Raw genomic sequence first — 55,484 nt, 5'->3', positions numbered from 1 at the left:
GCAGTCGATCCTGACGCAGGAGCTGCCGCATGCGCGCAGCAATCTGCCTGCGCAGCGGACCGACCTGATCGGGCGTTCGGACGCGGTGAGTTCGATTGGCGCCGCACTGTCGTCGTCGAGGTTGGTGACGCTGACCGGACCGGGTGGTGTCGGCAAGACTCGGCTGGCGTTGGCCACGGCGGCGTCGGTGGCAGAGCGGTTCGCGGACGGCGTTGTGCTCGTCGAACTGGCCGCCGTGACACCGGCGACGCTTTCGGTGCGCGATGCGCTCACAGACGCCGTACAGGCTGCTTTGGACCTGCGGGACAGCAGCGGTCCGGCTGAGACTGTGGTGGCGCGGCTGGCGGCCGTCATGGGTACGCGGCTCTTGCTGCTCGACAACTGCGAGCAGGTGATTGCTGAGGTCGCGGACCTGGTGGATGAGCTGCTGGCGGCCGCACCGCACCTGCGGGTGCTGGCGACCAGCCGGGAGCCGCTCAACCTTGCGGGCGAGGCGGTGTGGGCCGTGCCGCCGCTGGAGGTGCCGTTAGCTGGAGCAGATGCGGTGGCGGAGTGCAGTGCGGTCCAGTTGTTTGTCGCTCGGGCCGCTGCGGCGTCGCAGGGCTTCACGCTGACTGCAGACAACGTTGCGGATGTCGCCGTGCTCTGTCGGCGGCTCGATGGCATTCCGCTCGCGCTGGAGCTTGCCGCCACCCGGGTGCGTGCCCTCGGTATCCGTGGCCTGGTCGCTCGGCTGGACGACCGGTTCCGGTTGCTGGCGACCGGGCATCGGGGTGCTGCACCACGACAGCAGACTCTGCAAGCGATGATCGACTGGAGCTGGGAGCTCCTCGCGCCCGACGAACAAGCTGTACTGCGACGTCTCGCCGTACAGGCTGATGGCGGTACGGCGGAGGCGGCGGCTGCGGTGTGCGCTGAGCCGGACGTGCTGGAGGTGCTGATTCGACTCGTCGACCGGTCGCTCGTCGTACCGGTGCATGGTGTCGACGGGCCGCGGTACCGGTTGCTGGAGTCAGTGGCGGCGTACTGCGTTGAGAAGCTGCGTGCGGCCGACGAGCTGGAGTCAGTGCAGCAGCGGCACCTTGAGTACTACGTGGAGCTGGCTGAGTCGGCTGAGCTGCACGGTGCTGAGCAGAACAGCTGGCTGCGGCTCCTGGACGCGGATGCGGCCAATCTGCGCACGGCACTTGACCGAGCTGTGGCGACTGGGCAGTCTGATCTGGCTGAGCGATTGGTCGACGCTATGGCCTGGTACTGGTTCCTCCGCGGCCGTACGGCGGAAGCGGTTCGCTCGCTGGACGCCGTACCGGGGTCGGCTCGCGCAGGTGTCTGGCGGACCGGATTCCTTTACGTGCAAGCGGATCGACGGGCTGGCGCGGAGCGGGAACGCTGGCTGGAGACAGCCGATGCTCGTGGGCAGTGGTGGGTCGCGTTCGCCAGTAGCGACGTCGGTGAGCTGGTGACGGGACAGGTGCTGCTGGAGCGGTCGCTGAAGACCTTCGAGACAGACGGGGATCAGTGGGGCGCCGCTGCGGTGTTGCTGGCGCGCGCCAAGCACGCACACGTCCAGTCCGACCTCGACGCGCTCCGCGCTGACGCATCAGAGAGCGAGCGGATCTTCAGGGGACTCGGTGACGCATGGGGGACCTTGCAGGCGACTAGTTGGCTCGGTGCGGCGGCTGAGCTGGCAGGTGACTTCGCTGAGGCGGCCCGGCTCCACCAGGAGTGCGCGCAGATCGCCGAAGGGCTGGAACTGTGGCCTGAGGTCGCAGGCGCGTTGGGGATGCTCGGCTGGACCCAGGTCAGGCAGGGCGAATACACGGCTGCGCGGGCGCAGGCGGAGCGCGCGTTGCGGCTGGCAGCGGACCAGGGCCAACGGCCGGTCCAGGCACTCGCAGAGATCGTGCTGGCCTTCTCCGCTCGGCGGATGGGTGAACTGGGCGAGGCGGAGCTGCGGCTGCGCGCGTTGATCGCAGCGGCGCGGGCGCAGGACGAGCCCGCGCTCTACCTGTCGATGGTGCTTGAGGAGCTCGGGTTCGTGCTTGAGCTGCAGGGCGATGCTGCTGCGGCTCTGGAGCTTCACCGAGAGTCGTTCGAGGTCTCTGAGGCCTATGGCTCGGTCCGCGGCCTGTGCGGTGCTCTTGAGGGCCTGGCCGGCGCAGCCGCTGACAAGAGTGTCGCTGCGCAACTGCTGGGAGCAGCAGCGGCCGCTCGGGCTGCTGGCGAGCACCTGATCGCCTCTACCGAACTCGACGACCTGACTCGGGCGGTGGCCGCCGCTCGGGAGGCTCTGGGGGAGCGGGCGTACGACGAGGCGTACGCGCGCGGCGGTGCGCTGACGCCCCGCCAAGCCTTCGATCTACTCTACGAGTAGATGTTCTGTGTTTGAGATTATTTGTCGATCCGAGTAGTTTGAGGTCATGGACTACGGCCACGACCTGCAATTCGGGACCTTCCTCACCCCGGCGATCGAAGACCCGGCGCACGTGATCGCGCTGGCCCAGCTGACCGAGCAGGTGGGGCTGGATCTGGTGACTTTCCAGGACCACCCCTACCAGCCACGCCTGATGGATGCCTGGACGCTGCTGTCGGTCGTCGCGGCGCAGACCCAGCGCATCAAGGTCGCGACGAACGTCGCCAACCTGCCGCTGCGGCACCCGGTCGTGCTGGCGCGCAGCGTGGCCACTCTCGACCAGATTACCGGCGGCCGGGTGGAGCTGGGCCTCGGAGCGGGTGGCTTCCTGGAGGCGGTTGCAGCCAACGGCGGGCCGCGGCTCACTACGGGCCAGAGCATTAGCGCGCTCGAGGAGGCCATCGCGATCATCCGGGAGGTCTGGGCGCCGACAGGTGGCGGTATCAAGCTTCCCGGTCAGCACTACGCCGTTGCCGGCGCCAAGCGCGGCCCGCAGCCCGCCCACGACGTACAGATCTGGCTGGGTGCCTACAAGCCACGCATGCTGGGCGTCACCGGCCGCCTCGCCGACGGATGGCTCCCCAGCAGCGGGTACGCCGGTCCTGACCTGCTGACTGCGATGAACAAGTTGATCGACGAGGCCGCTGTTGACGCTGGCCGCGACCCGGCATCGGTACGGCGGTTGTACAACCTCTCCGGGCACTTCTCGGGCAGCGGTGGGTTCCTGCAGGGGCCGGAGGAGGTCTGGATCGACCAGCTCACCGAGCTGACACTGGGCGAGGGGATGAGCACCTACATCCTCGCTTCTGATGACCCGACTGACATTCGCCGGTTCGCTGAGGTGGCGGTGGGTGTGCGTGAGGCAGTGGAGGCTGCGCGGAACGGCGTTGTCCCCGCAGTAGCGGCACCGCAGACGGCATCCGGGTTCGCCGTGGTGCCGACACCGCCGCCGGTTGCGCGACGGAGCGCCGTACGGGTGCTTGATGAGTCGGAGCGGCCGACTGGGCCTGCGCTGGATCCCTCGCGTGCGTATACGCCGCATCAACTGTCGTCGGGGCAGCATCTGATCGACGTGCACGACCATCTGCGAGCAGAGCTCGAGCAGATCCACGATCTGGTCGAGCAGGTGGCGGCTGGCTCGATGGGCATCGGTCAGGCGCGCTCACACATCAACACGATGACCATGCGGCAGAACAACTGGACACTCGGCACGTACTGCGAGTCCTACTGCCGGCTGGTCACCACGCATCACTCGATCGAGGATGCGTCACTGTTCCCGCGCCTGCGCCGGGCCGACCCAGCGCTCGTACCGGTCGTGGACCGGCTGCAGGCGGAGCACCTGATCATCCACGACGTGCTGGAAGGCGTGGACAAGGCACTGGTCGCGCTGGTCGACGGATCGGGCAGCATCGACGGGCTGCGCGCAGCGGTCGACCTGTTGGACGACACGCTGCTCTCGCACCTGTCCTACGAAGAGCGGGAGCTGGTCGAGCCGCTGGCGCGGCTCGGCGTGATGTAGCGGGCTACTTCGCCTCACCGAGCAGTGAGGCGAGGATGTCGAGTAGCCGCAGCGTCGGAGCCTCGCCGAGCAGGCGAGCCGCCGACGTGGCCGGCTCAGCGTTCAGACGCACCTGCAGTAGCTTGAAGTCGCGCACGTTGGCCGGGTTGACCAGGTCGCTGTGCACAGCACCCAGCAGCTCCGCGCCGGCAGAGGCGTTCGTGTAGGTCATCCGAATGAAGCTGTCGCTGACAGGGAAGAGAAACGGCCGCTTCAGGTGCAGCAGCTTCGACTTCTTCGCCTGCCCGAACCCGCGGTGCCCGGAGAAGACCTCGTCGAGCGCCATCGCAGCGTCGAACAGCGCACTCCCCGGCGCCGCATCCTCCAGCCGCGCATCCACCGGCACCGCGGCGAACTCCTTCTCCGCGTCCACCTCCAGCAGCCACGGAATGTCCAGCGCCCGCAGGTCGGACCCGATCACCATGGTGCGAGCCAGATCCTCCAGCGACACCCGGTTCGGGTCAGTACCCCCGACATTCGTCATCCCCGGCAGGCCGTCGTAGTACCGCAACACAGCGCCGTTGCCCTCGGCATAGATCCGAAGCTGGGCGATCGCCTCGTCGACGACGATCTTCCGAGTACCGATATTCATGGCCACACCCTCACACTCTTTGTGGCAGACCCGCCAGCAGACGAGCCATCATCCTCACAGCGTTTCCGCAGATCGTAGGCGACTGCACGCTCACTTACACGCCAGGGTCGTTCCCGTTATCCACAACCTGTAACCATCCGCCCCGAAACACCGGAAGCCACATGTACTGTCCGTGACGATCTCGCCACCGAACGGAGGCGCGGACAACGGGCGATCCTTTGAATAGCCGGTACGGCGAGTTGCCGGACTCGGGGTGGTGGAAATCCAGTTGAGGTCGGGCGGCGGGTGGTTGAGGCTGCTGGGCATGTTGACTGGCGCCGAGGTTGCTTCGTTCATGCGGGACGGCTTTGTGGTGGTTCGTGGGGCTGTGCCGCGGTCGGTCGCCGACGCGTGTGTTGACGTGGTCTGGGCGGAGTTGGAGGGGCGTGGCATCAGGAGAGGTGATGTTGGGTCCTGGGCGACGCCTGTTGAGCGGGTTGTCTGTCCGGAAGACGGCGATCAGTGGGAGCCGTTTGCGGAGGCGGGGACGGCCGGTGCTGTGTGGGAGGCGTATGACCAGCTGATCGGGCCGGACAAGTGGTGGAAGCGCGAGGGGATGGGCGGCACGATTCCCGTCCGGTTTCCGCACGCGGCGGATCCGGGGGATGCGGGTTGGCACATCGAGACCAGCTACTGGGACGACGGTGAGTGGCGGGCGAACGTGCGGAGTCGTGATCGCGGGCTGCTGTCGCTGTTCCTGCTGACCGATGTGGGGCCGGACGATGCTCCGACGCGAATTCGGGTGGGGTCGCATGCTGACGCTGCGCGGGTGTTGGCGTCTGCGGGGGATGGTGGAATGACGTCGGCCGAGTCAGGGCCGGCGATTGGCGCGGCGAGTGCCGGGCGGCGGGTGGTTGAGGCTACGGGGTCGGCGGGAGATGTGTATTTGTGCCATCCGTTCCTGGTGCACGCCGCGTCGTGGCCGCATCGCGGGGTGAGCCCGCGGATCATCACCCAGCCGGGGGTTGGGCTGCTGGAGCCCTTTGCGTTGGCGGAGCCGAGTGCGGCTTACCCCGTGGAAGCAGCCATCCTGGCCGCGATCGGCTAGTCGGTTGCGCCGATGTGGGTGGCTAGGGCGGGCGTCAACGGGTACGGCCGTTCTGTCGAGAGGGCGGCTTGGGCCTCGGCGGCCGGCAGGGAGTGGATGTGGTGCATCGAAGGGGTTACATCCTCGATGCGGGTGATCCAGTCGTTGACGTAGTGGGTCACGGCCGGGCCGGAGAGGCCTAGTTGCAGGGAACGGACATTGGGCTGGGGTTTGAGGGTGAGGGTTTGTTCTGGGTCCCATTGGATGCGGACGGGGGAGGCGGCGAGGGTGGATTTCCACGCGGCCTCGGACTCGTGGTGGGCGGGGTCGTAGTGGGACAGGGTGCTGTTCGCTAGGGCCCATTCGAAGCCTGTGCGCTTGAGATGGATGCGCAGGACTCGGGTCTGGCCGGGCTTGGTGGCCCAGCCGGAGCGGTAGGCCATCCAGAGGAACGAGGGCTTGATCCAGGTCATCCGGGTCATGCCGAAGGGCGCGACGAAGGTTTGGGCGGCCAGGGCCGGTACGGCGATCTCGGGGGCATAGGCCTGGTAGACGGCGATGGTTTCTTCGTCGTACAGGGCTCGGATCTGGCGTTGCATGGGGGTCCTCAGAGGGTTAATGAGTTGAGCTGGGCGGCGTCGGTTCGCATGATGAGGGTATGACTACGACCTCTGGAGTGTTGCTGACGAGACCGGTTGCCGACGTGGCGGCTGGGGCTCAGCAGCAGGCCGGTCGATGCTGGAGGTCTAGCCGCCTCCAGTCATGATGGAGGTGGTGGTCGCCGGGATGCTGGCTGGGTACGGAATCGCCGTACCCGTTGGCCCCGTGGCGACCTACCTGGTGGGGCTGAGCGCCCGAAGCTCAGCGCGCGTCGGCGCTTTTGCGGCCTTGGGGATCGCCTCGGCTGACGGGATCTACGCGTTGATCGCAGCCATCGCGGGAGCCGCCCTGGCGCCGGTGCTGGTCCCGATCGTGATGCCGTTGCGATGGATCTCCATGCTGGTGCTGGTCGCGCTGGCCCTGACAGGTGCCATCACCGCCGTACGGCGATATCGCGCGCGCAGGCTCGGCGGAGTGACCCGCGAGGCACCGCTCCGCGCCCGTACGGCGTACTTCGGGATGCTCGGGATGACGCTGCTCAGCCCCATGACGGTGATCTATTTCGCAGCGCTCGTACTCGGGAGCACCGGAACGGGGTCGGCGCCCCTGTTCGTGGTCGCGGCATTCCTGGCGTCGTCGAGTTGGCAGCTGTTGCTGGCCGGTGGTGGCGTCCTGCTGGGACGCGTCCTGACCGGGCACGTCGGGGGACTCGTGACAGCGTTGGCCTCCAGTGTGCTGATCGTGGTGCTGGCGGTCCGTCTGGTTGCCTAGGGCAACTGGCGGGCGACCGCGCCGGCAGGGTTGAGGAACAGCAGGACCGGTGGGCCGGTGTTGGGCAGGATCTCCGTGTACGCCTGCAGTTGTGGGGCGTAGTAGGCGACCCGGCTGTCCAGCGCCGCCGCCGGTATCGCGTCAGTCTTGTAGTCGACAACGGTGAGACGACCGTCGTCCTCGCGGTAGATCAGGTCGACGAAGCCCTCGAGGACTGTGCCATCAGGCTGGACAGTCCCGACGTACGACTCGCGCCAGTGGTCCCGCGCCGCCGCTCGCTGCACGACATCTGCGGCGAGAGCGGAGCGAACCAAAGCGGTCACGACGTCGGTGTACTCCAGCACACCTTCGGCCAAACACTGCGTCGCGACCGCGGCGTCGAGGCCGGCGCCGGTGGACAGATCCACAACCTGCAGTACGCCGTGAACTGCGCGCCCGATCGCGGTTCCGTACCGGCCCTTCGACCACGGGGGCAGTTCGAGATCGCGCGGGGCCTTGGCGCTACCGGGGTCGGCCGTCGCATCGGCCAACGCAGTCTCCGGCCCGGTGCCTTCGAGGCCGGACGCGCTGTGCGCGGACGGCTTGCGACTGGCCTTGCGGGCGGCGGTGATCTGCTCGTCCCAGTCCCGGCGGCTCATCGGCGGCGTGACATCGGACGTGGAGCGCGGATCGCGATCGACCGGCGGCGGTCCGTCGAACAACGCGATCCCCGGCACCTCCGCCGCACCAGCCGATGCGAACAGCTCGGCGTTGCTGGAGTGGCGACGCGTACCCGACCGATGCAGCGACACGACAAGGTGGTCGCGGGCGCGGGTGGCAGCGACGTACAGGAGGCGACGGCGTTCGTAGTCGTCCATCTGCTCGTCAACAGGCTGGACGAGATCGAAGTCCTCGGTCTGGACCGATGCCTTGAGCTTGACTGAATAGCCGAGGCCGTCCGGCGGCCAGAGCACCTGAACACCGCGCTGACGGTTCGGCGCCGCTGTCATGCCGGACAGGATGACGATCGGGAACTCGAGCCCCTTCGCCGCGTGGATCGTCATCACCCGCACGGCGTCCGCGTCGGTCTCGGGCAGGACGGCCTCGGCGACGCGTGAGGCCTCCTCGCCCTGGTGCGCGGCCCAGGCGAGGTACGAGCGGAGACCGCCGTGCTCGACCTCGGACCACGCCCGAGCCTGATCGACGACAAACCTGATCCGGCGCCAGGCATCGCGAGCGCTCGGGCCGATCGCGGCGACCTCGAGCATCCGGCGATCGGCGACGATCTTGGCGAGCACCTCGCTGGGGGTGAGCCAGCGGGAGGCGTAGTACGTGCGGCGCAGCCACTCCATCGCCTCGCCGATCGGATGCGTCAGCAGGTCGTCGGAGACGGGCGCGGTCAGCGTGAACGAGCCGCCCAACCGCTTCCACGTGAACAGATCGTCGTCCCCACACCCGAACAGCGGCGAACGCAGCGCGGTCACGAGCGCGAGCTGATCGCTTGGGTCGCCGAGCGCGCGGGCGCAGGCGAGCAGGTCGCGAACCTCCGCGGTCTGGTAGACGAGCGAGCTGGCCTCGGCCCGATACGGGATGTCGGCTCGATCGAAAGCGTCCTCAAGGAACGGCAGCGACGTACGCGCCGGAACCAGTACGGCGATGTCACCGGCCACCGCCGGTCGCCACCTAGACGCCCGTTCGTCGTACACGAGCCAGCCGTCGCGCAGCGCCTGCTCCACAGTCGCCGCGACATCGGTCGCTTCGCGCTCCCGCAGGATCGAGGCCTGCGCGCGCGGCAGGTCGTCATGCGGGACCGCCCCAAGCACCGTGACAGCGGGACCGGAGACAGAGTCGTCGTACGGCGGGGCGTCGGCGGGCGCAGGCTCGGACAGGCCGGCGTCGGTTGAGGTGGTGTCGGTCGAGCGCCGGAAAGGCAGGACGGTGGCCAGCCCCGGGGCAGGAGTCGGCTCGGGCCCTGCAGGTGAGTCGTCGAGGAAGTCGAACAGCGTGAGCTCGTCGTCCGTGTCCCGGCGAACCTTGTCAGGCAGCGGGCCAGGCAGTGGCGGCGGCGCCGTGGTCGGCGTAGTCGTGCGGTGCGGCGTCAGCGCGTGGTACGTCGGCTGGGCCGCGTCCTGGGCCTGGATGAGCGTCGCGAAGACGTGGTTGATCCAGTCGAGAATCGGCGGCACCGTGCGGAAGTTGGTGGTCAGCGTGACGGTCTCACCAAGCAGGTCCTGCGCGGTCAGGTATGTCGCGATGTTGGCCCGGCGGAATCGGTAGATCGACTGTTTGGGGTCGCCGACCACGAACAGCCGACCGTCCGGAACCTCGACATCCCGCCAATCCGGCGCATCGCCGTCCGCTCCGGCCGCGATCCGGACCGCGAGCTCGATCTGAATCGGGTCCGTGTCCTGGAACTCGTCCAGCAGCAACCGCTCATACCGCTCGTGCAGCGCCGCACGAACCGACTCGTCCCGCCGCAACAGGTTGCGCGCCAGCACCAGCAGGTCGTGGAACTCCAGCCGCCCCTCAGACCGCCGCACCTCGGCCGACTCCAGAACCCGCTCCGCGATCCAGTGCGATAGATGCCGAAGGCAAGCATCAAGCAACAGCTCGACCAGCGACCCGGCCACCTCGACGACTTCGGTGCAGTCCGACCGCATCTTGGTGATGTCGGGCCAGTTCTCCTTGCGGCCGATCTTGCCGATCTTCAGCCCACGCAACGCCTGCAGATAGGCAAGCTGCGATTCCTGGTCGGTCGCGGCCGCCAGCATGACGCCCAGCTCGCGAATGGTGTGCAACTTCGGCAGTAGCCGGTCCTCGGCATCCCGGCAGGCATCGACAGCCGCGCCGAGCTGGGCCGCGGCAGCGATCAGCCCCGTGAGATCCGGCATCGCCACGAGCTCCGGTGGATCGACCAGCACGCGATCGCCGATCAGGTCCCAGTCGTTGCCGAACAACCGCGCGAGCGACCGCAGGTGTTTCAGCTCGACCCCGACCGCCATCGCGAGCAACAGCGGCTCGGCGATCGAGTCGTCATCCAGCAACTGCTGCTGCAGCTCGGCCCAGCGCTCCTCGAACGCGACCGACGACCCAACCTCATCCAGTACGTCGATCAGCGGCGGCAGCCCGGCCTCGATCGGGTGCGCCAGCAGCAGTTGCTGGGCAAACCCATGCAGCGTCCCGATCGACGAAGAATCCAGGTCGTCGAGCGCTTCGTCCGCGAGCGGCCCGGCCGGCCCCTTCCGCGCCTTCTCGAACTCGACTCGCAGCCGATCCCGCAGCTCCGCCCCGGCCTTCTCCGTGAAGGTCACCGCCGCGATCGTCCGCAGCGGCACGCCGTCGCGCAGCACCAGAGTCGTCACTCGGTCGACCAGCGCATGGGTCTTCCCGGAACCGGCCCCGGCCTCAACGAACAGCGTCGTCTCGGTGTCGGTCCGGATCCGCTCCCGGGCCGGTCCATCGAGCAGTTGCTCACTCATCGCCGGCCTCCTGATAGACCACCGGATCGATCAGTCGAACCAGCCGCTCCAACGTCGGATCGTGCCGTTTGCGGTCCCAGCGCGCCCGAACCTCGCTGTGCCCGAGCCCGTCCGGGTTGCAGTACGGGCATTGCACCCACAAGAAGTCCGGGATCTCGGGCGCCTTCGGCGGGAACAGCCCCGCGGCGATCGACGACACGATCACGTCCAGCGTCTCGACGTACCGGGCCTCGACCTCGGGGGTCAGCGGCACCGGGATCCGCTTGCCGCCGCGCCGGACGAACCAGTACGACGCCTCCACCGGTGTCGCCGCTTCGCCCAGCCGGGCGCGAGCCGCATACGCATAGACCGGCAGCTGGAGTTTCGTCCCGCCCGCGACCGGATCGTTCTCGATGCCCTCGTAGCGCGAGAATCCGCCGGTCTTCACATCGGTGACGTAGATCGTCCCGTCTTGCCCGAGGTCGACCTTGTCGGCTGAACCACGCAGCAGCACCCGCCCGGACGGCACCGGGATCTCGACCGGCGGCTCGCCGTCGAACCCGAATCGCAGCTCGCTGGCAACCACCGACGCATCCCGCGACGCCCGCCAGCCGTCATCGTCGGCAAGCAGCACCATCAGGTCGCCGAGGATTCGCTGCCGCTCCCGCTGCCACAATCGAGGGTGACCGGTCAGCCCCTCCGCCTCGAACCGATCGGCGAGATCGGCCCCGATCGCGAGCAGGAGCTGGCGTTGCTCCGCCGACCAGGCTTCACCCCACGAAGGCAGCGACCCGGCCAAGCGCGACACGAACGCATCCAGACTGTCGTGGATCAGGTTGCCGACCTGGATCGGAGAGATGACGAGCAGATCCTCCGGCGCCTCCAACGGCTCCACCTGAAGCAACCGTTGGACGAAGTACGCATGCGGGCACGTCGCATACGCCTCCAACGACGTCGGCGATGCCACCCGATCCTCCACCGCATACTCCGGCAGCCCCGGCACCCCGGAGAGGTCGCCATCGAATCGGGTGAACGCCAGAGACCCGCGCCCGCGCAGCATCTCCCGCGCCCGCACGAGCACTCGATCGCTCAGCCACAGGCCGGCCGCGGCGGACCGCACCTGCCACTCCTGCTCGCTCGCCGGCATAGTTGCCGTCGTCAACGATCCCGCGAACGACGCCGAGGTCCGAAGCCGATCGCCGTACGCGCCCTGATCCCAAGCGGTCGCAGCCAAGGCGCGGTCGCCGCTCAGCTCCCGCATCGAGCCAAGCAGCCAGCGCGTCGGCAACCGCCGTGACGAACGCCGCAGGTCTCCCCGCGGGAACGAAGCCACCACCTTCTTCGCACCGGCCGAGAACGCGATCAACAGATGCCGCTGCTTCTCGTCCAGCCGATCCCGGAACGACGCCAACTCAGGCGCGGCCGCCTCCCGCACTCGATGCGGCAACAACGCATCTTCGTGAACGCGCCCCGGATAAAGGTCCTCCGACAGCCCAACGACGTACACGATGTCAGCCGCCAGCCCGATACTCGCCGACAGCGGCGCGACCAGTACGCCGGTCCCGAAGGTGCCGACTCTGGGCAGCGACTGCTGCAACTCAAGATCCAGTACGTCGCGCAACACCGCCAAGCTCGCTGGCGTCCCCAGCTCGTCCAACGTGGACAGCCCTCGTAACGAACCCTCGACCGCGGCCGCGGCGTACTGCTCCTCGATCGGAAGCGCCGAGTAGTCACCCAGCAGGTCTTGGAAGAGCTCGAGAACCCCTGCGGCCAACGAGGACCAGCTCTCCAGCCCGGCGAGCGTCCGCAGACGACGGCGGAGCTCAGAGGCGAAGGCATGTAGCCGCTCGGCCCGCTCAGCGTTGTCCCGCGCCCGGCGGATCGCGGCCGGTCGTGGATCCTCGGCCGCCTCCTCCTGAATCGCCGTACGACGCTCCGACTCCGCATACCGCGCGAGCCGGGTATCCCAGTCGTCGCCGCGCACCACACCGGCTGCGCGCGACATCCGCTCCCACTGCGGCACCGGAATCCGCTCGCCGGTGAAGTCCCGTGTCGGCGCATTCGCCAGCGCGCGGAACACGTCAGCGCGCGGAAGATCCTGATCGACGAGGGCGAGCACCTCGAGCAGCGTCCGCGCGATCGCCCGCTCCTGCACCGGCCGCGTCCCGGGACCGTTGACGGCGATCTCCGCTGCCGCCAGGTGCTCGTGCAGCAACCGCGCGTACGGCGTGATGGCCGAATACAGCACGGCGATCCGGTGCGCCGGAGTCTTCTTCAGCGACGCGACCACGTCCCGCACGACATTGCGGACCTCGTCATCGGCATCGGACGCGTTCAGGATTTCGGTCGCGACCGGATAGTTCCGCGAGATCGAGGTCGGCAGGTCGAGACCGATCCGCTCCAGCGAACGCCGCACGGCCCGATCAGCACGCCGTACGTCGGTGAATCCCACGATCACCGTCAAGTCGGCCGCGGCGGCTCCGAGCGCCTCGACGAACGCGGCCTCGGCCTGGGTGAGCTCCTGAGGCAGATAGAGCACCAGCGCACCGAGCTCGCGCACGATCGCCGGCTCGGCGTCGATGCGTGCTGTGGCGGCGCGCAGGAGGTCGGTCTCGTCGTACCAGCCGTCGCCGAGGTCGGCCCCGATCTGGCGGTGCAGCCGGACCAGGTCCGGACCGAGAACAGACGCCGCGGCGACATTTTCCAGTGCAGGCTCGGACAAATCGCGCAGCTCACGATGGACGGATGCAAGCGCTTGGATGGTGGACGGATGCCCCGCGACCTCGGCGAAAATGCCCGGTGCCTTGGACAAAGCCGTCCGCCAGGTCGCCGCCACGATCGGACGCGTGGCCGGCCGCCGCGGCGACAGCACACTCGCCGCAAGCTGCTCGGCCAAACGCTCAAGCGTTGCGAGGAACAGGCCCGCGATCCCCGTCGTCGCGAGCTGCCGGCGAGCGACGACACCGGCCAGGTTGTTGGGCAGCAGCAAGGTGACAGGCGCCATCGGGTCATCGGCCTTGAGCCGGGTCACAACGGCCTGCAGGCGGTCCAGCGCAGCAGCGCCGTACGCCGTGCTTTCGATTCGGGTGGTGCTCACGAATCCCCCGTCCTTCGACTGTCACCGCAGACGGTAGACCCTGCCACGGACAAGTTCTGAAATCGGCTGTGAAGGGCGCGAAACGCCAAGGTTTTCTGCAGGGTTCGCGCCCGGCTCGGACAATGAAGAGATGACCAGGCAGACGGCGATCGCGCGGGTGCTGATGGTGGCTGTCTTCGCGCCATCGGGCGGCTTGTCGGGTCAGGGTGTCGCCGAGGCCTCGCAGGGTCGTGCCTGGTGGCCGTGGCTGGTCGCGGCGCTGGTCTGGCTGATCGTCTCGGGGACGATCGCGATGGCCGTGTCGAACCGTCTCGACGAGCACAGATAATGCTCCGATGGCTGCTGCTGTGCATCACGTCGAGATCTGGGTCCCCGACCTAACGCGGGCCCGTCAGAGCTGGGGCTGGGTCCTGAACCGGCTGGGCTGGAAGGACGGCGACGGCTGGCCCGGCGGGATGACCTGGATCGCCGCCGACGGCAGCTACGTCGTGGTCGAGCAGAGCCCGGCGATGTCGTCCGACGTCCACGACCGGCTCCGCCCCGGGATGAACCATCTCGCGCTGAACGTCGGCTCCCGCGCCGAGCTGGACGCGTTGGTCGCCGAGACCGCTGCCAACGGGTGGACCCTGATGTTCTCCGACCGGCACCCGTACGCGGGAGGACCGCAGCATTACGCCGCGTTCCTGCACAACGAGGACGGGTACGAGCTGGAGCTCGTCGCCCCCGACTAAGGCCTCGTGACTGATGCTTGAGACTACTGATGCCTGGAGTGACCACTGGGACTACTGGTGTGACACAGTTGTCCAGGTAGTAGGTGTCGCGGGGCAGAGGTGGAAGGACGGTGCTCGTGACGGAGAAGCCTGACGGGGACAACGCTCCCCTTGTGGCTTCGCGCGGAGCGCGAGAATCTGATGCAGTGCGGGTGGCGCAAAGTACGGAAGCTGTACCTGAGCTTCTGGAAGCGCGGATCCGCGGTCTCCAGCACGCATTGGCGCAGTTGCTGGAGCATGCGCGGCGGCTGACCCAGGGCGAACATCAGCGGGCTGTGCAGCTGCACCGTCAGCTCCAGGAGCAGACTGCGATCGCCCGGCGCGAGTCGCGGGCGCAGGTCGATGCCGTCACGAACGAGGCGCTGGCGGTGGCACAGCCAAGGGCGCGCGTACTCGCGCACCAGTTGGCGCCCGGGCTGGCCTCGATCCCGCCGAACGACGCCCGGTGGACCTCCGAGCAGTTCGTCGGTAGAGGTGTCGAGCCGTACGTCCGGATCGGCGAGGTCGGCGACCACGTGCCGGTCGCCGTACCGCTGCTGCGGACGAACGGCTGGAAGGTGACCGCGGACCGCAACGAGGCCGCGCGCAGACTGCTGCAGAGCACCGCGCTGAGGCTGGTCGCGGCCGCTGAGCCGTTCCGGTTGCGGATCGACGCGTTCGACCCGAAGCTGACCGGGACCATGGGTCTGCTCGGTCACCTGACCACGAAGTACCCGCAATTGGTGCCTAGGGCAACACACACCGCGGAGCAGTTGCACGCGGTGCTGTCGGGGCTGGTCGACGTGTCGTCGATGCGGGCGAGCCGGCAGGCACAGCTCGGGCACAAGCGGTTCGAGGACCTGATCCGGGAGACCGGCCGCGTCACCGACCCGTACCGGGTGGTCGTGCTGTTCGACTACCCCTCGGGGATCGACCAGCTCGCGCAGCGCGACCTGCTGCGGCTGGCCGCGACGGCCGGCGAGCGGGGCATCTGCTTCCTTGTCCACCACGACCCGAGCGCTCAGGCGGAGAGCGACGTCGACACCAAGCAACTGCTCGAGTTGCTGGACGCTGTGGTCATCACCGGTGAAAAGGTCGAGGCGGCGACCCTGCCGGGCGTGCATGCCAAGCTCGACGAGGCCTTCGACGCGAACCTGGCTGCCCGCGTCGGCGACGTCGTGGCGGAGAAGGCCGAGATCGCAGTCCTGCCCACCATCGACTTCAAGCGCACGCTGCCGGAGCGTGACACCTGGTGGGAGCCCGTCACGGACGAGATCGGCACAGTGATCGGGTACGACGATCGCACGCCGGCGCTGGTGCGGTTGCGCAGCGGGAACCCCGCCCTGCCGCACGTACTGGTCGGCGGCGCGGTCGGTCAAGGTAAGTCGAACCTGCTGCTCGTGCTGATCCACGGACTGGCCGCGCGGTACGACCCGGCCGATCTGGAGATGTACCTGCTCGACTTCAAGCACGGTGTGGAGTTCTCCGCGCTCGGTCCGGCGGGGGAGCGTGAGCACTGGCTGCCGCATGTGCGGGTGCTGGGGATCCACAGCGACCGAGCGTTCGGTCTCGCTGTACTGCGACACCTGTCTGACGAGCTCGCGCGCCGGAGCGAGATCTTCAAGTCGCATGGCAACGTTGCGGACATCGCAGAGCTGGCTCCCGGCCCGGACCGGCCCCCGCGGATCCTGGTGGTGCTTGACGAGTTCCAGGTGCTGCTGGAGGACGACGACGAACTGGCGGACGAGGCAGCCAAACTGCTGGAGCGCCTGGTGCGGCTGGGCCGCGCGTACGGCGTACATGTTGTGCTGGCGACGCAGACGATCGAGGGGGTCAAGCGGCTGTCGACACGGCGGGACTCGATCTTCGGCCAGGTGCCGTACCGGATCGCGCTGAAGACCACTCCGGCCGACTCGCAGGCGATTCTGCGCAGTGGGAACACTGCAGCGGCCGCACTGCAGTTCCGCGGCGAGGCCGTACTGAACGCAAACTTCGGTTCACCCGACGACAACCAGCATGTGCTGGTCAGCTTCGCCGACAAGCCCCAACTGGACGACTTGCGGCGTGAGCTGTGGACTCGAGCCGGTACGGCGGCGCGTCCGCCGCGAGTGTTCCATTTGGCGGAGCCTGCTCGGTTGGCGGACACGGCTGCGGCGGTGAAGCCCGAGCTGGGGCGGCCGTGGACCGGTCTGCCGATCGCAGTCACCGAAGAGCCTGTGCAGCTGGACGTGCGGCCCGAAGCAGGGGCCGGACTGGCGATCCTTGGCGACGGGCCGGCGGATGCCCTCGGAGTGCTGACCGGGTTGGCGCTGTCGGTGGCAGGAGCCGCTGTGGAGCCGCCGCGGTTCGTCTTCCTGGACGGCACCGACTCGCTGCCGTCCGTAGCGGAGGGCAAGGACGCACTGGTGCAGGCCCTGCGGCTGCTCGGCTGTGACGTGGAGACTGTCGACAAGCATGACGACATCGGTCCGCGGATCTTCGCGCTACGCGATGCACTGCGGAACGGTCAGCTCGGTGGCTCGACGTACCTGCTCGGCTTCGGCCTCCACTCCGTGCCGCGGATGCAGCTGCACGTCGAAGGCGCCTTCGAGAGCCCAGCGCATGCGCTGCAGGACATCGTGCGGGACGGCCCGGCGCAGGGACTCGTCACCTTCGGCTGGTGGAACCGGCTGCGGGTCTGCACCGAGCAGCTCGGATTCCACAACGGCAACCTCGAGACATTCCTGTTCCTGCGGCATCCGATCGACGGCGTCCGCACAGTGTGTGGGTCGTTCGTGCGGTGGGCCTCCGAGCCGCACCGGGCGCTCCTGTGGGACGGGCTGCATCCTGAGGCGCAGGTCGTCGTACCGTTCGCCGCACTGCGGTCGGACGAGGTAGAGCGGGTCGTGGAGCTGATGCGGCGATGAAGAAGGAAGCGGATCAGTGGGCGGAGTACGCAAGCGCCCTGCGGACCGTCGCAGGCGCCCGTACGGATGCGCAGCAGGCACAGGACCGGTTGACCGCCACCAAGTCCCGTGCGGAGGCCACAGCGCAGGCTGCGGCCCTTGCGATGGCAGAGCGCGGCCAGCAGGTCGAGAAGCGGCTGAACGACCTCGCTGAGAAGGCGGCGGTCAGTCTGCAGCGCGCTGGGCTCCCGGCCGACGGGCGCCGGGTGAACATCCCGTCCCCGGAGATCCGCGGTCTGAGTGACCTGGAGTCCGCTGCGGCTCGGCTGACCAAGCAGTTGGGTGAGGCGGTCGACCAGCTCGAAGCTGTCCGATCGGAGGGGCGTGCGCTCCAGGAGCGGCGCAAGCGTCGTACGATCAGCGCCGTCCTGACGCTGGTCGGGTTCGTGCTGGTGTGGATCACCGCGTCGTTCCTGGCCGGTGTCGAGGCGGCGGCGATCGGTACGGTCACCATGCTGGCCGCATCACGGATGCTCGGCTTGCCCAGGCTGCCGGGCGCCCGGTGGTGGGGCTGGGGCGGGGCAGGCGTGGTCATCGTCGCGATGGCGGCCGGACTGCCCTGGTGGCTTGCGATCCTGGTACCGGTGGTCGTGGCCGGTACGGCGATCGTGCTGCCGAAAAAGCGCAACTGACATAGGAGTGGGTTCAGGTGTCCGACGTACAGCGGCTCAAGGAACAGCTGTTTCAGGTCTCGATGGAGGCCAAGCAGGCAGCGGGCGGGCTGGCCGGCTTCAAGCTGCGGTTCACCCAGCACAGCCAGCAGGTCGAGAGTCTGATCGCCGGTACGGCGACCGGCGTCGACCGGGACATCGCGGAGATCCTGGACGCGGCGGGTAAGGCGGTGGCGCAGGCAGCCGAGGCCCTGGAGATCGCCTCGGCCGGATGCAAGAGCTACGCCGACCAGATCTGACCTCCCATGCCGTCGGAGCTGCAGCGGGTGGCGCGTGGGCTGGTCGAGTGCCTCGACGAAGTACCGCAGGTCCTGCATCACCTGCAGCGCACGGCCGTCCGCTGCCGGGAGAACGCGGCCACGGCGGCGCAGGGCGGTGCGACGGTCGCCGCACACCAGTTGGACGCCGCCGCGCGCGCATGTGATGCGGCTGCGCACTACCTGTCGATGGCACCGCCGAAGGCGCGCGCGTGGGCCGACCGGCTGGTCGGCGGTGGTTCCGGCACCAAGCGCCCGTCGTCGGACTCAGCTGACCGCAATCGCACTACGGGCGGCACCGGCGACGTACCCGAACGCGACGCCCGCGGCCGCACCAAGCGCCTCACCGCCACCTTCGAGGACGTGGAAGTTGCCGAAGACAACGAACCCCCGCTGATCACGGTCGCCCGCAAAGCCTTCGAGAAGTTCCGCAAGGACCACGAGAAGGACGACGAGCAGAACCCCAACCCCGAAGAACCTCTCGAGGTCGAGATCATCGTCACCGAGACCGGCGAGTTCGAGATCGAGGAAAAGACCGAGAAGGAAGAAAAGGAAGAGGAGAAACGCAACGAACGCCTCCTCGCCGACCACGAATTCCTGATCGACCTCGAAGAACCGATCAAGAATCTCCTCGAAGCGATGGCCGAGTCCGCCGAGGAAACCTGGGACCACGCCACCTTCGTCATCACCGCCAGCACCATCGAAGCCACCTTCGACTACCCCGAAGACGAGAAACCTCAGCCGATAGTCGTCGACATCAACCTCCCGCCGCTGCAGGCCGTCGTACCGGAGTTTGACCCGGCGTTCGACCTGCGGCCCCTAGAGTTCGACTTCGCACCGGGTGTGCACGATCCGCAGGGGAAGTTCGAGCCGAAGGAGCGATACCTCGCCGAACGGCTTGTCGAGGAAGGGTGGCGCGTAGATGCCCGTCCCCAGGATTACGCGGTGAAGGGGAGGGCAAATCCTGATGCCACTCTTCGTCGCCATCGCGCCGACGATGGCCACGTTGTCGAGTTCAAGACCCTGCGGGAGGAGTCGACGACGGCGGTGAAACGCAGCATCCACACCGCGCTCAAGCAACTGAAGGAGATCGACTCCGGCGGCGAGGTATTCATCGACGGCCGGGCGGTCGAGCTGCGGGAGGCGATCGCCGAGCAGGGCTTCCGGCGGGCCTGCGGTCAGCCCGGCACCTCCGTCTGGGGACCGATCCATGTCATTCTCGGTGACGGTCGCATCGTCACCTGGACAAAGGAGCAGTGATGTCATCGGACGACAACGTCTTTCTCGACGCCACAGTCGAGGACGTCGCGGCCTGGCTGCTGTCGGCCCTCGGGGCGACACCGGCCGAGGACTCGTCGCTGGATGTGGGGGAGCGGCTCTTCGTCGTGAATGCGGTTACGGTCGATCGCCAATTGGCGCTCCTGCTGGCGCCGAACGACTACGGGGATGTCGACCCGGAGCCTGAGGACATCTCGGCGATCGACAACTACGCCGCTGACCTGCATGTGCGGCTGATCGGGCCGAAGGAGGAGGACGACCAGCGTCGCGAGTGCCGGGCGATCTTCGACCGCCTTGTGGCAGCTCACCCGGAGGTTCCCATGCTCCTCGTGGAGAACCTTTCGAGGCTCAGCGCTGCTCATCTCCCCGAAGCCGGCACCCACGTGTTCGAGGAATCCATCAGCCCGGACTACCCACACTTGGAGATCTGGCGTCCCTGGGTCCGCGGCTTTGCGTGATGTCGGACGTTGACAGTGTGTGCCTGGCGGTTCCCGAATCGCCGGCAGAGGTCGCCGCGTGGGTGGTGGATGACATCGGCGCCGAGATGCTGGCTGCCGAGGGAAATATCGTGCGACTGCGGGTTCGTGGGGTGACCGTCGACGACTGGCTCGGTCTGGTGGTGCAGCCGAACGGGTTCGTCGAGGTGGATCCGGAACCGGGTGAGGCTCAGGCGGTGGATGCGTACGGTATCGAGGTCCAGGTGCGCGGCGGTGGGGTTGCCCTTCGAGCCGAGGCCGATCTGATCTTTCAGAAGCTGGTCGACCGGCGGCCGACCGTACCGATGCTTCTGCTGACCAACCTGGACACGCTGGTTGCTGCTCATTTGCCTGCGGCCGGTACGCACTTCTTCGAGGGCTCCATCAGCCAGGACGAACCAGACCTGGACAAGTGGCGTCCCTGGGTGGTCGCTCGGTCCGATGGCCGATAGCGACGAGATCTTCCTGGCGCTCGACGGGGAGCTTGAGGCGTCTGCCGAGCGGATTGCCGAGGTGCTCGGGCTGGAGCCGAACGGTGGGTTTCTGGACTGGTCGAGGGAGTGGTCGTACACGCTCGGGGCACGGTCGTTCGACGGCAAGATCGGGGTCTATATCGGGCTCAACGATTTCCTGCCGGAGCCGGGTGAGGCGCAGGCGATGGACGGGTACGCGGTGGCGGTCGACGTACAGGTGCGTCATCGCAAGGATGCCCAGGAGGCGGAGACGCGCGGGGTGTTCGAGGCGCTGATTGCTGGATTTCCGGAGGCGCCGACGTTGCTGTCGCACAACGTTACGCACCTGGTTGCGGCCTACCTTCCGGGGGCCGGCACCTTCACCTTTGCTCCCCGCACGACGCTGGATGACCCCGATATCGACGTCTGGAAGCCCTGGGTTATCGGTGGCTGATCTGTTCGAAGAAACATTCGAACGGGGTGGCTGAGAAAGATTTGCGGAATCGCGTCATGAAGCTGTGTGGGGTCCGTCACTACGAGTGAACCCATCCCCACAGGGAAGTGGAAGTGATCGACGTGAACCGTAGGTCTGTTGAGCCGCTGATGGGAACAACCATGACGCGCCGGGTGCATTGAGGTGGCCGGCGTGGATGGTTCTGAACGTTGCCGCGTACGGGTGTGGTTCGGGGACCATGTCGTCGCGGATTACAGTGCCGAGGCCGAGTTGGCCGCGAGGTATGCGGAGGCGATGTCCCGGCGGTTCGCCGGGTTGAAGGTGACGAGTGAGCCGATTCCGGTGACCGATCCGAGTCAGTACCGGTCGTTGCCGGGGGAGCGGTTGTGGGAGGTTGCGCCGAAATGAGCTCTCGCCGTTTTCGGCTGATTCGCCATCACGACGTGTCGGGGGTGAGCGGGGTCGGGCCGGTTGCCGAGGGGGTGCAGTTCACCGACGGGTCGGTGGCACTGCGCTGGTACGGCGACTATCCGACCACGACCGTGTGGGACGGGATCGAGTCCGTCGTCGCGATCCACGGGCATGGCGGAGCCACTGAGGTCGAGTGGATCGACGCCGACACGGGTCCTGATCCCGGACCGACGCTGCCGCCGCGCGAGACGCTGGCTGCGCGGCCGTGGCCGGACCTGCACTCCGCGCCGGAGCCGGCGGACCCTGACCCGCTGCACCACGAGCGCGACCACGGTGCCGCGCCGCCAGGCGGTTGGACGTCGCACCGAGTCTTCCGTTGAGTTAACACAGCCGTTGAGTTAACACCCACATGCCGGTCCGGATCCGGCGCCGCGGACCCGGACCGATGCGACCGCTGATGCCGAATCCTTTCCGGCATGAGCGCCGCCTCCCCTGTCTCGGGCCCAGCCGAATGCGAGTCCGGCTGGGCCCGAGTACTCAACGGCCGTACTTCTACCGGAAGTCGGTCGCCTGTACGAGGTCCAGGTCGTGGAACGTCGCCGGCCCGTCGCACAGCTCCATCAGTGCGGCGGCGAACTCACCTGTGTCGGGACGCGCGGAGTTCGCCATCGCCTCCTCGTACGACGCGAACTCGACGACCGCGACGTAGCGGCCGTCGTCGTTGCGGTCCGAACACCAGACGGAGCGGACCGGCCTCGGACCGTCACCATCCGCCTCACGCTTGCCGCGGTACTCCTCCGCGAGCGCTGTCACCTCGTCCGGTCTCGACGTCCGGTACTCGATGATCTGAACAAATCCAGCCATTTCGGCCCCCTTGCCCGAGGCATCCGTTGCGGATGCCACCCACTTCGACAGTGCTCCTGGTGCGGCACTTGGGCAAGCGTTCGCGGCATCGGGAACGAGCGACGCCGCACACCCGGTGAGGACGTCTGCTGCTGGCTAAGGGGGTTGGGGTCGGGAGCGAGGCCTGGTTTGCTTACCTGCATGGAGATTCTGGTGCTTGGTGGGACTGCTTGGTTGGGTCGGGAGATCGCGGCGCAGGCCGTGGCGCGGGGGCATGCGGTGACGTGTGTGGCGCGGGGTGAGAGTGGTGCGGTGGCCGAGGGTGCCGAGCTGGTCGCCGTCGACCGCAGCCAACCGGACGGGTACGGCGCTGTGCCGGAGCGGGACTGGGATGCCGTGTTCGAGGTGTCATGGCAGCCAGGGTTTGTACGGGGAGCACTGGCGGCGTTCGGGGCGCGGGCCAAGCACTGGACGTACGTGTCGTCGGGGAGTGCATATGCGAAGTTCGATAGGCCGGGAGCGGACGAGAGCGCGGCGTTGCGGGCACCGTCTGAGGGGGACTCTGCCGACCGGGAGCAGTACGGCGAGGCCAAGGTCGCCTGCGAGTTGGCGTCGGTAGAGGCGGTGGGAGATCGCCTGGTGATCGCACGGGCCGGTCTGATCGGAGGTCCGGGCGACGGAAGCGATCGCGCGGGCGCATGGGTCGCGCGGGCCGCTCAGGCGCCGTCGGAGCCGATGCTGGTGCCCGATTCACCAGACGCGGCCACGGCGGTGATCGACGTACGGGATCTGGCCGGCTGGTTGCTCGACTGCGCCACCGAGGGCCGGACCGGGACGTTCGACGCGGTCGGCCCGGTGGTCCCATTCGGCGAGTGGATCGAGCTCGCCCGTGAGGTGGGCGGTCACACCGGGCCCGTGAGCAAGGCGAAGGCGGAGTGGCTTGAGGAGCAAGAGGTCGAGCAGTACATGGGTCCGGAGTCCCTGACGATGTGGATGTCCGACCCGGAGTACGCCGGTTGGTCCAACCGAAGTGGGGCTGCGGCTGCAGCGGCCGGGCTGGTGCACCGGCCGCGCAGGCAGTTCCTGGTCGACACCCTCGCCTGGGAGCGTGAGCTGGGGCTGGATCGCGAGCGCCGCGCCGGACTGAGCCTCAGCAGAGAGCGGGAGTTGATTGCAGCGCTGGAGCAGTAGAGGGTTGCGGGATGCGGCTAGTGCTGATTTCGGACACCCATCTGCCGGTGCGAGCGAAGCGGCTCCCCGATGCGGTGTGGGAGGCGGTTGACAGCGCCGACGTGGTGATCCACGCCGGAGACTGGGTGAATGTCGCACTACTCGACGAGCTGGAGGCGCGGGCCGCCAGACTGGTCGGGTGCTGGGGTAACAACGACGGCGACGAGCTACGAGCCCGGTTGCCGGAGGTGGCGCGGGTGACGCTCGACGGGCTCGCGGTGGCGGTCGTGCACGAGACCGGTACGGCGAAGGGCCGCGAGGAGCGCTGTGAGACGGCGTACCCGGGTGTCGATCTACTGGTCTTCGGCCACAGCCACATCCCGTGGGACACGACCACCGCGGGCGGGCTGCGGCTGCTGAATCCCGGCTCACCAACGGATCGGCGCCGGCAGCCGTACTGCACGTTCCAGACCGCCACGATCACGGCCGGCCAGCTAAAAGATGTTGCCTTGCACAACCTTTAGTCCCGGCCCGGCGTACGATCGGGACATGGCTTCGGCCGGGCGCGGAGGGGTGTCGCCGTACCACCGAGTTACGGCGTCCTCGCGCCCGGCCGAGCGTCCTACTGTGCGACCTACTGGGGCCGGGGCCCGTTGATCAGGCGCGGGCGGCTTGTTTCACACGGTCCTTGAGCCGGTCCCGCACCTCGTCCGGCGTGTAGGCGCGACGCTTCCGCTCGCCCCGTGCAATCACTACGCCCGTTGCGGCCACGCCGACGAGCCCCGCAAGTCCTACGACCTTCCATACCTTCATGGCGACTAATCTAACGACGTGGAGAGCCGGATCTCACTGGATGACGCTACGGAACTGACACGAACAGGTGACATTTGGCTGTTTCGTGGGGACAGTGCCGCCGATCGTGCAATCCAGACACTGACCAACAGCCCCGTCAACCATGTCGGGATGGCGGTCGTTCTCGATGACATGCCACCGCTGATGTGGCATGCGGAGCTCGGGCGGTCGCTGGAGGACATGTGGACCGGCAAGCATCAGCGTGGTGTGCAGCTGCACGACCTGCGGGATGCGGTGACGGTGTGGGCGCGCAGGTACGGTCAGCGCGGCTGGCTGCGCCAGCTGGATCACCCGGTCACGGCCGACATGGAAGACGCCGTACTGCGGACTGTCGCGCGCCTGGACGGTACGCCGTTCCCCTCGACCGCCCGACTGGCATCGCGCTGGGTGCGCGGCCGGGTTCCGGCGCTGAAGCGCGGTCGGCGCGAGCTCGAGTTGGAGTTCGCGTACTGCGCCGAGGTCGTCGCGGTCACGTATGAGGAGATGGGTCTGCTGACGCCGGGCCGGAGCCCGAACTGGTACGACCCGGGCCGCTTCTGGAGTGGTGACGAACTCGAGCTGATGCACGGTGCGAAACTCGGCGCCGAGATCGCCGTCGACGTGCCGCTGGAGTAGGCGATCAGAAATTGTCGGTGGGCTGTGATTGGCTTGCTGTGGGTCGGAAACCGAGTTCGAGGAGGCCCGCCATGTATGCCGTGATCGACACCGAGACGACCGGTTTGCTGCCGAGCCGGCGGCACCGGGTGATTGAGATTGCTGTCGTCCTGCTGGACGCCCGCGGACAGGTCGAGGACGAGTGGGTGACGCTGCTGAATCCGCAGCGCGACCTGGGACCTCAACACATCCATGGGATCCGGACGGCGGATGTGCTGGGTGCGCCGGAGTTCGTTGCCGTGGCGCGGCAGTTGAGTGAGCTGCTGGCCGGGCGGATGGTGGTCGGGCACAACGTCGAGTTCGACCTCGGCTTCCTGCGGGCGGAGTTCGCGCGGCTGGGATTCATGGTGCCGTTGATCACCGAGCGATCGATGTGCACGATGGCGCTGGCCGGGCATCTGCATCCGGGCGCGAAACGGACGCTCGGTGCGTGCTGTGAGGCGGCCGGGATCTCGATCGAAGGCTGGCACTCGGCGCTGGCCGACACCCGAGCGACAGCTGAGCTGTTTGGCCAATACCTGCAGGAGTTTCCGTCCCCGCCGCCGTGGCAGTGGGCGTATGAAGAGGTGCGCGGCTGGCGCTGGCCGGAGTTTCCGGTGCGTGAGTTCACGCCGACGGTTCGGCCCGTGCATGCCGATGGCCGGCACGGGTGGATGAGTCGACTCGTCGACCAGTTGCCGCGGGTGCCGGAGCCGCCGCAGGCCGACTCGTATCTGGCGCTGCTCGACGGCATCCTCGCGAAGCGGGAGATCACCACAACCGACGCCGATCAGCTGGTGCAGGTTGCGACAGAGCTCGGGCTGACGCGGTTGGAGGTCAAGGATCTCCACTGTGACTACGTTTCCGGGCTTGCCGAGGGCTTGTGGGCAGCCGGTGCGGTGACGCCGGAGCGGCGCAGCGACCTCGACCAGGTCGCGGTGATGCTGGGCTACCTGGAGTCCGATGTCGACGAGGCTTTGCTAAGAGCAAGCTCCGGCCGGTACGTCGTTCCGTCCCGGCCCGGCTCGGGTGGGTTTCCGCCGGGGAGCACGCTGGTGTTCACCGGCGACATGATCGAACCGCGCGAGGTGTGGTGGGACCGTGCCGTCGCGGCCGGGTTCGCCCCGCAGGAATTTGTGCGGCCGGACACGACGTTCGTGGTGGCGGCCGACCCGGACAGCCTGTCGGTGAAGGCACGCGTGGCCCGGGAGTACCGGATACCGATTGTCTCGGTGGATGCGTTCCGGCGGCTACTGCCGCCGGACGAGCTCCAGCAGCACGCGAGTTAGGGTGCGAGCGTGGACATTGCTGAGCTGGGGACGCGGGTTTATCAGACTGCCCATTTGACCGGCGAGTTCCTGCTCCGGTCAGGACAGACAACAGGGGAGTACTTCGACAAGTACCGGTTCGAGGCCGACCCGGTGCTACTCGACGAGCTCGCCGCCGCGATGGTCGCACTAGTGCCTGCCGATACCGAAGTGCTCGCCGGGCTGGAGATGGGCGGCATCCCAGTGGTGACTGCGCTCAGTCGTCATACAGGGTTGCCGTGCGCGTTCGTCCGCAAGAAGGCGAAGGAGTACGGCACCCGCCGCCTGGCCGAAGGCGCGGACGTCGCGGGTCGGCGAGTGACGATCGTCGAGGACGTGGTGACGACGGGCGGTCAGATCGTCCTGTCCACCCAGGATCTCCGCGCAGCAGGCGCCGAGATCAACCACGCCGTCTGTGTCATCAACCGCAACCCCACCACCCCCGACCCGCTGACCGAAGCCGGGCTCACCCTGCACGCACTCCTTACGCCCGCCGACCTCAAGGCCTGATCCCGGAAAGTCTGAAGACTTTCTGAAGGCTGTCAGAAGGTCCCTCCGCAGGATGGCTCCCAGTGATCCATATGACTGGGGGAGATTGCCATGCACGAGATGGTGCGAAACCGATTCGCCGCGTTCAGCGACCCGCTGGAGGGCAGCGTTGCCTGGATGTACCAGGATTCGCTCGGGCTGGTGACGGTCGGGCTCGGAAATCTGATCGATTCACCAGCCGCGGCCTGGGACACCCGTTCGTTCGGTGCGCCGTTCGTCTCCAAGCACGACCTGGTGACGGAGGCCGGCCAGGGCGAGGTCGAGGCGGAGTGGAATGCCGTCAAGAACAACCCGGGGCTGAAGGGCAACTGGCAGGCGGCGGAGAACCTGACCAGCCTGCGCCTCACCGAGGCCGGGATCGCCAACCTGGCAGCCGGAAAGCTGGACACCTTCGAGGCACATCTGCGGCAGACCGCAGAGTTCGCGGCCCTCGATCAATGGCCCGCCGATGCCCAGCTGGCCCTGTTCAGCATGAGCTGGGCGCAAGGTCCGAACTTCGGCGGCTGGCCGCGCTTCCGCGCAGCCTGCGCGGCGCAGGACTGGGCGGCTGCCGTTCAGGACTGCGGTCTGTCGAACGCCTGGCTCAGCAAACGGAACGCCGTCAACCGCGGCCTGTTCCGCAACGCCCTCTGGGCGAAGGACAACGGCGCGGACCCGGCTGAGCTCCAGCTGCAGATCCCTGGAAACCGTCCGCGCCTAGCCCTGGGCGCAACCGACGCAGACAACGCCGGTCAGGGCTTCGACACCGACGACTCGGTCAGCAGCCTGCAGCGGTTCCTGACCTATCTCGGCTACGCCTGCAGCGAGTCGGGGGAGTTCGACGGCGAGACCGACACCGCGGTCCGCAGTTTTCAGAGCAACGAGAACCAGCTCGCCGCGGCACAAGGCGGCTTCGCGGCCGACGGCATCGTCGGCGCGCTGACCTGGGCCGCACTCGGCTACGTCGTACCGCGGGCCTGACCACCACCACCTACTGGGGGAACCATGACAGAAACCATCAACGTCCGCGGCTACGACAACAACCTCGGGCAGCAGATCACCGGCCAGGCGTGGGACGCGGCGCTCGGCGAAGTCGTCTTCGTCGTCCCTGAGGTCGCCTGGCAGGGGATGAACGAGCTGCATCGGCGCAGTCTCGGTGACAGCGGGCCGTTCCAGCTGCCCGCGGTCGAAGGAATGACACCGGTCGAGGCTTTGCAGACCTATGAGAAGGCCTCCGGCTCAATCCTGGCGCAGCTGTGGGTCGACGGCCCTTCGCGCGGCAACCAGGTCGTCACCTCGATCGAGGAGTACACCAGGAACGGTGGTGAGCTGGCCGGCCTCGAAGGCGTTCTGACGTCCGCCGCGCTGACCGCCGACCGCGACGGGGGCGGCGCGGATGCGTTGCAGCTGGCCGGTGGGATGCTCAAGCAGTTCGGAGTCAGCGAGCATCTAGGCGGTGGCCGGGAGCTGGCACCGATTCTCGAAGCCGGTGGCGAGCGACTCGCGGGGCTCGGCAAGGAAGCACTCGAGAAGGCGGCCGAATCGGTCGGTGGCCGCGAAGTCGGCAATCAGTTGCGCGCCGAGCTCGACAACGTCCTGGGGCGGTCCGGCGAGGGAAACCACGGTTCGGGCGGTGGCTTCAACCTCGGCCAGGTCATCGTCGGCGCGTTCGAAGTCGCGCTCGGTGGCGTGGTCGCCGCGGCTTTCCCCACGGCAGGTGGAGCGATCATCCACGACGGCGGAACCCAGATCGTGGAGGGTCTTGGCCAAGGCCGGCACGGCAGCGACACCCCGGCAGGGACCGAGCATGCACCCGGTGTTCGGGCCGTTGAAACTCACTACGAGAAAGAGACGGTCACCATCGAGAAGCCGGATGGGACCAAGGAAACCAAGATCAAGGAGAGCTACCACACGAGCAGCATCAGCACCGAGACCCGGCCCAAGGGTGGTGGCGGCGAGACCAAGTGCTGGGACGAGGCAGGCGGCGGATTCGACCCGGTCACCGGCGAGCCGATCCCGGTCAACCCGTGCGCGATCATCATGTGCCAGCCGCTCGACGGCGAGTTCGATCCGACCGAGATCTCCGGACCGCACCGCCGCGGTGACCGCGGCCTCGAAGGCTTCGGCCCGTATGTCGCGCTCGAGGAACTCATCTCGGCCGACCCCGGACCGGCCGGTGTGGTCGATGTGGACCAGCTCTTCGCCGACTGGACGCTGACGGCCGACGGGGCGTTCGAGCCACCGATCATGATCGCCAACGCGCCCTTCGATCCGGGCGCCGAGGTCGAGAACCAAATTATCCTGACCACGCCTGGCGCACTGCGCGGTGACCGCGCCGCAGCGCACGACATCGATCGCGCCATCTACACCGTCCGCGGCCGACGTGGGCGCGTTGCGATCGCCAAACCTGCCGGCATCACGGGCACCGAGCTCTTGCGGGCGGCGACGCTCGAGATCAACCATCCGACGATGACGCTGATCATCGGCGGCCGCGGAACGATCCGGATCCCGCTGGGGCCCTGAAGCGTCAGTCGGCTGCTTCGATTTCGAAGCGGAGCTGTTTGCCCGACCGGATGCGCTCGACTGCGGCCAGGCAGGCGGGCTCGCTCATGTGGACGCCGATCTCGGCGAGCTTGTGGAGCAGGACGCGGGCGGCGTCCTCGGCGGAGCGGGCGCTGGACTCGTTGATCGCCTCGATGGTGGTGGCGGTGAGTCGCTCGCGGATGTCCGGGTGTGCCTCGTGAATATCGTGGGTGATCCTGAACTCCGTCATGCGACCAGATTAGATCAGGTGAGGACCCGGTTGACGAACGAGTCGAGGCGGGTGCTGAGGCGCTCGATGCGGAGTTCGGGGGCAATGGTCTCGCCTTGGGGGACCTCGGGGTCGCGGAGGCTGCGGAGGTAGAGGGAACAGGCCAGGTCGGCGCAGATGTAGGTGCCGACGGTGTTGCCGTCGCGACCGGCAGTGCCGGCTCGGCGGGCGGCGAAGAGGGCGACGTTGGTGATCTGGTGGGCGGTGTTGCAGAGGTCGCAGAGACCGGTGCCGCGGCGCGGCTTGCCGGCTGCCGCTTGGGTGGTGAGGGCGATGCTGGTGACGCCGCCGGCCCGCCGTACGACGAGGTAGCCGCGGTTCGGGGCTTTCGGGTCCCGCCAGCCGAGGAAGTCGAGCGACTCCCAAGGGAGTTCGGTGAACCCTCGGGGCGGGGTCATTGCCTTCACCAGGCTCCTCGTCGAGTTGACGAACGAGCCTCTGATTTCGTCGATCGTGAGCGGTTCCACCGGGCCATCAGACCCGGCGAGGCGGCCGCGGCGCAACCGAAATACCGGGATGGTTGCCTAAGGCATCAGTGGTCCAGGTAGCCGGTCCGGCGGTTCTCGTCGTGGTTGCGCAGGTCGACGCCGAAGTCGACCCACGCCTTGAGCCGCATCAGGATCGCGACGTCGTCACTGAGGTGCGGGCCGGTCACGCCGCTCACCGTGAGATCGGTCCCACCGGTCTCGCTGGGGGCGAGGTCGAAGGTGAGGAGGCGGCCGGATTCCCAGCTGATCCGGTACCGGCGGTCCAGGGTCGCTTCCTCGATCCGGACGTCGGCGGTGTCGCCGCCGGGCGCGGTGAAATGGATCGTCGCGTCGGTCTCGGGGGCATCGGCCCAGTACCGCGAGCGGCCACCCGGCGTACTGAGAGCGCGGTAGACGTCACTCGGGCCGGACTTGAAGTGGAGTTTCCAGGTGGGCAAACCGGAACACCTTTCGCTTGTCGACGAGACCAGATTAGTGCCGTTGTGTGGCGGTGCGGTCACGATTGGCGTGGCCACGTTCGGCGCGCGATTCACTTGGGAACACTTGACTCCAAGTGCGAGCTAGGTGAGGGGTCCGCCGATGATCGACACGAGACTGAGGCGACTGCTGTCGCCACTGCTGGGTCGCCCGCGGGATCGACCGGAGAGCTTCCGGCCGCGCGGGACGAGCTCGCGGGTGAGCAGACTAGCCGAGCGGTACGACGTGGAGGTGGACGCCGCGTTGCAGCGGCTCTGGCCGAAGTCGCGGATCTACCACGATCGTGAGTTCACCCGGGATCGGGCCGACTTTTTGCTCGTGGTGCGCGGGCGCGGGGTGATGGTCGAGACCAAGGTGAAGAGCGATCCCGGGCTCTTCCGCGGTTCGACGCTGCCGCCGCTGCTCGATCGGCTCCAGCGGGACGGCCGGCGACTGATCGTCGTACTGAATCAGGGCGATCCGACGCCTGCTCGCGCGCTCGTCGCGGAGAAGCTCGGCGACAAGGGATGTGTCGTCGTCTGGTCGGGTCCGCACCACGACGCCGACCTGCACGGCGCCGTCGAAGCCCTCCTCCAGCAAATGGTCCGCCACCAGTAGCTGGGGAGGGTCGTCTCTGGCGATTCCCCGCCTACTGCGCAGCACTCGGCACGGCACCTCGCCGCACTGGAGGAAAGGCCACGATGGAAAAGCATCGAGGCCTCCCCTCCAGCGCACCGATGCACCGCACCGAGCACTTGCTCGCTACGGCGCGGAATCACCAGAGACGACCTAGTGAAGCGGCGCGGAGAGGGGCGTCTCCGCGCCGCTGGCTTCGGATCGCAAGGTGTGCCGAATGGCGGCGAACCGAAGGTCTAGCAGGAGGTCGCGGCGGTACTTCCGCCGTCGACGATCCACTGGGAGTTCTGCTGCTGGACCCGCATGTGATCGAGCCAGCGGGTGGGGGTGGTGGCCGGCAGGACCGACTTTCCGGACGCATCCACCGTCCGGGCGGCGGTGGTGTCGTAGCAGGCGGTCACGATGACGCCGTTGGAGGCGAGCGTGCGCTTGGCCCACACGACGGTGGTGATGCCGGTGTTGCGCAGCTTCTTGGTGCGGTAGTACTTCGCCTGGACGCTGATCGACTGGAAGAGCTTGGTCGTCATCAGCGGCTGCAGTTGCTCGGTCTTGGCGCCGCCGCTGCGCATCATCGTGTCGAGGGCGACGCGGTAGTCGTAGTACGCGTTGACGACGGGATCGGCGGAGCCGACCGCGGGCCCGCTGACCTGCTCGGTGAGACTTTGTTTGGACGCCTTCTGGGCGCCCGGGGACGAAGCGGCGACGTCGGACGACGCCTCTTTACCGCACCCGGCGACGATCATCACCGGGACAAGAACGACGGAAACTGCCAGACTCCGATTGCGCATGCCGAACCTCCACTCTGGCCGCGCGCCGCCGACGCAGAACGTCGTTCGGCACTGATCGTGTAACGCGACGGCACGGATCGTAGTCACTGTGACCTAGATCACACCCAACCCCTACCGGGGTACTGGTTCGGAGTTGGCCCTCTGGTCGGACGTGTTTCAGGCCGCCGATTTCTAGGCTCGATGCCATGACCCAGACGCTGGTGAACCGCATCCGGCCGCTGCCGGCTCGAACCAAAAGCTTCGGCCAAGGCTGGCTCCGGTACGGCGTCCTGCTCGTCCCGCGCGGCATTCTGACGATGGCCGACGCCATTGCCGGCGAGACCGGGGATGCGGCCAAGCGGTGGGGCCAACCGCCCGGCCGGAAGGCGCGGGGCCCGGCCGTGTTCGGGGCCGGCCTGGCGAGCTCGGTGCTCGGCCTGATGAGCTGGTTCCTCTTGATACTTCTGCTGGTGGCCGTCGTTCGCGGACCGTTCTACGGCTTCGTCGAGCCCGGTCCGTACGGCCCTGGCACCTGGGGCGGCCCGAGTCGAGCCGGCGCCTGGGCGGTGCACGCGGCTGTCGCGATCCCCATCGTCGTATTGATCCCATTCGTCCTGCGTGGCATCAGCCTCCTGCACTCCGCCCTCATCTGTCGCCTGTACGGCGTCAGTACGGCGAAGTGGGTGCTTCCGGCAACTATCGCGGTCTGCGCCAGCGGTCTGTTGTTCTTCTGGTCGTGGATCCAGCAGCTGTGAAAGAGTCCGTTTGTGAGCGCTGAGCAGCAGACCCGCGGCGCCTGGCCGGGCGGCCAGTGGCGCTGGGTCGCTCTCGGCGGCGTCGTGCTCCTGTTCGGGCTGTCGTCACTCGATCTCTTTCAGCACTACACAGTGGGCAGCGGCGGGTTGACGTCGATGCTCGGCTTCAACCTGGATCCCGGGCCGTGGGTGCTGGGGCTCGGGTTTGCCCGGGGGGTCAGCCTGGCGCTGGCCTGGTCGAAGCCCCGGGCCGGATTTCAGCTCGCTCTAGTGGTCACCGCGGTCACGGCAGCGTTAAGCGATGCGGTCAGCACGAGCGAACCCTGGCCGTGGGCAGCCACGGCTGTCTTCGGGTACGCCGCCCTCCTCGCCATCGCAGGCGCTCGCGGTATGGCGAGACGTGAGCTCGTCCGATGGTGGATAGCCGCTCAGGTGCTGAGCGTGGTCGTGTACGTGCCCGTTTGGGCGCTGGGGACTGCCAACTTCGCCTCCGGGATCGTCATGGCCGTGGTGTCGGCCGCCGGGGCTGTCCTGGGCGGTCTGCTGTGGTCGCGGTCCGAGGCGCGCAGCAGGCTGGCTGAGCAGGAGGTCATCAGCGAGACCGAACGCAGTGAGCGGGCCCGCCTCCAAGAGCGCGCCCGGATTGCCCGCGAACTGCATGACGTCGTCGCTCACCACCTGTCCGTGGTCGTCGTACGGGCTGACAGTGCGCCGCACCGGCTGCCCGCAGTGTCGGATGAGGTCCAGCAGGAGTTCGCTGAGATCGGTGAGGCTGCTAGAGCGTCGCTGACCGAGATGCGCCGGGTACTGCGTCTGCTCCGGGAAGATGCACCACAAGAGCTTGAGCCCCAGCCCGGTTTCGACCAGCTGCCTGAGCTGATCAGCAGCGCGCGTCAGGCCGGGGCAGTGGTCGAGCTGGATGTCGAGGCGCTGGAGGGGATAGACCCGGCAGTGCAGCTGACTGTCTACCGCGTTGTCCAAGAGGCGCTGAGTAACGCGGTCCGCCATGCGCCGCGATCTGCTGTGAAGGTCCTGGTACGACGGGCCTACGGTTGCCTGCGGGTGGACGTCGTGAACGGGCCAGGTGCGGCTGCGGCGCCCGCAACCGGAAGTGGTCACGGTCTCCGGGGTATGCGGGAGCGGGTGGAGCTGGTCGACGGCACGATCATGACCGGACCGACCGAGGACGGTGGCTATCAGGTGTATGTCGAGATCCCGGTGGGAGAGGAGGTGACCGGTGATGATTCGCGTGCTGGTCGTTGACGACCAGGAGATGGTGCGGGCGGGCTTCGAGGCGCTGCTGAACGCCCAGCCCGATATCGAGGTAGTCGGTCAAGCCGGCGACGGCGCCCAGGCCGTCACCGCGGCTGCCGCGCTCCAACCGGACGTGATCCTCATGGACGTGCGCATGCCGGTCATGGACGGTCTCGCCGCAGCCCGCGAGATCCTCTCCGGCCCGGACGCACCCCGCGTCATCATGCTGACCACCTTCGACCTCGACGACTACGTGTACGCCGCTCTGCGTGCCGGCGCGAGTGGGTTCCTGCTGAAGCACTCGACACCTGATGAGCTGGCCAGCGCGGTCCGGGTTGTCGCGGCGGGTGACGCGTTGCTGGCGCCGTCGGTGACCCGGCGGCTGGTCGAAGACTTCACCCGCGCCCAGCCTGTCACCACGACCACTCCGGAACGACTCACTCCGCGCGAGACCGACGTACTGCGGCTGGTGGCCCGCGGCCTGTCCAACCGCCAGATCGCCGCCGAGCTGGTGCTAGCCGAGCAGACGGTGAAGACGCACGTGAGCAACATGCTCACCAAGCTGGACCTCCGCGACCGAGCCCAGGCAGTCGTCTACGCGTATGAGTCAGGTGTGGTCGTCCCCGGTCCGCGACACTGAGCTCATGGACGCACTGGAGCAGGTGAGAGCGCTGTGCCTCGCGCTGCCGGAGACGACCGAGCGGCTGAGCCATGGTGAGCCGACGTGGTTCGTGCGGGACAAGAAGGTGTTCGTGATGTTCGCCAACCAGCACCATGACGACCGGGTCGGGCTGTGGTGTGCGGCGCCGCCTGGGGTGCAGGAAGCACTAGCTGCGGAGGACCCCGAGCACTTCTACCGCCCGCCGTACGTCGGTCATCGCGGCTGGCTGGGGGTCTACCTCGACGTGGACGACGTGGACTGGGAGCACCTGGCCGACCTGGTCGAGAACGCCTTCCGGCAGATCGCACCGAAGACTCTGGCCGCACAGCTGGATATCTAGGGCGAACCAGCTGTTTGCAGGAGATCTGCAGATAGGGTGGCGCGGGTGCTGAAGGGTGGAGTGGGTCCGCGGCTCGCGATCAGTTTGGCGTTCGGCAGTTCGGCCGCTGTCATGGTGCTGGAGTTGGTGTCGCTACGCCTGGTCGCGCCGTACATCGGTCTGACGCTGGAGACCAACACTGCGGTGATCGGCGTGGCACTAGCGGCGATCGCGACCGGTGCGGCGCTGGGCGGCATCATGGCCGATCGGGTGGCACCGACGGTGACGCTGGGGCCGCTGCTGCTTCTGAGCGGCGCACTGGTGATGCTGATCCTTCCGATCGTGCGCTGGTCGGGGGAGGCGGTCCGGGGCGGTGGCCAGGACCTGGTCTTCCTCGTACTGGCAGTGGCACTGTTCGCGCCGGCCGCGCTACTGGCCGCGGTGACACCGATGGTGACCAAGCTGCGGCTGGACTCTCTGGCTCAGACCGGGACGGTGGTCGGCCGATTGTCGGCGTACGCGACGGTTGGTGGAATCGTCGGCACCGTGCTGACTGGGTTCCTCTTCGTCGCGCATGCTCCGGTCAGCACGATCGTGCTGACCCTGGGCGGTCTGCTGGTGGCTGTCGGCGCTTTCCTGACCGTCGTACTGCGAGGTGCTCGTACGGCGTTCAAACCGGTCGCGCTCGCGCTGATCGGCGCAACCTTGACCGTGGTGGCGCCCCGGCCCTGTGAGGTCGAGACCGCCTACCACTGCGCACGCGTCGTCGCCGACCCGAACCGCGAGGGTGGCCGCACGCTGTACCTGGACCAGCTCCGGCACTCGTACGTCGACCTGAACGACCCGACCTACCTGGAGTTCGGCTACGCCAAGAACTTCGTCGCAGCCATCGACGCGAAGTGGCGGGGCGACCGGGCGCTCGACGTACTGCACGTCGGCGGTGGCGGGATGACAATGCCGCGGTACCTGACCGCGACCCGTCCGGGCAGCCGGCACGTGGTGTACGAGATCGACGCTGCTGTCGTGGAGCTGGACAAGACCGAGCTCGGCGTCCGGACCGGTCCTGAACTCGACATCCGCGTCCAGGACGGCCGGCTCGGCGTCCGCGCCGAGCCGGCGGACAGCCGCGACCTGGTGATCATGGATGCGTTCGGTGGTGTGTCGGTCCCGTGGCACCTGACCACCCGGGAGCTGATCGCCGACGTAAAGCGGGTCCTGCGACCGGACGGGATCTACCTGATCAATGTGATCGACCATGGTCCGGCCAGCTTTGCCCGGGCCGAGTTGAGGACCCTGCAGGCCGAGTTCGCCCAGGTGGCCGTGATTGCGGCCGGCGATGGGTCCGGCGGCAACTTCGTGCTGGTCGCGTCGGATCGGCCGCTCCCCGCGATCACGGTGGCGGCCGGAATGCAGGTCCAGGACGATCTCACGCAGTTCGTTGCCTCCGCACCCGTCCTGACCGACGACTTCGCGCCCGTGGATCAGCTGCTGACGCCGTATGCGCAGTGAGACACGGCGGCGGGGAGTTGTGATCTGAGCCGTTGGCTTGTTGCATGTGGTCATGCACCCACGCGCAGGCCAGCCCGCCCAGCCCGGCGATCTCGTCGACGTCGACGCCCTGCTCTCGGCGTACGACTCCATCACGCCGGATGTCGAGAATCCCGCTCAGAAGGTCGTCTTCGGGACGTCGGGCCATCGCGGCTCGAGTCTGGACGGCGCTTTCAACGAGGCACACATCCTGGCCATCACTCAGGCGATCTGCGAGTACCGGGCTGGTGAGGGCACCAACGGCCCGCTGCTGGTCGGCCGCGACAGCCACGGCCTGTCTGAGCCCGCCTGGCGGACGGTCCTCGAGGTGCTCGCCGGGAACGACGTCCAGACGCTGGTCGACAGCGAGGACCGGCTGACGCCGACGCCGGGCGTCTCGCACGCGATCCTGCGCCTCAACCGCGGCCAGGGTGCCGGTGCCGACGGCATCGTCATCACGCCGTCGCACAACCCGCCGCGTGACGGCGGCATCAAGTACAACCCGCCGCACGGCGGCCCGGCCGACTCCGACGCGACCGGCTGGATCGCCAACCGGGCGAACGAGCTGATCGCCGGCGGCAACCGCGAGGTCCGCCGCAAGCCCTTCGACCAGGCGCGGCAGCACGCGGGTTCCTACGACTTCCTCGGTCACTACGTCGACGATCTGCCGTCCGTGCTCAACCTGGACGCCATCCGCAACGCCGGCGTCCGGATCGGCGCCGACCCGCTCGGTGGCGCGAGTGTCGACTACTGGGCCGCGATCGCGGAGCGGCACCGCCTCGACCTGACCGTGGTGAACCCGCGGGTCGACCCGGCCTGGTCGTTCATGACCCTCGATCACGACGGCAAGATCCGGATGGACTGCTCCTCGCTGTACGCGATGGCATCCCTGGTCGCCCAGAAGGACCGGTACGACGTCGCCACCGGGAACGACGCGGATTCGGATCGGCACGGCATCGTCACCCCGGACGCCGGGCTGATGAACCCGAACCACTATCTCGCCGCCGCGATCTCGTACCTGTTCGCGAACCGGAAGTGGGGTCCGGAGGTCGCCGTCGGCAAGACGCTCGTGTCGTCGACGCTGATCGACCGCGTCGTCGGCGATCTCGGCCGACGGCTGTGGGAGGTCCCGGTCGGCTTCAAGTGGTTCGTGCCGGGCCTGATCGACGGCTCGGTCGGCTTCGGTGGCGAGGAGTCGGCGGGCGCGAGTTTCCTGCGCTTCGACGGCACCGTGTGGACGACGGACAAGGACGGGATCCTGCTCGCGCTGCTGGCCAGCGAGATCACCGCGGTCACCGGCGAGACGCCGTCCCAGGCGCACGCGAAACTCGTCGAGCGATTCGGAGCTTCGGCGTACAGCAGGGTGGACGCTCCGGCGACTCGCGAGCAGAAGGCCAAGCTGTCGGCGCTGTCGGCCGATGCGGTCACCGCGACCGAACTGGCCGGTGAGCCGATCGTCGACCGGCTGACCAGCGCGCCGGGTAATGGCGCAGCGATCGGCGGGCTCAAGGTGACGACCGAGTCCGCGTGGTTCGCGGCGCGGCCGTCCGGCACCGAGGACCTCTACAAGATCTACGGCGAGTCGTTCAAGGGCGCCGACCATCTCGCAGAGGTCTTCGTCGAGGCCCGCGACGTGGTGTCGAAGGCCCTCGAAAGCTAACGAAGAGAGCTAACGAACGAAAGCCTCGAGCAGCCGGTCCAGATCCGCGGCGGGTGAGTTGGTGAGCCCGCTGTGGATCGGACTCGGATGTACGACGGTGCTGCGCGGTGCCGCGAGCCAGCGGAAGCGCTCGCCGATCCGCGTCGTCGCCGCCGGCCCACCTACGGGGTCACCGGCGCAGATCGCCCGGATGTGCTCCAGCGATGCGCAGACCACGTCGACGTCGACGGCCGGATCCAGCGCGCGGAGCCGGCTCGGCTCGACATCCCAGGCAGCGCCGAGGAAGTCGAGACCACGGCAATAAAGCACTGCGCCGACGTTGACGAACTCACCACGATGAATGCGCGGCGCGGCCCGCAGAATCACGTAGTCGAACGGGACGAGATCGCTCATGCGGCACCGCCCGGCTGCCAGGTCGCGCGCTGCTCCAGCCGCGCGAGCAGATGCCCGAGATAGCGCTCTCGGTCGCCGTCGCCAAGCCACTCGTCGGGCACCAACGCGATCACCTCGGTGAGTAGCTCAGACGTGATCGCCGCAACCAGCTCCTCCGCAACAGCCGGTACGGCGGGGGCCGCGACCGAGAACACGTGGTCATCGGCGTCGTACGGGAGGCTGGCGAATTTCTCGGCCGACATCCAGGAGTGGTGGAAGTACAGGGCTGCACCGTGGTCGATCAGCCAGAGGTTCTTGTGCCAGACGAGCAGGTTAGTGTTCCGCCAGGAGCGGTCGACGTTCGCGACGAACGCGTCCAGCCAGAGAATCTTCGCCATCGCGTCGTCACCAGGGTTGCCGGCCGAGCCGTCGTACCCGAAGGAGCCCGGCAGGTAGTCGACCGCCAGATTCAGCCCGGCGCTGCGGACCAGCAGATGCTGGATCTCTTGATCCGGCTCCGACTTGCCGATCGCCGGATCGAGCTCGATCAGCTTCAGCTCCGGCACCCGCAGGCCGAGCCGCCGAAACAGCTCGCCGACGATGATCTCCGCTACCAGCGCCTTCGGCCCCTGACCGGCGCCCTGGAACTTGATCACGTACGTCCCGAGGTCGTTGCCCTCAACGACTCCGGGCAGCGATCCTCCTTCACGCAACGGCAGCACGTACCGGGTGGCAGTGACAATCGGCAGACTCACGCGGGCGAGCCTACTTCGTTTCCGGGCAGCCAAGCTGTCGACGAGCTGCAACGGGGCTGTGCGGCAGCAGTGAGCCTTTCGGGAGGGCGGCGATATCCTTGCTCTCACAGAGATTCAGGCCTAGTCGAAAGGTCGGCCAAGCGTTGGTTGCGTCCGATAATCTGCTGGGATGTCGACGAAGCAGTGGCACCAGCCGGGGAACGACAAGCTGAGCCCGGCAGAGGTTTCGCCGGCTCGCTACCGCCATGCCGTCATCACCGGTGTGGTCGCGGGGCTGCTTGCCGTTGCGTGTGTGGTCTACCCGTTCGTCATCGGCCGCGCGACCTTGGGGATGCTGCTGCCAGCCCTGTCCGGCACAGTTGTCGCGGGCGGTTTCGGTTTCTCGTTCTGGTGGACCGCCAAGAAGGGTCGGCGGGACACACTGCTGATCGAGCACGCCAGCTTCCCGGCCTTCGCGGATGTCCTTTCGGTGCAGGATCACAAGTGGAGTGAGACCTCGCCGGGGTACGCGATCGAGGTGCGGGTGAGCGGTCCGGACATCCAGCCGTTCCAGGCGACCTTCAAAAGCATGCAGTTGCGGCCGGTTCAGGTCGGTGAGCGGCTCGGCGCTCGGGTCGTACCGGCCGCTCACCTCTACCAGGTGCAGTTCTGACGCAGGCTCTATCAGTTGCGGAAGAAGGCTTCCAGCCCGTGCAGGTCGTCGGTGTTGAGATGGTCGACACCGGCGGCCGCGAGCTCGGCCCAGAGGGCTTCGCGGGCGGCGCCGCGGGTGTCCGGGGTGGCCCAGAAGCGGACGCGGTAGCCGGCCTGGTGTGCCGTCTGGACGATGTCGCGCAGCTTCGCCTGCTCGGCGGCCGGAATCGGGCCGATCCCGGTCCAGGTGAAGTTGTTGGTCCAGTTGTCGCTCACCAACGGCATCAGTGACGCCGGCATCCCCGAGCGCAGGTCGCTCAGCCGGCCGTCGTACCCGGCGTACCGGATCTTCTGGGCCTTGAGGACGTCGAGCGGGCGGTTGCCGCTGATGACCGAGGTGACGGCACCCTTGAGGGTGCGCCCGTTCGCGAAGATCGTGCTGATCCCGCGGTACTTGCGTAGCGCTGCGTCGATCGCCGCGTACGTCGACGGTCCGTCGCTCTTGATGTCGATCAGCAACTGGAAGTCGCGACCGTGTTTGTAGACCTGGCCGTGGTTCGCGCGGACCCGATCGGCCAGTGGCTTCAGGTACAGGCTCTCCAGTGTGCGGCCCGGTTTGGCGTCCTGCTCGTCATGCGCGACCCGCAGCTCGCCGTCGATCAGCCAGACGTCGGCCTCGACGCTGTTGAACCCATGGTCCAACGCGTCCTGCAACGGCCGCCGGTGTTCATAGTCGTTGTGAGCATGCGCCGATGGCAACGCCCGTACGGCGGGAGCGTCGTACTGGCGCGGCAGCCGCAACCCGTTGTCCCGTACGACGGAGCGCAGCCGATCGGGGTAGTCCGTGATGATCCCGTCGACGCCCTTGTCGATCAGCGACTGCATCGTCGCCGGATCGTCGATCGTCCACGGCACGACCTTCATCCCGGCCTTGTGCGCCGACTTCACCATGGCCGCGGTCACGTACGGCTTGTAGGCGGGGTCGGTGACCTTCCCGTTCTGCGGGAAGCCGTGCACCGGGGAGATCGCGGAGGCGCCGAACGACTTGGTCGCCTTGACCAGGTCACCGCCGAAGTCGTCGATGTCGATGCCACCGAGCCACGGGGACTTGCCGGGCTGGCCGGTCTGCAGGAAGTCGTAGTTGGTCAGCGCGACCAGCGGCAGCGCGGGAGCGACCTGACGCATCCGCATCAGTGCGCCCCAGTCGAAGCTCTGGATCGTCACCTGACGGCTGATGCGTGCCTTGCGAATTTCGGAAGCGACGACCTGGACGAACTGCTCGCGCGGCGCGGTCTCGCTCGGTGCACCGGCCTCGACCTTGGTCTCGATGTTCAGCTTGACGTCGTCGGCGTGGAAACGCTGCACGAGCGCGAAGACCTCACGCAGCTCCGGCATCTGCGCGCCAGGGTCAGGCTGCTGGGCCGGGTGCTCGGCCTGCGTCAGCGAACCGCAGTCGAGCTGCTTGACCTGCTTCAGATTGAGCGTGTTGATGTACTTCCCGACGTACGGGTACTCCGGGTCGTTCGGCGTGTACGGCGCGGTGTCGCGGCACTTGTTCCCGCCGATCTTGCGATCGTGGGTGATCACGGCGTGCCCGTCCTGGGTGATCTGTACGTCGAGCTCCAGGGTGCTGACGCCGGTCTCGAGCCCGCGGGTGAACGACGCGAGCGTGCTCTCGACGGTCAGGCCGAGGCCGCCGCGGTGACCCTGGATGTCGAAACTGCCGCGATGGGCGCTGGCCGGTGTGGTCGGCAGCAGCAAGCCGCCGACCAGGGCAAGCGGCAGCAGCACACGGGGAAGGCGGTGCATGAAGGGGTTCCTTCCGGGGGGAGAGACGGTCGTGCTGAGCGTCTCTGGGGAAGGTAACCGACAAGAGGCCGACAGGTAACCGTTAAGCATTCACGAAATCGACGTGATCTCCCGGAACGACTGAGCCTCGGCGGTGATGCTGCCTTCCTTGAAGGCGGGATCGAGTGATCCCTTGGTCTGCCGGAAGACCCTGATCCGGATCGTGCACTTCGTGTTGCTCTGGTCGGGAGAAGGGGCAGTGGCCAGGGTGATCAAGTCGGCGGGGATCTTGCCGCCGGTCGCGCCGGGCGGGAACTGGAGGCTGCTCTCTTGGATGCAGGAGCCGCTCCAGCTGACAGTCGTCGGCAGAGCGGTCGGCGCCACGGAGTAGAACTGCACCGTGATCGGCGACGTCCGGGAGGCCGTCGTCCCGGTGGCCGGTGCCGTCAGCTGCAGGCGCTCGGGCAGGACGACGGTCGAGCTCGGCGCCGACGTCTCGGGATTGCGCTTCAGGGCGAACGTGATCTCGTCGCCGCCCTTGAAGGTGCCGTTGAGCGGGGTGGAGTAGTTGGTGACGCCGAGGCTCTTGTTCCGCATCAACTCCTGGGTGGAGCCGGCTCCGGAGGCGCTGATCGATTCGTTCTTACCGAGCTTGACGTAGGTCAGCGTGCCGACGCGCAAAAGGGCCTCCGCCTCTGCGCCCGGGAGGTAGTCCGTGACGGTGACCCGGAGATCGGCCTTGATACCGCTCGTGTGGATGTCCTGGGAGTCGGCGGTCGAGCAGCCGGACAGGATCACACCGGCGACGACGAGCCCTGCGATAAGCCTCACGCGACGGAAGTTAGCACCGGAGAGGTTTAGGGGTGCCGGACCGGGAAGCGCCTCACGGCGCGAGGCCGCTCGTAGCGGCTTTATTTGGGACCCGGGGCTTGCACCGGTCCGACACCTCCATCAGTGTAACCGGTGCCCAAATCCCTTGTCCTGTTGAGATCTCGGCGCGCGAGACCCATAACACTTCAAGGGGTGCTGCGCAACTACCAGAGTTGACCGGCGCGCTCGGCGCGGGCCGCGGTCTGCAGCTGATCGGCCATCTCGACCAGCTTCGACGCGGACAGCACCTCGTCGTGACCGTCGTCGGCCAGATGGGCCCGGCCGGTCGCGATGATCCGCGCGAACGCGGCCGCACGATCCAGCGTGGTGGCGAAGTCCCCGGTCGCGACACCTCGCAGTACGGCATCGACCATCTCGCGCACCTCGGTCGGGCCGGGCGGTTCGGCGACTCCGGCCACCACGGCATGCACTTCGGCATACTTGCGGCCGGTGCTGAACTCGCGCGACACCTGGTCGGCGTTCGAGTGCACCCAGGAGCGCAGCAGGTACAGCCGCCACAGGGCGCCCGGCAGTGAATCCGACGGTGCGTCGGACCACAACTCGGCCAGCTCGTCGAGACCGTAGTCGTCGGCCAGCTTCACGACTCGCGCGTGCACCTCGGCGTCCTCGGACGACCGCACCCCGCGCACCAGCAGCTCGGCGGTCCGGTGCGCGACTTCGGTCACGACGGCCGGGTCGGAAGCACCCGGCAACGACTCGAACAGCTTGTTGCCCGGCAGGATCGGGCGGCGCGGATTGGGTGAGCTCACGGCCTCTATCGTGCCTGACGCAGGAAGCCCCCGCATCTCAAGCAGGCTCCTCCGACAAGTCGCTGCTGAACCAGCGCTGCGGCCGGACGGTGTAGAGGACCGGCGCGGACTCCGGATGCGCGAACTCACCCTGCACGAAACCGTCCGCATACTCGGCCGGCATGTAGCGCTCGGCGATCTTCTTCATCGCATCCGGAGTCGCCGGTCCGGAGCTCACCACCGAACCTTCGATGGTGACGTACTTGTACGGCATGTCTTCGGTCTGCACGGTGACGGTCACCGCTCCGGCCGCGGCGATCAGCTCGGCCTTGCGAGTCTTCCGGCCTTGGGTGTTGGTGAAGAAGGTCAGGTCGCCACCGGGCTCGTAGTGGTAGAAGACCGGCGACGAGAGCGGCGGCCGCCCGTCGGCTCCGGCGACAGACAGGATCGCGACGTGGGACGCGGCCAGAAAGGCCGCACGGCCGGCAGGACTCATCGGACCAGGCATTCGAATACTCCTCACGGGCTGTATGGATCACTGTAGGCTCGGCATTATGGCGGCTGGGCGAGGCCAATTGGCCAAGAACTTGATCAAGTACGGCGTGCGCTACGGACCGCTTGTCGTCGAAGCGGTCAAGCACGGCCGCGAACCGGCCCAGCAGGCGGTTCAGGCGGCGTACGCGCGGCGAACTGGGCGGAAGAAGGCTCTCGAGCACGCGCTGACGGTTCGTGACGGATCCCTGCTCAAGGTGATCAAGGACGGTCAGGCGGTCTTCTTCGTCTTCTCCGGCGACGCGATCGTGACGACCTATCCGCCGGTCCCGCAGGCGACGTACCCGGAGCTGTTGCGGCATGCCGACCTGGACAAGCGTGAGTCCGCCGCCGAGCTCGCAGCGGCCCGTGCCGCCCGCCGGCCGCGGATCGGTGCACGCCTGCCCAAGGTGATCCGACGCAAGTAGCGTTGACGCGGGCGTAACATTCGCGACCCGGCGAGGCAACAGGCCGCCCGCAGAGTAGAAGGACGAAGCTCCACGAGGGAGGGCGTCCGCATGCTCTGGAAAATCAGGACCGAACTCGCCGACCGGCCCGGTGCACTGGCCGAACTCGCTGCACGGTGTGGTGCGGACGACATCAATATCCTGAGCCTGGAAGTCTTCACTGCCGAAAGCGGCGCTGTCGACGAGCTGGTTGTCTCCACCGGGGTGGGCTGGTCCGCGGAGGACCTGACCGCTCTGGTCACCGAAGCCGGCTGCGTCCGGACCACGGTCAAGCCGTGCCAGGCCGACGTACTGAGTGATGCCCCGACGCGGTACCTGCGGGCTGTGCTGCGGCTGGTTGAGGACCCGATGTCGGTCGACGACGAGCTCGGCACGCTCCAGGGCTTCGGCGAGTACACGCCGGCCGAGTGGGCCCGGGCCGATGTGCTGGTCGAGATCGCTGCCCGACTGGCTGAGCGGTTGCAGGAGCCGGTACTCGACGGCCCGCGCCCCGGCAGCGGCGTACCGGAGTTGCGGCGTGCATCTGTCGAGGACGCCGAGGCTGTCGTCGCCATGCACGAGCGCTGCTCACACGAGAGCCGCACCCGGCGCTATCACGTGCCGATGCCGAAGCTGACCACCCGCACTGCCCGGCACCTGTCCGCGCCCGCTGGTGGCGTGTCGGTCGTCGCTGCGGTCGACGGCGCCGTGATCGGGATGGCCACGGCCGCCCCCTGGGAAGAGCTCGGCGGTACGGCGATGGAGGTCGCCGTACTGGTTGAGGACGGCTGGCAGGGGCGTGGGCTGGGTGGCCAGTTGCTGCGCCAGGTGATCGGCGCAGCACGTGATCTGGGCGCCGACCGGGCCGTCTGTGTGGTCCAGCCGGAGAACGCGGCGATGCTACGCACGATCGAGGGTCTGCGGATGCGGACCCGGGTCGTCCACGACGGCGACAACCTGATGGTCACTGTCGCGCTGTCTCACGAGAGCCTGTCGCATGCAGTGGATCGGGCGTCGGTGCAATATGGTCGGTCCCGTGCCATCCCTGCCCGGTCGGAATCCGCATGGCCTTCTGGTCAACCTGCCCGCGAGTACACGCTCGCCGCTCTTTCAGCTCTTCAGCCGGTTGCTGGTAGCGCTGGGACTGTTGACCCTGATGGTGCTGATCGTGGTGGTCGACCGTGACGGCTACAAGGACACGTACGACGGCTCTGTCGACCTGATCGACAGCATCTACTACGCCACCGTCACCCTCACCACCACCGGGTACGGCGACATCACTCCGGTGACGCCGTCGGCCCGGCTGGTGAACGCCTTCATCGTCACGCCACTGCGGATCTCGTTCCTGGTGGTACTGGTCGGCACGACCCTGGAAGTCCTGGCCAATGAAGGTCGCCGCATCATGCGCGACACCCGATGGAGGAAGCGCATGAAGGACCACGTCGTTGTCGTCGGCTACGGCACGAAGGGCCGGGCGGCCGTGCAGACCCTGCTCAGCAACGGGGTCAAGCGCGACACCATCGTGGTGATCGACCCGCGCGCGCAGGCGGTCGGTGACGCAGGCAACGATCAGATGGCCGCGTTCCACGGTGACGCGACGAACCGCACGGTGCTGCGCCGGGCCGAGGTGATGACGGCCCGCGAGGTGATCGTGACCACGGATCGCGACGACTCCGCCGTGCTGGTCACCTTGGCGGTGCGGCAGCTCAACCCGACCGCACACATCGTGGTCGCGGTCCGCGAAGAGGACAACGTGCCGTTGCTGCGCCAGAGCGGCGCCGACGCGGTCGTCACCTCGTCGGAGGCCGTTGGCCGGCTGCTCGGCCTGTCTGCCGTCAGCCCGAACCTGGGCGAGGTGATGGAGGACCTCCTCACCTACGGCGAAGGCCTCGAGGTCGCCGAGCGCCCGGTTCTCGGCCGCGAGGTGGGCAAGCCCCCGTCGGCCCTGCCCGACCGGGTCGTCTCAGTCGTCCGCGACGGCAAGGTCCACCGCTACTACGACGCCAACGTGTCGGTCCTGGCCGCTGGCGACAAACTCATCGTCGTCCGCCCGGCCAAGGAAACCCCCTGGGCCGAGCGCCCCGGCGCCGACGACAACGACGACTAAACCGCAAACGGTACGGCGTTCTGTCCGTTGGACTGTGATCCAGCGGGGTGCTGCCAGCGGCCGTCGCGGGCGAGTAGCGGCAGGACGGATTCGCCGAACCAGTAGGCCTCTTCGAGGTGCGGGTAGCCCGACAGGATGAATTCGTCGATGCCCAGGTCGGCGTACTCCTTGATGCGGTCGGCGACTTCGCGGTGGCTGCCGACGAGCGCCGTACCGGCACCGCCGCGGGCCAGACCGACGCCGGCCCAGAGGTTCGGGTAGATCTCGAGGTCTTCGGGGCGGCCTTCGTGCAGGGCGAGCATGCGCTTCTGACCCTCGGATTCGCTGCGTCGCAAGCCTTCCTGGACCCGGGCGATCGTCTCGGGCGGGAGCGCGTCGAGCAGTCGACGAGCTTCGCGCCAGGCATCTTCGGAAGTGTCACGGGTGATGACGTGCATGCGAATGCCGAAGCGGACAGTACGGCCGGCGTCCGCGGCCAGTTTGCGAATCCAGGCGATCTTCTCGGCGACAGCGGCCGGCGGTTCACCCCAGGTCAGATAGACGTCGCTGTGGGCTGCTGCGACCGGTCCCGCCGCGGCGCTTGACCCGCCGAAGTAGATGGGCGGCGTCGGGTCAGGCACGGACACCAGCCGTGCCTGCTCGACCCGCAAATGCTTACCTGCATAGTCAAACGGGTCGCCGTGCTCCCACAGCTTGCGCACGATCGCCAGGAACTCGTCGGTCCGCGCGTAACGCTCATCCTTGCTGAGGAAGTCGCCGAACGCCTTCTGCTCAGTCGGTTCACCACCGGTCACCACGTTGAGCAGCAACCGGCCACCGGACTGGTTCTGGAACGTGGTCGCCATCTGCGCGGCAAGGGTGGGGGAGAGGAGCCCGGGCCGGAAGGCGACCAGGAACTTCAACCGATCGGTCGAGTCGAGTAAAGATGCCGTCGACAACCAAGCGTCGTCACACCACAGGCCGGTCGGCGTGAGCGCGCCGACGAAACCGAGCTCCTCGGCCGCGGTGACGATCTGCCGCAGATAGCGCGTCGTCACCGGGCGGTCCCGGTGGACGACGTCCGCGCCGTGCCCGCCGCCGACGATGTTGCGCGAGTCGCCCGACGTGGGCAGGAACCAGTGGAAGGTCAGGGTCATCGAACAGCTCCAGTGTTTATGAGCGAGTGGCTAGTGTGCGGTCTGTGGAGTCGAGAGAACGCCCGAGCGTCTCGGGGAGCGCTCTCGCGGAAAGCAGGCTGACGATCGCGATCAGCACGTTGTACGTCGCCAGCCACCACAGGTCCCCGCCGCCGAGGCTCACCAGCCAGGCGGCGATCAACGGCGTCAGCCCCGACGCGACGATGCCGGAGATCTGATAGAGCGCTCCCAGCGTGGTATAGCGCACCCGCGTGCTGAACAGCTCGGCCCAGAACGCGGCGAGCGGGCCGTAGATCACCCCATCCAGTACGCCGATGCCAACCGCGAGCGCGATGAACACCGTGACCGACGTGCCGTGCTGCACCAGGGCCGCCGCGGGGAACGCGAACAGCAACGCGGCCCAGGTCCCAGCCCGATACACGGGTTTGCGCCCAACGCGGTCAGAGAGCGCTCCCGCGATCGGTATCAGCGCGACGCCGATCAAGGCGCCGACCACGATTCCGTTCAGCGCATAACTACGGGGCAGCTTGAGGTCATTGGCGACGTACGAGAGCAGGTAGACCGAGAAAAGATTGAAGGTGAAGCCCTCGATGTAGCGCGTGCCCATCCCGAGCAGCAGCGACCGCGGGTGCTCCTTCAGCAGATCGACCAACGGGACGCTGGAGACCTCCTTGCGCTCACGCACCTTCGCAAACGCCGGCGTCTCCATCACCGACAGCCGGATATAGGCGCCGATGGCAAGCAATCCGGCACTGACCAGGAAGCAGATCCGCCAACCCCAAGCCAGGAAGGCATCCTCGGGCAACAGACTGGCCAACGAGAACGCCGCCGACGCCAGGAACAACCCGCCCGGTACGCCGATATGCGCGAAGCTGCCGAAGAATCCGCGCCGGCCGGGTGGCGCGTACTCGACCGCGAGCAGCACCGCACCGCCGTACTCGCCGCCGACACCGATCCCTTGCAGGATGCGCAGCACGACCAGCAGAATCGGCGCCCAGACTCCGATGCTGTCGTAGGTCGGCAGCAGGCCGATCAGCGTCGTACCGACGCCCATGATCACCAGCGTCAGCAGCAGCATCTGCTTGCGGCCGATCCGGTCGCCGAAGTGCCCGAACACCAGCCCGCCGATCGGCCGGGCCAGGAAGCCGACCGCGAAGGTCGCGAACGACGCAAAGGTTGCGGCCGACCCGCTCAGTCCGGTGAAGAAGAGCTTGTTGAAGACCAGCCCGGCGGCGGTGCCGTAAAGGAAGAAGTCGTACCACTCGATGGTCGCGCCGACGCAGGCCGCGATCGCGACCTTGCGCGGCGAGGGCGGTGGTTTGTCGGTCATCGGAACTCCCGGGCGGCGGGTCTTGGGCTACTAAGTCGATGAGATTAATCGGGTTTCGCGCCGAGCGGAGTCGATCCCAGCATGTGAACCGGTGCCGGGGGCAACAACCTCTGAGTTTTACGCGATTTTGATGCGCGGCCGGCGGGCGCTGCGGGCCGGCGTACTGGAGAATCTGAGTAGCCGGCGCGTTGGACAAGCGCACTGGTTCGGAACTGCCGGGGCAATTCGGCACTGACCGGATCTGCATCCGCACCTCGGTCATGACAAGGTGAGACACGGAGTCTGACAGAGTGGTCTGGACCACTAATGAACGAGACTGTGGAGGTGGCCCGGGGTGGAGTCTGACGTTGTCGTCGTGGGCAGTGCGAACGTGGACCTGGTGCTCCCCGTCCAGCGCATCCCGCGACCCGGCGAGACCGTGCTCGCGGGCGTGATGACCCGCGGTCCCGGCGGTAAGGGCGCCAACCAGGCGGCGGCGAGCGCCCGAGCCGGTGCGCGCACGACCATGGTCGTCTCCCTCGGCGCAGACGAGGGTGGAGCCCTGCTCCGCGACACCTTGGCCGGCGCCGGCGTCGACCTCTCGCTCGTGAGCACCTCCGACGCCCCGACCGGTACGGCGATCATCACCGTCGACGCGAGTGGTGAGAATTCCATCGTGGTTGCCCCCGGTGCGAACGGCGAGCTGACGCTGTCACCCGAGGCTGCTCATGTCATCGGCGGCGCCACGATCGTGCTCGCCCAGCTGGAGATCCCGATGGCGACCGTCCAGGAAGCCGCCGCGACCAGCTCGTACTTCATCCTCAACGCAGCCCCGGCGGCCGAACTGCCGGCCGCCCTGCTTGCCGACGTCGACCTGCTCGTGGTGAACGAGAGCGAGGCCGAGGCGATCGCTGGACCGGATCGGAACGCGCTGCTGAAGCTGGTCCCGGCCGCAGTCGTCACGCTCGGCGGCGCCGGCGCGGTGATCCTGACCCGCGGCAACGACGAGATCACGGTCCCCGGCGTACGGGTTGAGGTGGTCGACACGACCGCCGCGGGGGACACCTTCTGCGGGGTGCTCGCGGCGACCTTGGCGGCCGGATCAGCGATCGAGCCGATTACGCCCGGCGACCTGACGAACGCGGTCCGACGCGCTAACGTAGCTGCTTCATTGAGTGTTCAGACCGCGGGAGCCATTGCCTCGGTGCCTCACGGGGATGCGATCGACGCGCGTTATGCGGAGGTGTATCTGTGAGTCCGCTCGAACCGCGGCCCATCGATCTGCCCTCACGGGTAGAGCTGGGGCTCCGGGCCGACATGTCCTTTCTTGACGACGCAACGATTCTCGGAGCGCCGGAGGACCCGGCGGATCTGCCGCGCTGGCGGGCCAAGCTGGCCGAGTGGCTGATCGGTTCCTACGACCGAACGCCGTACAACGGCTCCCAGTACGACGACCCTGCCCGCGAGTGGACCCAGACGGCGTACTCGGTGGCGCTCGTCTGGCTCTGGGACGACCTGCTGTACGACGTCTCGACCGGGCAGTTCACCCCGGAGAAATTCGTCCGGCACGGAGTGGAGCAGTTCGGCGGTCATGACGCGATCGTGCTGTGGCACGCGTACCCGGTGATCGGGATCGACTCCCGCAACCAGTTCGACTTCTATCGCGATGTTCCGGGCCTCCGGCAACTGATCGATGACCTGCATCGCCTTGGTATCAAGGTGTTCTTCGACTACAACCCCTGGGACGTCGGCACCCGGCGGCCCGCGCGGTCGGACGCCGAGGAGTTCGCGGCACTCGTCACGGACTATGCAGTAGACGGCGTTTTCCTGGACACGTTGAAGGAAGGCGACCCGGCCTTCAATCGTCGGCTGCGGGCAGCCAACCCGGCGATCGCGATTGAGAGCGAGCTGCGGTTGCCGATGGCAAGGGTTGGCGACCATGCCTTGTCCTGGGCGCAGTGGTTCGCCGACACACATGTGCCGGGGGTGCTGCGGGCACACCTGTTTGAGCGCCGGCACATGATGCACCACATCCGTCGCTGGAACCGCGATCACAGCGCCGAGCTGCAGTCCGCCTGGATCAACGGCGTCGGCATCATGGTCTGGGAGTCGGTGTTCTCCAGTTGGGTCGGCTGGAACGCCCGCGACCGCGCGACCCTGCGCCGGATGGTGACCGTGCAGCGCGCCTTCGCGCCGGTGCTGATCGACGGCGACTGGATCCAGCTGACGCCGGAGATTCCGGACAAGGCGCGGGTGCACGGGATCTACGGTTCGCGATTCGACCTGCAGGACATCACGTTCTGGACGCTGATCAACCGCGGCGACGACGACTTCGAGGGCATCGTGCTGCGATCGGAGGATCAGGTCGGCGACTGGTACGACGTGACCTCCGGTGTGCCGATCACTGCCGACGACGACGGCGTGCACCTCGTCGTGCCGGGTCGTGGTGTGACCGGCATCGTCCGGGTCGGCGCGACTGCGGGAGCGGGTTGCCGGACGACCGCGCGCAGGCTCGGCACGATGCCCCGGCCGCATGTCGACGACTCCGCGTTCCCGATGCGCCCGGCGGAACGGTTGCCGGTTCCCCCGGTTGCCGGTACGGCGTCGATCGGGCCGGTGGTCGCCGTACCGGGTGGGGCTCAGTTGCTGACCGTGAAGCACCGGCGGCGCGAGACCGGTCTGTACGACCAGGCGCCGTACGTCGATGAGTGGAGCCCGCGCCAGCATGAGGTGCGCACGGTGACGCGCGATGTCGAGCTGCCGGGTATCGCGGTTGCGATTTCTGAGGTGACGAACGCGGAGTTCGCCGAGTTCGTTGCCGCGACCAACTATCGGCCGCTGATCCCGAACCGTTTCCTCGCGCACTGGGTCGACGGCGCGCCGGTGGCCGGGACGGCCGATCAGCCGGTGACGTACGTCGATCTGCCAGACGCACGGGCCTATGCAGCCTGGCGCGGCGGGCGGCTGCCGACCGAGGACGAATGGCAGGTCGCGGCCGATCTGGACGGCTTCACCCGAGCCGAACCATTGGTCTGGAACCTGACCGAGAGCGAACACCGCGACGGCCGCAGCCGCTTCTGCATCCTGAAGGGCGGCTCGCACTATGTCGCGCAGGGCTCCGATTGGTACGCCGACGGTGGCCCACGCGAACCGGAAGTGAGCTTCAAGCTGGTCCTCACCGGTGGTGGACTCGACCGGTCGGAGACCATCGGTTTCAGGTGTGCCGGCTAAGGGCGACGGTCGAGGCATGACCGCAACCGGGCATGCCTCGACCGCCTTGAGCGTTAGCCGACGAACGCGATCGCGTTGCCGTCCAGGTCGCGCACGATGAAGTCGGTGCCGCCCCAGGCCTGTTTGGTCAGCTTCTGCACGATCTCAGCATCAGCAGCCAGATACTCGGCGTAGAGCTCGCGGACATTCGGCATATCGACGAACGCCATGATGAGCCCTTCGCGTTCCGCGACACCGGCCGCGAACACCGGCTCATGGACCAACTTCAGGTGCAAGGTCGCACCGTCGCGTGACACCGATCCGTAGAACGGCAGGCTGCCGTGCAGGAAGTCGATCTGGAAGCCGAGCCGGTCCCGATAGAACGTGGCCGCGGCAGAGACGTCCGCGACGTACAGGACCGGGTTGGCGTTTGCCACTGCCGTGGCCGCAGCCAACGGCTGCTCGCTGGCGGGCGGAGCCGCTTCTGTGCTCGCCTTGAGTTCGGCCCAGTCGGCAAAGCCCGCTTCGAGGGCGATGATCTCCTGGGCTTCGGTCAGCGGAAACTTCAACGCGAGGGCCTCACGGTCGGACAACGCGGAATAGCGCGCGAGCTGCCGGATCCGGCCGCCGATCGAGAAGTTCCCGTCGCGGTGCCAGCGAACGAGTAGTTTGGCCTGCTTCTTGTAGGTTTCGAGCTTGGGCATGGCGCTCCCTCTTCGGTCGTGAAGTAGGTGGGCCTTGCCCTTTCGGCGTGACTGCCGCTGCGCCCTACAACCGGGTCTGAACCCGCGCCTGCAGTGGTGATTTTATCACGGGCGCCCGGAGGGGGCACGGGGTTGGCGGAGGGGGATCGAGCTAAGGTCATAGGCATGTTGCCGCGCAGTGTTGATGCTGTGGTGATCGGTTCGGGGCCGAATGGGCTGGTGAGCGCGATCTCGCTCGCTGACGCCGGTTGGGACGTGCTGGTGCTGGAGGCCGCGGACACCTTCGGTGGTGCCGTTCGGTCGACTACCAGTGACGGCTGGGTCAGTGACCGGTTCAGTTCGAACTACCCGCTGGGTGTTGCGTCGCCGGTGATCCGGGCGCTGGAGCTCGAGCGGTTCGGGTTGAAGTGGGGGCACGCGCCGCTGCCGCTGGCGCACCTGCTTGACGCGGACGAGGGAACGGCGGTGGCGATTCACCCTGATCCCGAGGACACCGCGAAGTCGGTCGGCGCGGATCACCCGGGTGACGGCGAGGCGTGGCTGCGGCTCTACCAGCAGTACGTCGCGCTGCGGGAGCCGCTGTTGAAGTCGCTGCTCACCGCGTGGCCGCCGGTGGCGCCTGCGGTGAAGCTGGTTCGCAAGCTCGGGTCGGCGGGGGAGTTGCTGCGGTTCGCGCGGTTCATGGCGATGCCGATGCACCGGATGGGCAAGGAGCTGTTTGCCGGGCCGCGTGGGTCCGCGCTGCTGGCGGGGAACGCGCTGCATGCTGACTCGCCCTTGTCGGGCAGTGTCAGCGGCACGATGGGCTGGCTGCTGACGATGCTCGCGCAGGACGTCGGGTATCCGGTCGCTGTCGGCGGATCGAGCTCATTCTCCGGCGCGCTGGTCGCCCGGGCTGAGCGGGCGGGCGTGCTGTTTGCTGCGTCGATGCCGGTGACGTCGGTCGAGGTCACCGGCGGGCGAGCGACCGCCGTACTGACTGCTTCGGGTGAGCGCGTCGCTGTTTCGCGCGCCGTGATCGCGGACACCTCGGCCCCCGCCCTGTACGACGGCTTGTTGTCGGGGGCAACGATTCCGGCTGGGTTGCGGCGGGATCTGGACGAGCGGTTCGAGTGGGATTACCCGACCGTGAAACTGAACTTCCGGCTCAGCGGGCCGATCCCGTGGAAGGCCGCCGAGGCGCGGTCGGCCGGGGTCGTCCACCTTGGTGGTACGGCCGACGAGCTGGTGCATGTCTCTGCGGATCTGGATACCGGGCGGGTGCCGACGCAGCCGTTCCTGCTGATCGGGCAGACGACGAAGTCGGATCCGTCGCGTTCACCGGCCGGGACCGAGGCAGTCTGGGCGTATGCGCACCTGCCGCGCGGCATCGCCGACGACGAGGCCGCCGAGAAGCTGTCCGGGCGGATGGAGCGTGCGATCGAGCGGTACGCGCCGGGGTTTGGCGCGCTGGTCATCGACCGCGATCTGCAGCGCCCGAGTGTCCTGGAGGCGGGGAACGCGGCGCTAGGCCTCGGCGCGCTCGGCGGCGGCACGATGCAGTTGCAGCAGCAGCTGATCTTCCGGCCCACGATCGGGCTCGGCAGCCCACGCACCTTCGTCGACGGTCTGTACCTGGGCAGCTCGGCGATCCACCCCGGCGGCGGCGTCCACGGCGCCTGCGGTCACCTCGCAGCCCGTACGGCGCTGCGCGACGCCTCCCTGCTCGGCCCGGTCACCCGCAAGTTCCCGACCGCCGCACTCCGCCACCTGCAGAAGTGAAACTCGACGAGCCCACCTGCCGCGCGCGCTTCGCCGCGGCCAGGGTGGCTCGGCTGGCGACCGTCGGTGCCGATGGTCAGCCGCACCTGGTCCCGGTGACGTTCGCAGTCGCTGGGGATGAGGTGTTCATCGCCATCGACCACAAGCCCAAGACGACCACCAACCTCCGTCGGCTCCGCAACATCGCTGCCAACCCGTTGGTGACATTGCTGGTCGACGAGTACGACGACGACTGGTCCCAACTGTGGTGGGTCCGCGCGGACGGCATCGCGCAGGTCCTACCGACTGCCCCGACTGACTCGCTGGTGGCCAAATATCCGCAGTACGTCGTCGATCCGCCGCAGGGACCGACGATCGTGGTGATGGTAGAACGCTGGACCGGCTGGGCTTTCGCGTGAATTCGCGCCTAGAGTCTCGTCTGCGGCGGACCTGCAGCACTGACCAACCTCCCTTGTCGACCACTGGGCGGCACGCGCTGAGCGTGAACCGCGCCTGCCGGGCGGAGTTGGTCAGTGGTGGCGGTCCGCCTAGTCGGGTAAACCGGTGGGCGGGCCTTCGCCTAACGTCGTCCAGCGGACCCGCATCACCGTCCAACCTCTTGTACCCGCCACAGAAGACCACCCGCTGAGCGTGAGTCGGGTGTACCCGGCGGAGTTACTGGGTGATGGCGGTCCGCCTCGGCCCGGGTGTGGCCGGCGATCGGGATGCAGGTCGCCTGAGATGCATCCCACTGAACCCACTCGTGCCTGTGCGAGTGGACCCACTGGGTGGGCGTCTTGTGAACCCACTGGGTGACTGTGCGGATCGTGTCGCCGGGAATCGATGTCCGGCAGCACGGTCCGCACTCTCGAGTGCTGGTCGCACACTGGCGCCACTCGCGGGGCGGACCTGTGCCACTCACCAACCTCTCTCGCAGGCCGCTGGGCGGCACGCGCTGAGCGCGAAACGGTCGTGCGAGGGAGAGTTGGATGCTCCTATGGATGTCAAGCAGCGGTTGGCTTGGGGTTTGGTTGGCGTAGGACGTAGTAGATCTCGCGGGCGATGAGGCGTTTGAGGCAGCGGATGATGTCTTTCTTTGACAGGCCTTCGGTGGTGCGTTTCGCTGCGTAGGCCTGGGTGCGTGGATCGTGGCGGAGTCGGCTGATGACGATCACGTAGAGCGCTTTGTTGGCTTGCCGGTCGCCGCCTCGGTTGAGGCGGTGGCGGTGGGTCTGGCCA

General features: G+C 67.7%; 57 protein-coding genes (1 of these 57 running past the window's edge). 37 read left to right on the top strand and 20 right to left on the bottom strand.

Going from position 1 to position 55,484, the window contains the following annotated elements:
* A protein-coding gene (locus E1263_RS14610) for an AfsR/SARP family transcriptional regulator (RefSeq protein ID WP_132167835.1) crosses the window boundary here: on the top strand, positions 1-2,374 show its 3' portion. Its footprint begins 653 nt before the window's first position; the window shows 2,374 of its 3,027 coding nt (coding positions 654-3,027); its start codon lies off the left edge, out of view; it ends in the stop codon at positions 2,372-2,374.
* Between the two features lie 46 nt (positions 2,375-2,420).
* A complete protein-coding gene (locus E1263_RS14605; protein ID WP_132167834.1) occupies positions 2,421-3,932 on the top strand; it encodes an LLM class flavin-dependent oxidoreductase in 1,512 nt (503 codons plus the stop codon).
* Positions 3,933-3,936: 4 nt separating this feature from the next.
* Here the strand turns inward: E1263_RS14605 and E1263_RS14600 are convergent, their stop codons facing one another.
* Complete coding sequence (locus tag E1263_RS14600) at positions 3,937-4,563, bottom strand: DUF6308 family protein (RefSeq protein WP_132167833.1); 627 nt, start codon at positions 4,561-4,563, stop codon at positions 3,937-3,939.
* Positions 4,564-4,867: 304 nt separating this feature from the next.
* Between E1263_RS14600 and E1263_RS14595 the strand changes: the two genes are divergently transcribed.
* Positions 4,868-5,650: a phytanoyl-CoA dioxygenase family protein gene (locus tag E1263_RS14595; RefSeq protein WP_132167832.1), complete on the top strand. Its 783-nt coding sequence runs from the start codon at positions 4,868-4,870 to the stop codon at positions 5,648-5,650.
* Here E1263_RS14595 and E1263_RS14590 read toward each other — a convergent pair.
* Entirely contained in the window at positions 5,647-6,228 is a 582-nt protein-coding gene (locus E1263_RS14590) for a DUF4291 domain-containing protein (protein ID WP_132167831.1), read from the bottom strand. The two genes, E1263_RS14595 and E1263_RS14590, sit on opposite strands and share 4 nt — an antisense overlap.
* Positions 6,229-6,391: 163 nt before the next feature.
* Between E1263_RS14590 and E1263_RS14585 the strand changes: the two genes are divergently transcribed.
* The gene (locus tag E1263_RS14585) at positions 6,392-7,000 is read left to right on the top strand and encodes a lysine transporter LysE (RefSeq protein WP_132167830.1); all 609 of its coding nucleotides are present in this window, start codon (positions 6,392-6,394) and stop codon (positions 6,998-7,000) included.
* Here E1263_RS14585 and E1263_RS14580 read toward each other — a convergent pair.
* Positions 6,997-10,458 (bottom strand): UvrD-helicase domain-containing protein, encoded by a 3,462-nt coding sequence (locus tag E1263_RS14580; RefSeq protein WP_132167829.1) that lies wholly within the window; start codon positions 10,456-10,458, stop codon positions 6,997-6,999. The genes E1263_RS14585 and E1263_RS14580 overlap by 4 nt on opposite strands.
* The gene (locus E1263_RS14575) at positions 10,451-13,534 is read right to left on the bottom strand and encodes a PD-(D/E)XK nuclease family protein (RefSeq protein ID WP_132167828.1); all 3,084 of its coding nucleotides are present in this window, start codon (positions 13,532-13,534) and stop codon (positions 10,451-10,453) included. The genes E1263_RS14580 and E1263_RS14575 overlap by 8 nt, the downstream gene beginning before the upstream one ends.
* A gap of 130 nt (positions 13,535-13,664) precedes the next feature.
* Here E1263_RS14575 and E1263_RS14570 point away from each other — a divergent pair, with 130 nt between their 5' ends.
* The 11 genes from E1263_RS14570 to E1263_RS14520 all read left to right on the top strand — a co-directional run bounded on the left by E1263_RS14570 (position 13,665) and on the right by E1263_RS14520 (position 21,607).
* Complete coding sequence (locus E1263_RS14570) at positions 13,665-13,862, top strand: hypothetical protein (RefSeq protein WP_132167827.1); 198 nt, start codon at positions 13,665-13,667, stop codon at positions 13,860-13,862.
* 7 nt (positions 13,863-13,869) lie between these two features.
* Positions 13,870-14,265 carry a VOC family protein gene (locus E1263_RS14565; protein ID WP_132167826.1) on the top strand — a complete coding sequence of 132 codons (396 nt, stop codon included), beginning with the start codon at positions 13,870-13,872 and terminating at the stop codon, positions 14,263-14,265.
* Between the two features lie 191 nt (positions 14,266-14,456).
* Positions 14,457-17,189, top strand: a complete 2,733-nt coding sequence (locus E1263_RS14560; protein WP_132167825.1) for an FtsK/SpoIIIE domain-containing protein — start codon at positions 14,457-14,459, stop codon at positions 17,187-17,189.
* Positions 17,186-17,860, top strand: coding sequence for a hypothetical protein (locus E1263_RS14555; protein ID WP_132167824.1), 675 nt, complete (start codon positions 17,186-17,188; stop codon positions 17,858-17,860). The genes E1263_RS14560 and E1263_RS14555 overlap by 4 nt, the downstream gene beginning before the upstream one ends.
* Before the next feature lie 17 nt (positions 17,861-17,877).
* On the top strand, positions 17,878-18,138 hold the full coding sequence (locus E1263_RS14550) for a hypothetical protein (RefSeq protein WP_132167823.1): 261 nt from the start codon (positions 17,878-17,880) through the stop codon (positions 18,136-18,138).
* A gap of 6 nt (positions 18,139-18,144) precedes the next feature.
* Entirely contained in the window at positions 18,145-19,416 is a 1,272-nt protein-coding gene (locus tag E1263_RS14545; protein ID WP_132167822.1) for a hypothetical protein, read from the top strand.
* A complete protein-coding gene (locus E1263_RS14540; RefSeq protein WP_132167821.1) occupies positions 19,416-19,892 on the top strand; it encodes a hypothetical protein in 477 nt (158 codons plus the stop codon). Before E1263_RS14545 ends, E1263_RS14540 begins: the two co-directional genes overlap by 1 nt.
* A complete protein-coding gene (locus E1263_RS14535; protein ID WP_132167820.1) occupies positions 19,892-20,362 on the top strand; it encodes a hypothetical protein in 471 nt (156 codons plus the stop codon). Before E1263_RS14540 ends, E1263_RS14535 begins: the two co-directional genes overlap by 1 nt.
* Positions 20,352-20,816 (top strand): hypothetical protein, encoded by a 465-nt coding sequence (locus E1263_RS14530; RefSeq protein WP_132167819.1) that lies wholly within the window; start codon positions 20,352-20,354, stop codon positions 20,814-20,816. Before E1263_RS14535 ends, E1263_RS14530 begins: the two co-directional genes overlap by 11 nt.
* 192 nt (positions 20,817-21,008) lie before the next feature.
* Positions 21,009-21,224, top strand: a complete 216-nt coding sequence (locus E1263_RS14525; RefSeq protein WP_238161243.1) for a hypothetical protein — start codon at positions 21,009-21,011, stop codon at positions 21,222-21,224.
* On the top strand, positions 21,221-21,607 hold the full coding sequence (locus E1263_RS14520) for a hypothetical protein (protein WP_238161242.1): 387 nt from the start codon (positions 21,221-21,223) through the stop codon (positions 21,605-21,607). Before E1263_RS14525 ends, E1263_RS14520 begins: the two co-directional genes overlap by 4 nt.
* 172 nt (positions 21,608-21,779) lie before the next feature.
* Here E1263_RS14520 and E1263_RS14515 read toward each other — a convergent pair whose 3' ends face one another.
* Positions 21,780-22,091 (bottom strand): hypothetical protein, encoded by a 312-nt coding sequence (locus tag E1263_RS14515; RefSeq protein WP_132167817.1) that lies wholly within the window; start codon positions 22,089-22,091, stop codon positions 21,780-21,782.
* Positions 22,092-22,271: 180 nt separating this feature from the next.
* Here E1263_RS14515 and E1263_RS14510 point away from each other — a divergent pair, with 180 nt between their 5' ends.
* Positions 22,272-23,261, top strand: coding sequence for an NAD-dependent epimerase/dehydratase family protein (locus E1263_RS14510; RefSeq protein ID WP_132167816.1), 990 nt, complete (start codon positions 22,272-22,274; stop codon positions 23,259-23,261).
* A gap of 11 nt (positions 23,262-23,272) precedes the next feature.
* Positions 23,273-23,764, top strand: a complete 492-nt coding sequence (locus tag E1263_RS14505) for a metallophosphoesterase family protein (RefSeq protein ID WP_132167815.1) — start codon at positions 23,273-23,275, stop codon at positions 23,762-23,764.
* 133 nt (positions 23,765-23,897) lie between these two features.
* Here the strand turns inward: E1263_RS14505 and E1263_RS42710 are convergent, their stop codons facing one another.
* Positions 23,898-24,053: a hypothetical protein gene (locus E1263_RS42710; protein ID WP_165956611.1), complete on the bottom strand. Its 156-nt coding sequence runs from the start codon at positions 24,051-24,053 to the stop codon at positions 23,898-23,900.
* Between the two features lie 150 nt (positions 24,054-24,203).
* On the opposite strand from E1263_RS42710, the gene E1263_RS14500 reads away from it, so the two are divergent.
* From E1263_RS14500 to E1263_RS14480, 5 genes are all read left to right on the top strand, one after another.
* Complete coding sequence (locus E1263_RS14500; protein ID WP_238161241.1) at positions 24,204-24,707, top strand: hypothetical protein; 504 nt, start codon at positions 24,204-24,206, stop codon at positions 24,705-24,707.
* A gap of 71 nt (positions 24,708-24,778) precedes the next feature.
* Positions 24,779-26,014 (top strand): exonuclease domain-containing protein, encoded by a 1,236-nt coding sequence (locus E1263_RS14495; protein ID WP_132167813.1) that lies wholly within the window; start codon positions 24,779-24,781, stop codon positions 26,012-26,014.
* A gap of 9 nt (positions 26,015-26,023) precedes the next feature.
* Entirely contained in the window at positions 26,024-26,542 is a 519-nt protein-coding gene (pyrE, locus tag E1263_RS14490) for an orotate phosphoribosyltransferase (protein WP_132167812.1), read from the top strand.
* A 90-nt stretch (positions 26,543-26,632) separates the two neighbouring features.
* Positions 26,633-27,541, top strand: a complete 909-nt coding sequence (locus E1263_RS14485) for a peptidoglycan-binding domain-containing protein (RefSeq protein WP_132167811.1) — start codon at positions 26,633-26,635, stop codon at positions 27,539-27,541.
* Between the two features lie 24 nt (positions 27,542-27,565).
* Entirely contained in the window at positions 27,566-29,083 is a 1,518-nt protein-coding gene (locus E1263_RS14480; protein WP_132167810.1) for a hypothetical protein, read from the top strand.
* Between the two features lie 4 nt (positions 29,084-29,087).
* On the opposite strand, the gene E1263_RS14475 is transcribed toward E1263_RS14480, so the two are convergent.
* The 3 genes from E1263_RS14475 to E1263_RS14465 form a co-directional block, all read right to left on the bottom strand.
* Complete coding sequence (locus tag E1263_RS14475) at positions 29,088-29,333, bottom strand: hypothetical protein (protein WP_132167809.1); 246 nt, start codon at positions 29,331-29,333, stop codon at positions 29,088-29,090.
* 14 nt (positions 29,334-29,347) lie between these two features.
* Positions 29,348-29,839, bottom strand: coding sequence for an FBP domain-containing protein (locus E1263_RS14470; RefSeq protein WP_132167808.1), 492 nt, complete (start codon positions 29,837-29,839; stop codon positions 29,348-29,350).
* 65 nt (positions 29,840-29,904) lie between these two features.
* Entirely contained in the window at positions 29,905-30,297 is a 393-nt protein-coding gene (locus E1263_RS14465) for an SRPBCC family protein (RefSeq protein WP_132167807.1), read from the bottom strand.
* Between the two features lie 142 nt (positions 30,298-30,439).
* Between E1263_RS14465 and E1263_RS14460 the strand changes: the two genes are divergently transcribed.
* A complete protein-coding gene (locus E1263_RS14460; RefSeq protein WP_132167806.1) occupies positions 30,440-30,934 on the top strand; it encodes a hypothetical protein in 495 nt (164 codons plus the stop codon).
* A gap of 254 nt (positions 30,935-31,188) precedes the next feature.
* Here E1263_RS14460 and E1263_RS14455 read toward each other — a convergent pair whose 3' ends face one another.
* Positions 31,189-31,740: a hypothetical protein gene (locus tag E1263_RS14455; RefSeq protein WP_132167805.1), complete on the bottom strand. Its 552-nt coding sequence runs from the start codon at positions 31,738-31,740 to the stop codon at positions 31,189-31,191.
* A gap of 185 nt (positions 31,741-31,925) precedes the next feature.
* Here E1263_RS14455 and E1263_RS14450 point away from each other — a divergent pair, with 185 nt between their 5' ends.
* Genes E1263_RS14450 through pgm form a run of 6 tightly spaced genes read left to right on the top strand, consistent with a single transcriptional unit; the run spans position 31,926 to position 37,895 of the window.
* Entirely contained in the window at positions 31,926-32,474 is a 549-nt protein-coding gene (locus E1263_RS14450) for a hypothetical protein (RefSeq protein WP_132167804.1), read from the top strand.
* Between the two features lie 12 nt (positions 32,475-32,486).
* A complete protein-coding gene (locus E1263_RS14445) occupies positions 32,487-33,737 on the top strand; it encodes a sensor histidine kinase (protein ID WP_132167803.1) in 1,251 nt (416 codons plus the stop codon).
* Positions 33,715-34,368, top strand: coding sequence for a response regulator (locus tag E1263_RS14440; RefSeq protein ID WP_202868876.1), 654 nt, complete (start codon positions 33,715-33,717; stop codon positions 34,366-34,368). The genes E1263_RS14445 and E1263_RS14440 overlap by 23 nt, the downstream gene beginning before the upstream one ends.
* A gap of 4 nt (positions 34,369-34,372) precedes the next feature.
* Positions 34,373-34,729 (top strand): MmcQ/YjbR family DNA-binding protein, encoded by a 357-nt coding sequence (locus E1263_RS14435; protein WP_132167801.1) that lies wholly within the window; start codon positions 34,373-34,375, stop codon positions 34,727-34,729.
* A 45-nt stretch (positions 34,730-34,774) separates the two neighbouring features.
* Positions 34,775-36,217 carry a fused MFS/spermidine synthase gene (locus E1263_RS14430; RefSeq protein ID WP_238161240.1) on the top strand — a complete coding sequence of 481 codons (1,443 nt, stop codon included), beginning with the start codon at positions 34,775-34,777 and terminating at the stop codon, positions 36,215-36,217.
* 52 nt (positions 36,218-36,269) lie between these two features.
* Complete coding sequence (pgm, locus tag E1263_RS14425; RefSeq protein WP_132167799.1) at positions 36,270-37,895, top strand: phosphoglucomutase (alpha-D-glucose-1,6-bisphosphate-dependent); 1,626 nt, start codon at positions 36,270-36,272, stop codon at positions 37,893-37,895.
* A 9-nt stretch (positions 37,896-37,904) separates the two neighbouring features.
* Here pgm and E1263_RS14420 read toward each other — a convergent pair whose 3' ends face one another.
* Both E1263_RS14420 and E1263_RS14415 read right to left on the bottom strand, forming a co-directional pair.
* Positions 37,905-38,288: a DUF3037 domain-containing protein gene (locus E1263_RS14420; RefSeq protein ID WP_132167798.1), complete on the bottom strand. Its 384-nt coding sequence runs from the start codon at positions 38,286-38,288 to the stop codon at positions 37,905-37,907.
* A complete protein-coding gene (locus E1263_RS14415; RefSeq protein ID WP_132167797.1) occupies positions 38,285-39,022 on the bottom strand; it encodes a HipA family kinase in 738 nt (245 codons plus the stop codon). Before E1263_RS14415 ends, E1263_RS14420 begins: the two co-directional genes overlap by 4 nt.
* Positions 39,023-39,191: 169 nt before the next feature.
* Here E1263_RS14415 and E1263_RS14410 point away from each other — a divergent pair, with 169 nt between their 5' ends.
* Positions 39,192-39,674 (top strand): hypothetical protein, encoded by a 483-nt coding sequence (locus E1263_RS14410; RefSeq protein WP_132167796.1) that lies wholly within the window; start codon positions 39,192-39,194, stop codon positions 39,672-39,674.
* An 11-nt stretch (positions 39,675-39,685) separates the two neighbouring features.
* Here the strand turns inward: E1263_RS14410 and E1263_RS14405 are convergent, their stop codons facing one another.
* The 4 genes from E1263_RS14405 to E1263_RS14390 all read right to left on the bottom strand — a co-directional run bounded on the left by E1263_RS14405 (position 39,686) and on the right by E1263_RS14390 (position 43,570).
* A complete protein-coding gene (locus E1263_RS14405; RefSeq protein WP_132167795.1) occupies positions 39,686-41,464 on the bottom strand; it encodes a glycerophosphodiester phosphodiesterase family protein in 1,779 nt (592 codons plus the stop codon).
* Positions 41,465-41,554: 90 nt separating this feature from the next.
* Complete coding sequence (locus E1263_RS14400; protein WP_132167794.1) at positions 41,555-42,274, bottom strand: hypothetical protein; 720 nt, start codon at positions 42,272-42,274, stop codon at positions 41,555-41,557.
* Positions 42,275-42,477: 203 nt separating this feature from the next.
* Positions 42,478-43,083 (bottom strand): hypothetical protein, encoded by a 606-nt coding sequence (locus E1263_RS14395; RefSeq protein ID WP_132167793.1) that lies wholly within the window; start codon positions 43,081-43,083, stop codon positions 42,478-42,480.
* A 37-nt stretch (positions 43,084-43,120) separates the two neighbouring features.
* Positions 43,121-43,570, bottom strand: coding sequence for a pyridoxamine 5'-phosphate oxidase family protein (locus E1263_RS14390; protein ID WP_132167792.1), 450 nt, complete (start codon positions 43,568-43,570; stop codon positions 43,121-43,123).
* Between the two features lie 46 nt (positions 43,571-43,616).
* On the opposite strand from E1263_RS14390, the gene E1263_RS14385 reads away from it, so the two are divergent.
* The 3 genes from E1263_RS14385 to E1263_RS14375 all read left to right on the top strand — a co-directional run bounded on the left by E1263_RS14385 (position 43,617) and on the right by E1263_RS14375 (position 46,146).
* Positions 43,617-44,021, top strand: a complete 405-nt coding sequence (locus E1263_RS14385; RefSeq protein ID WP_238161239.1) for a hypothetical protein — start codon at positions 43,617-43,619, stop codon at positions 44,019-44,021.
* Between the two features lie 90 nt (positions 44,022-44,111).
* Positions 44,112-45,224, top strand: a complete 1,113-nt coding sequence (locus E1263_RS14380; RefSeq protein ID WP_132167791.1) for a GNAT family N-acetyltransferase — start codon at positions 44,112-44,114, stop codon at positions 45,222-45,224.
* Positions 45,196-46,146, top strand: a complete 951-nt coding sequence (locus tag E1263_RS14375; protein ID WP_132167790.1) for a potassium channel family protein — start codon at positions 45,196-45,198, stop codon at positions 46,144-46,146. Before E1263_RS14380 ends, E1263_RS14375 begins: the two co-directional genes overlap by 29 nt.
* On the opposite strand, the gene E1263_RS14370 is transcribed toward E1263_RS14375, so the two are convergent.
* Positions 46,143-47,282 (bottom strand): LLM class flavin-dependent oxidoreductase, encoded by a 1,140-nt coding sequence (locus E1263_RS14370; protein ID WP_132167789.1) that lies wholly within the window; start codon positions 47,280-47,282, stop codon positions 46,143-46,145. The genes E1263_RS14375 and E1263_RS14370 overlap by 4 nt on opposite strands.
* Positions 47,283-47,298: 16 nt before the next feature.
* Positions 47,299-48,612 (bottom strand): MFS transporter, encoded by a 1,314-nt coding sequence (locus E1263_RS14365; protein WP_132167788.1) that lies wholly within the window; start codon positions 48,610-48,612, stop codon positions 47,299-47,301.
* 334 nt (positions 48,613-48,946) lie between these two features.
* Between E1263_RS14365 and E1263_RS14360 the strand changes: the two genes are divergently transcribed.
* Complete coding sequence (locus tag E1263_RS14360; RefSeq protein WP_132167787.1) at positions 48,947-49,846, top strand: ribokinase; 900 nt, start codon at positions 48,947-48,949, stop codon at positions 49,844-49,846.
* Positions 49,843-51,822, top strand: a complete 1,980-nt coding sequence (locus tag E1263_RS14355) for an SUMF1/EgtB/PvdO family nonheme iron enzyme (protein WP_132167786.1) — start codon at positions 49,843-49,845, stop codon at positions 51,820-51,822. Before E1263_RS14360 ends, E1263_RS14355 begins: the two co-directional genes overlap by 4 nt.
* Before the next feature lie 53 nt (positions 51,823-51,875).
* On the opposite strand, the gene E1263_RS14350 is transcribed toward E1263_RS14355, so the two are convergent.
* Complete coding sequence (locus tag E1263_RS14350; protein ID WP_132167785.1) at positions 51,876-52,505, bottom strand: glyoxalase superfamily protein; 630 nt, start codon at positions 52,503-52,505, stop codon at positions 51,876-51,878.
* Between the two features lie 165 nt (positions 52,506-52,670).
* Here E1263_RS14350 and E1263_RS14345 point away from each other — a divergent pair, with 165 nt between their 5' ends.
* Both E1263_RS14345 and E1263_RS14340 read left to right on the top strand, forming a co-directional pair.
* Positions 52,671-54,266 carry a phytoene desaturase family protein gene (locus E1263_RS14345; RefSeq protein ID WP_132167784.1) on the top strand — a complete coding sequence of 532 codons (1,596 nt, stop codon included), beginning with the start codon at positions 52,671-52,673 and terminating at the stop codon, positions 54,264-54,266.
* On the top strand, positions 54,263-54,664 hold the full coding sequence (locus E1263_RS14340; protein ID WP_132167783.1) for a TIGR03668 family PPOX class F420-dependent oxidoreductase: 402 nt from the start codon (positions 54,263-54,265) through the stop codon (positions 54,662-54,664). The genes E1263_RS14345 and E1263_RS14340 overlap by 4 nt, the downstream gene beginning before the upstream one ends.
* Before the next feature lie 585 nt (positions 54,665-55,249).
* Here E1263_RS14340 and E1263_RS14335 read toward each other — a convergent pair.
* The coding region (locus E1263_RS14335; protein ID WP_165956610.1) for a transposase at positions 55,250-55,484 on the bottom strand (235 nt) is incomplete at its 5' end.

This window comes from Kribbella antibiotica, from assembly GCF_004349055.1.
Lineage (GTDB): Bacteria > Actinomycetota > Actinomycetes > Propionibacteriales > Kribbellaceae > Kribbella > Kribbella antibiotica.
This window is presented reverse-complemented; position numbering and strand designations above follow the sequence as displayed.

What these genes read in the sequence shown, in the direction of transcription:
- E1263_RS14530 (WP_132167819.1), top strand. Translation starts at nt 20,352, where the DNA reads ATGGCCGATAGCGACGAGATCTTCCTGGCGCTCGACGGGGAGCTTGAG.
- E1263_RS14370 (WP_132167789.1), bottom strand. Translation starts at nt 47,282, where the DNA reads ATGACCCTGACCTTCCACTGGTTCCTGCCCACGTCGGGCGACTCGCGC.
- E1263_RS14555 (WP_132167824.1), top strand. Translation starts at nt 17,186, where the DNA reads ATGAAGAAGGAAGCGGATCAGTGGGCGGAGTACGCAAGCGCCCTGCGG.
- E1263_RS14485 (WP_132167811.1), top strand. Translation starts at nt 26,633, where the DNA reads ATGCACGAGATGGTGCGAAACCGATTCGCCGCGTTCAGCGACCCGCTG.
- E1263_RS14460 (WP_132167806.1), top strand. Translation starts at nt 30,440, where the DNA reads ATGATCGACACGAGACTGAGGCGACTGCTGTCGCCACTGCTGGGTCGC.
- E1263_RS14410 (WP_132167796.1), top strand. Translation starts at nt 39,192, where the DNA reads ATGTCGACGAAGCAGTGGCACCAGCCGGGGAACGACAAGCTGAGCCCG.
- E1263_RS14365 (WP_132167788.1), bottom strand. Translation starts at nt 48,612, where the DNA reads ATGACCGACAAACCACCGCCCTCGCCGCGCAAGGTCGCGATCGCGGCC.
- E1263_RS14350 (WP_132167785.1), bottom strand. Translation starts at nt 52,505, where the DNA reads ATGCCCAAGCTCGAAACCTACAAGAAGCAGGCCAAACTACTCGTTCGC.
- E1263_RS14440 (WP_202868876.1), top strand. Translation starts at nt 33,715, where the DNA reads ATGATTCGCGTGCTGGTCGTTGACGACCAGGAGATGGTGCGGGCGGGC.
- E1263_RS14515 (WP_132167817.1), bottom strand. Translation starts at nt 22,091, where the DNA reads ATGGCTGGATTTGTTCAGATCATCGAGTACCGGACGTCGAGACCGGAC.
- E1263_RS14545 (WP_132167822.1), top strand. Translation starts at nt 18,145, where the DNA reads ATGCCGTCGGAGCTGCAGCGGGTGGCGCGTGGGCTGGTCGAGTGCCTC.
- E1263_RS14580 (WP_132167829.1), bottom strand. Translation starts at nt 10,458, where the DNA reads ATGAGTGAGCAACTGCTCGATGGACCGGCCCGGGAGCGGATCCGGACC.
- E1263_RS14585 (WP_132167830.1), top strand. Translation starts at nt 6,392, where the DNA reads ATGATGGAGGTGGTGGTCGCCGGGATGCTGGCTGGGTACGGAATCGCC.
- E1263_RS14390 (WP_132167792.1), bottom strand. Translation starts at nt 43,570, where the DNA reads ATGCCTGGTCCGATGAGTCCTGCCGGCCGTGCGGCCTTTCTGGCCGCG.
- E1263_RS14480 (WP_132167810.1), top strand. Translation starts at nt 27,566, where the DNA reads ATGACAGAAACCATCAACGTCCGCGGCTACGACAACAACCTCGGGCAG.
- E1263_RS14535 (WP_132167820.1), top strand. Translation starts at nt 19,892, where the DNA reads ATGTCGGACGTTGACAGTGTGTGCCTGGCGGTTCCCGAATCGCCGGCA.
- E1263_RS14565 (WP_132167826.1), top strand. Translation starts at nt 13,870, where the DNA reads ATGGCTGCTGCTGTGCATCACGTCGAGATCTGGGTCCCCGACCTAACG.
- E1263_RS14600 (WP_132167833.1), bottom strand. Translation starts at nt 4,563, where the DNA reads ATGAATATCGGTACTCGGAAGATCGTCGTCGACGAGGCGATCGCCCAG.
- E1263_RS14380 (WP_132167791.1), top strand. Translation starts at nt 44,112, where the DNA reads ATGCTCTGGAAAATCAGGACCGAACTCGCCGACCGGCCCGGTGCACTG.
- E1263_RS14435 (WP_132167801.1), top strand. Translation starts at nt 34,373, where the DNA reads ATGGACGCACTGGAGCAGGTGAGAGCGCTGTGCCTCGCGCTGCCGGAG.
- E1263_RS14475 (WP_132167809.1), bottom strand. Translation starts at nt 29,333, where the DNA reads ATGACGGAGTTCAGGATCACCCACGATATTCACGAGGCACACCCGGAC.
- E1263_RS14375 (WP_132167790.1), top strand. Translation starts at nt 45,196, where the DNA reads ATGGTGCTGATCGTGGTGGTCGACCGTGACGGCTACAAGGACACGTAC.
- E1263_RS14540 (WP_132167821.1), top strand. Translation starts at nt 19,416, where the DNA reads ATGTCATCGGACGACAACGTCTTTCTCGACGCCACAGTCGAGGACGTC.
- E1263_RS14505 (WP_132167815.1), top strand. Translation starts at nt 23,273, where the DNA reads ATGCGGCTAGTGCTGATTTCGGACACCCATCTGCCGGTGCGAGCGAAG.
- pgm (WP_132167799.1), top strand. Translation starts at nt 36,270, where the DNA reads ATGCACCCACGCGCAGGCCAGCCCGCCCAGCCCGGCGATCTCGTCGAC.
- E1263_RS14605 (WP_132167834.1), top strand. Translation starts at nt 2,421, where the DNA reads ATGGACTACGGCCACGACCTGCAATTCGGGACCTTCCTCACCCCGGCG.
- E1263_RS14520 (WP_238161242.1), top strand. Translation starts at nt 21,221, where the DNA reads ATGAGCTCTCGCCGTTTTCGGCTGATTCGCCATCACGACGTGTCGGGG.
- E1263_RS14590 (WP_132167831.1), bottom strand. Translation starts at nt 6,228, where the DNA reads ATGCAACGCCAGATCCGAGCCCTGTACGACGAAGAAACCATCGCCGTC.
- E1263_RS14455 (WP_132167805.1), bottom strand. Translation starts at nt 31,740, where the DNA reads ATGCGCAATCGGAGTCTGGCAGTTTCCGTCGTTCTTGTCCCGGTGATG.
- E1263_RS14495 (WP_132167813.1), top strand. Translation starts at nt 24,779, where the DNA reads ATGTATGCCGTGATCGACACCGAGACGACCGGTTTGCTGCCGAGCCGG.
- E1263_RS14570 (WP_132167827.1), top strand. Translation starts at nt 13,665, where the DNA reads ATGACCAGGCAGACGGCGATCGCGCGGGTGCTGATGGTGGCTGTCTTC.
- E1263_RS14500 (WP_238161241.1), top strand. Translation starts at nt 24,204, where the DNA reads ATGGCGGTCGTTCTCGATGACATGCCACCGCTGATGTGGCATGCGGAG.
- E1263_RS42710 (WP_165956611.1), bottom strand. Translation starts at nt 24,053, where the DNA reads ATGAAGGTATGGAAGGTCGTAGGACTTGCGGGGCTCGTCGGCGTGGCC.
- E1263_RS14420 (WP_132167798.1), bottom strand. Translation starts at nt 38,288, where the DNA reads ATGAGCGATCTCGTCCCGTTCGACTACGTGATTCTGCGGGCCGCGCCG.
- E1263_RS14405 (WP_132167795.1), bottom strand. Translation starts at nt 41,464, where the DNA reads ATGCACCGCCTTCCCCGTGTGCTGCTGCCGCTTGCCCTGGTCGGCGGC.
- E1263_RS14595 (WP_132167832.1), top strand. Translation starts at nt 4,868, where the DNA reads ATGTTGACTGGCGCCGAGGTTGCTTCGTTCATGCGGGACGGCTTTGTG.
- E1263_RS14510 (WP_132167816.1), top strand. Translation starts at nt 22,272, where the DNA reads ATGGAGATTCTGGTGCTTGGTGGGACTGCTTGGTTGGGTCGGGAGATC.
- E1263_RS14450 (WP_132167804.1), top strand. Translation starts at nt 31,926, where the DNA reads ATGACCCAGACGCTGGTGAACCGCATCCGGCCGCTGCCGGCTCGAACC.
- E1263_RS14345 (WP_132167784.1), top strand. Translation starts at nt 52,671, where the DNA reads ATGTTGCCGCGCAGTGTTGATGCTGTGGTGATCGGTTCGGGGCCGAAT.
- E1263_RS14385 (WP_238161239.1), top strand. Translation starts at nt 43,617, where the DNA reads ATGGCGGCTGGGCGAGGCCAATTGGCCAAGAACTTGATCAAGTACGGC.